Source organism: Cronobacter muytjensii ATCC 51329 (assembly GCF_001277195.1).
GTDB classification, from domain to species: Bacteria; Pseudomonadota; Gammaproteobacteria; order Enterobacterales; family Enterobacteriaceae; genus Cronobacter; species Cronobacter muytjensii.
This window is the reverse complement of record NZ_CP012268.1, coordinates 225720-282828: the sequence shown is the minus strand read 5'-3', so window position 1 is coordinate 282828 and position 57109 is coordinate 225720. Positions and strand designations below refer to the sequence as shown.

52 protein-coding genes, 3 tRNA genes and 1 pseudogene (1 of these 56 running past the window's edge) are annotated in these 57109 nt (G+C 57.7%); 17 read left to right on the top strand and 39 right to left on the bottom strand.

Translation table 11 applies throughout. From position 1 onward, the window contains the following. From AFK63_RS01405 to tamA, 6 genes are all read right to left on the bottom strand, one after another. On the bottom strand, positions 1 to 2233 hold the 5' portion of the coding sequence (locus AFK63_RS01405) for an outer membrane usher protein (RefSeq protein ID WP_081642104.1). 278 nt of this gene lie to the left of the window's left edge; 2233 of the gene's 2511 nt are visible here — the first part of the coding sequence; its start codon is at positions 2231 to 2233; its stop codon lies beyond the left edge, outside the window. A 59-nt stretch (positions 2234 to 2292) separates the two neighbouring features. Next, entirely contained in the window at positions 2293 to 2844 is a 552-nt protein-coding gene (locus AFK63_RS01400) for a fimbrial protein (RefSeq protein WP_174514615.1), read from the bottom strand. Positions 2845 to 2917: 73 nt separating this feature from the next. Next, entirely contained in the window at positions 2918 to 3451 is a 534-nt protein-coding gene (locus AFK63_RS01395; protein ID WP_038867595.1) for a fimbrial protein, read from the bottom strand. A 417-nt stretch (positions 3452 to 3868) separates the two neighbouring features. Beyond that, complete coding sequence (locus AFK63_RS01390; RefSeq protein WP_004387569.1) at positions 3869 to 4204, bottom strand: gamma-glutamylcyclotransferase family protein; 336 nt, start codon at positions 4202 to 4204, stop codon at positions 3869 to 3871. Positions 4205 to 4206: 2 nt separating this feature from the next. Continuing rightward, a complete protein-coding gene (gene tamB / locus AFK63_RS01385; protein WP_038867592.1) occupies positions 4207 to 7983 on the bottom strand; it encodes an autotransporter assembly complex protein TamB in 3777 nt (1258 codons plus the stop codon). After that, positions 7980 to 9713 (bottom strand): autotransporter assembly complex protein TamA, encoded by a 1734-nt coding sequence (gene tamA / locus AFK63_RS01380; protein ID WP_038867590.1) that lies wholly within the window; start codon positions 9711 to 9713, stop codon positions 7980 to 7982. Before tamA ends, tamB begins: the two co-directional genes overlap by 4 nt. Positions 9714 to 9937: 224 nt before the next feature. Here tamA and msrA point away from each other — a divergent pair, with 224 nt between their 5' ends. From msrA to AFK63_RS01365, 3 genes are all read left to right on the top strand, one after another. Continuing rightward, complete coding sequence (msrA, locus tag AFK63_RS01375) at positions 9938 to 10576, top strand: peptide-methionine (S)-S-oxide reductase MsrA (protein WP_038867588.1); 639 nt, start codon at positions 9938 to 9940, stop codon at positions 10574 to 10576. Between the two features lie 105 nt (positions 10577 to 10681). Further along, positions 10682 to 12097: a CBM96 family carbohydrate-binding protein gene (locus AFK63_RS01370; protein ID WP_038867585.1), complete on the top strand. Its 1416-nt coding sequence runs from the start codon at positions 10682 to 10684 to the stop codon at positions 12095 to 12097. A gap of 198 nt (positions 12098 to 12295) precedes the next feature. Beyond that, positions 12296 to 13627 (top strand): hemolysin family protein, encoded by a 1332-nt coding sequence (locus tag AFK63_RS01365; RefSeq protein ID WP_038867583.1) that lies wholly within the window; start codon positions 12296 to 12298, stop codon positions 13625 to 13627. 64 nt (positions 13628 to 13691) lie between these two features. Here the strand turns inward: AFK63_RS01365 and AFK63_RS01360 are convergent, their stop codons facing one another. Further along, positions 13692 to 13898, bottom strand: coding sequence for a DUF1107 domain-containing protein (locus tag AFK63_RS01360; RefSeq protein ID WP_004387562.1), 207 nt, complete (start codon positions 13896 to 13898; stop codon positions 13692 to 13694). Positions 13899 to 14226: 328 nt separating this feature from the next. On the opposite strand from AFK63_RS01360, the gene AFK63_RS01355 reads away from it, so the two are divergent. Then, positions 14227 to 14784 (top strand): YtfJ family protein, encoded by a 558-nt coding sequence (locus tag AFK63_RS01355; protein ID WP_038867581.1) that lies wholly within the window; start codon positions 14227 to 14229, stop codon positions 14782 to 14784. On the opposite strand, the gene cysQ is transcribed toward AFK63_RS01355, so the two are convergent. Further along, entirely contained in the window at positions 14774 to 15517 is a 744-nt protein-coding gene (gene cysQ / locus AFK63_RS01350; RefSeq protein WP_038867579.1) for a 3'(2'),5'-bisphosphate nucleotidase CysQ, read from the bottom strand. The genes AFK63_RS01355 and cysQ overlap by 11 nt on opposite strands. A gap of 219 nt (positions 15518 to 15736) precedes the next feature. On the opposite strand from cysQ, the gene AFK63_RS01345 reads away from it, so the two are divergent. Next, positions 15737 to 17680: a bifunctional 2',3'-cyclic-nucleotide 2'-phosphodiesterase/3'-nucleotidase gene (locus tag AFK63_RS01345; protein WP_038867578.1), complete on the top strand. Its 1944-nt coding sequence runs from the start codon at positions 15737 to 15739 to the stop codon at positions 17678 to 17680. Between the two features lie 120 nt (positions 17681 to 17800). On the opposite strand, the gene AFK63_RS01340 is transcribed toward AFK63_RS01345, so the two are convergent. Then, entirely contained in the window at positions 17801 to 18181 is a 381-nt protein-coding gene (locus tag AFK63_RS01340) for a winged helix-turn-helix transcriptional regulator (protein ID WP_038867576.1), read from the bottom strand. Between the two features lie 89 nt (positions 18182 to 18270). On the opposite strand from AFK63_RS01340, the gene AFK63_RS01335 reads away from it, so the two are divergent. The 5 genes from AFK63_RS01335 (at position 18271) to AFK63_RS01315 (ending at position 22204) form a co-directional block, all read left to right on the top strand. Then, positions 18271 to 19125 (top strand): SDR family oxidoreductase, encoded by an 855-nt coding sequence (locus AFK63_RS01335; RefSeq protein ID WP_038867573.1) that lies wholly within the window; start codon positions 18271 to 18273, stop codon positions 19123 to 19125. Positions 19126 to 19233: 108 nt separating this feature from the next. After that, positions 19234 to 19605: a lysozyme inhibitor LprI family protein gene (locus AFK63_RS01330; RefSeq protein WP_038868348.1), complete on the top strand. Its 372-nt coding sequence runs from the start codon at positions 19234 to 19236 to the stop codon at positions 19603 to 19605. 85 nt (positions 19606 to 19690) lie between these two features. After that, positions 19691 to 20515, top strand: coding sequence for an AraC family transcriptional regulator (locus AFK63_RS01325; RefSeq protein ID WP_038867572.1), 825 nt, complete (start codon positions 19691 to 19693; stop codon positions 20513 to 20515). Positions 20516 to 20574: 59 nt separating this feature from the next. Then, on the top strand, positions 20575 to 21156 hold the full coding sequence (locus AFK63_RS01320; protein ID WP_038867570.1) for a DUF1349 domain-containing protein: 582 nt from the start codon (positions 20575 to 20577) through the stop codon (positions 21154 to 21156). Between the two features lie 79 nt (positions 21157 to 21235). Continuing rightward, entirely contained in the window at positions 21236 to 22204 is a 969-nt protein-coding gene (locus AFK63_RS01315) for a DMT family transporter (protein ID WP_038867568.1), read from the top strand. Positions 22205 to 22235: 31 nt separating this feature from the next. On the opposite strand, the gene AFK63_RS01310 is transcribed toward AFK63_RS01315, so the two are convergent. Continuing rightward, positions 22236 to 23909 (bottom strand): methyl-accepting chemotaxis protein, encoded by a 1674-nt coding sequence (locus tag AFK63_RS01310; RefSeq protein ID WP_038867566.1) that lies wholly within the window; start codon positions 23907 to 23909, stop codon positions 22236 to 22238. 243 nt (positions 23910 to 24152) lie between these two features. On the opposite strand from AFK63_RS01310, the gene ytfE reads away from it, so the two are divergent. Then, positions 24153 to 24818 (top strand): iron-sulfur cluster repair protein YtfE, encoded by a 666-nt coding sequence (ytfE, locus tag AFK63_RS01305; RefSeq protein ID WP_038867564.1) that lies wholly within the window; start codon positions 24153 to 24155, stop codon positions 24816 to 24818. A gap of 67 nt (positions 24819 to 24885) precedes the next feature. Here the strand turns inward: ytfE and cycA are convergent, their stop codons facing one another. Together cycA and fklB are read right to left on the bottom strand one after the other, a co-directional pair. Then, positions 24886 to 26298: a D-serine/D-alanine/glycine transporter gene (cycA, locus tag AFK63_RS01300; RefSeq protein WP_038867562.1), complete on the bottom strand. Its 1413-nt coding sequence runs from the start codon at positions 26296 to 26298 to the stop codon at positions 24886 to 24888. Positions 26299 to 26586: 288 nt separating this feature from the next. Beyond that, positions 26587 to 27207, bottom strand: coding sequence for an FKBP-type peptidyl-prolyl cis-trans isomerase (gene fklB / locus AFK63_RS01295; protein ID WP_007709296.1), 621 nt, complete (start codon positions 27205 to 27207; stop codon positions 26587 to 26589). Positions 27208 to 27398: 191 nt separating this feature from the next. Between fklB and AFK63_RS01290 the strand changes: the two genes are divergently transcribed. After that, positions 27399 to 27977: an OapA family protein gene (locus AFK63_RS01290; RefSeq protein WP_038867559.1), complete on the top strand. Its 579-nt coding sequence runs from the start codon at positions 27399 to 27401 to the stop codon at positions 27975 to 27977. Positions 27978 to 28049: 72 nt separating this feature from the next. Here AFK63_RS01290 and rplI read toward each other — a convergent pair whose 3' ends face one another. The 5 genes from rplI to yjfP form a co-directional block, all read right to left on the bottom strand. Next, a complete protein-coding gene (gene rplI, locus AFK63_RS01285; protein WP_038867556.1) occupies positions 28050 to 28499 on the bottom strand; it encodes a 50S ribosomal protein L9 in 450 nt (149 codons plus the stop codon). Between the two features lie 41 nt (positions 28500 to 28540). Continuing rightward, positions 28541 to 28768, bottom strand: a complete 228-nt coding sequence (gene rpsR, locus AFK63_RS01280) for a 30S ribosomal protein S18 (RefSeq protein ID WP_000135199.1) — start codon at positions 28766 to 28768, stop codon at positions 28541 to 28543. 4 nt (positions 28769 to 28772) lie between these two features. After that, positions 28773 to 29087 (bottom strand): primosomal replication protein N, encoded by a 315-nt coding sequence (gene priB / locus AFK63_RS01275; protein WP_032966206.1) that lies wholly within the window; start codon positions 29085 to 29087, stop codon positions 28773 to 28775. A 5-nt stretch (positions 29088 to 29092) separates the two neighbouring features. Next, on the bottom strand, positions 29093 to 29488 hold the full coding sequence (gene rpsF / locus AFK63_RS01270) for a 30S ribosomal protein S6 (protein WP_001216673.1): 396 nt from the start codon (positions 29486 to 29488) through the stop codon (positions 29093 to 29095). A gap of 177 nt (positions 29489 to 29665) precedes the next feature. Then, complete coding sequence (gene yjfP / locus AFK63_RS01265; protein WP_038867553.1) at positions 29666 to 30394, bottom strand: esterase; 729 nt, start codon at positions 30392 to 30394, stop codon at positions 29666 to 29668. Between the two features lie 203 nt (positions 30395 to 30597). On the opposite strand from yjfP, the gene bsmA reads away from it, so the two are divergent. The 3 genes from bsmA to AFK63_RS01250 all read left to right on the top strand — a co-directional run bounded on the left by bsmA (position 30598) and on the right by AFK63_RS01250 (position 33397). Beyond that, positions 30598 to 30906 carry a biofilm peroxide resistance protein BsmA gene (gene bsmA / locus AFK63_RS01260; RefSeq protein WP_038867551.1) on the top strand — a complete coding sequence of 103 codons (309 nt, stop codon included), beginning with the start codon at positions 30598 to 30600 and terminating at the stop codon, positions 30904 to 30906. A gap of 135 nt (positions 30907 to 31041) precedes the next feature. Beyond that, positions 31042 to 31317, top strand: a complete 276-nt coding sequence (locus AFK63_RS01255) for a YdgH/BhsA/McbA family protein (RefSeq protein ID WP_038867549.1) — start codon at positions 31042 to 31044, stop codon at positions 31315 to 31317. Between the two features lie 148 nt (positions 31318 to 31465). After that, positions 31466 to 33397: a methyl-accepting chemotaxis protein gene (locus AFK63_RS01250; RefSeq protein WP_038867547.1), complete on the top strand. Its 1932-nt coding sequence runs from the start codon at positions 31466 to 31468 to the stop codon at positions 33395 to 33397. Here the strand turns inward: AFK63_RS01250 and AFK63_RS01245 are convergent, their stop codons facing one another. The 18 genes and pseudogenes from AFK63_RS01245 to nnr form a co-directional block, all read right to left on the bottom strand. Continuing rightward, complete coding sequence (locus AFK63_RS01245; protein ID WP_038867544.1) at positions 33398 to 35032, bottom strand: isovaleryl-CoA dehydrogenase; 1635 nt, start codon at positions 35030 to 35032, stop codon at positions 33398 to 33400. A gap of 89 nt (positions 35033 to 35121) precedes the next feature. After that, the gene (locus AFK63_RS01240) at positions 35122 to 36309 is read right to left on the bottom strand and encodes a glutathionylspermidine synthase family protein (protein WP_038867542.1); all 1188 of its coding nucleotides are present in this window, start codon (positions 36307 to 36309) and stop codon (positions 35122 to 35124) included. Beyond that, positions 36310 to 36960: a DUF1190 domain-containing protein gene (locus AFK63_RS01235; protein ID WP_038867540.1), complete on the bottom strand. Its 651-nt coding sequence runs from the start codon at positions 36958 to 36960 to the stop codon at positions 36310 to 36312. Positions 36961 to 36982: 22 nt separating this feature from the next. Beyond that, positions 36983 to 37381 carry a DUF350 domain-containing protein gene (locus AFK63_RS01230; RefSeq protein WP_081642103.1) on the bottom strand — a complete coding sequence of 133 codons (399 nt, stop codon included), beginning with the start codon at positions 37379 to 37381 and terminating at the stop codon, positions 36983 to 36985. Positions 37382 to 37568: 187 nt separating this feature from the next. Continuing rightward, the gene (gene rlmB / locus AFK63_RS01225; protein ID WP_038867534.1) at positions 37569 to 38300 is read right to left on the bottom strand and encodes a 23S rRNA (guanosine(2251)-2'-O)-methyltransferase RlmB; all 732 of its coding nucleotides are present in this window, start codon (positions 38298 to 38300) and stop codon (positions 37569 to 37571) included. Between the two features lie 95 nt (positions 38301 to 38395). After that, on the bottom strand, positions 38396 to 40825 hold the full coding sequence (gene rnr / locus AFK63_RS01220) for a ribonuclease R (protein WP_038867532.1): 2430 nt from the start codon (positions 40823 to 40825) through the stop codon (positions 38396 to 38398). A 36-nt stretch (positions 40826 to 40861) separates the two neighbouring features. Further along, positions 40862 to 41287, bottom strand: a complete 426-nt coding sequence (gene nsrR / locus AFK63_RS01215) for a nitric oxide-sensing transcriptional repressor NsrR (RefSeq protein ID WP_038867530.1) — start codon at positions 41285 to 41287, stop codon at positions 40862 to 40864. A 154-nt stretch (positions 41288 to 41441) separates the two neighbouring features. Beyond that, positions 41442 to 42740, bottom strand: coding sequence for an adenylosuccinate synthase (locus tag AFK63_RS01210; RefSeq protein WP_038867528.1), 1299 nt, complete (start codon positions 42738 to 42740; stop codon positions 41442 to 41444). Between the two features lie 103 nt (positions 42741 to 42843). After that, a complete protein-coding gene (locus AFK63_RS01205; protein ID WP_007709257.1) occupies positions 42844 to 43041 on the bottom strand; it encodes a DUF2065 domain-containing protein in 198 nt (65 codons plus the stop codon). A 63-nt stretch (positions 43042 to 43104) separates the two neighbouring features. Continuing rightward, complete coding sequence (gene hflC / locus AFK63_RS01200) at positions 43105 to 44109, bottom strand: protease modulator HflC (RefSeq protein ID WP_038867525.1); 1005 nt, start codon at positions 44107 to 44109, stop codon at positions 43105 to 43107. A gap of 2 nt (positions 44110 to 44111) precedes the next feature. Beyond that, complete coding sequence (gene hflK / locus AFK63_RS01195) at positions 44112 to 45356, bottom strand: FtsH protease activity modulator HflK (RefSeq protein ID WP_038867523.1); 1245 nt, start codon at positions 45354 to 45356, stop codon at positions 44112 to 44114. Between the two features lie 171 nt (positions 45357 to 45527). Continuing rightward, the gene (gene hflX / locus AFK63_RS01190) at positions 45528 to 46808 is read right to left on the bottom strand and encodes a ribosome rescue GTPase HflX (RefSeq protein ID WP_038867521.1); all 1281 of its coding nucleotides are present in this window, start codon (positions 46806 to 46808) and stop codon (positions 45528 to 45530) included. 73 nt (positions 46809 to 46881) lie between these two features. Beyond that, positions 46882 to 47190, bottom strand: coding sequence for an RNA chaperone Hfq (hfq, locus tag AFK63_RS01185; protein ID WP_004385293.1), 309 nt, complete (start codon positions 47188 to 47190; stop codon positions 46882 to 46884). A gap of 100 nt (positions 47191 to 47290) precedes the next feature. Then, positions 47291 to 48241, bottom strand: coding sequence for a tRNA (adenosine(37)-N6)-dimethylallyltransferase MiaA (gene miaA, locus AFK63_RS01180; RefSeq protein WP_038867514.1), 951 nt, complete (start codon positions 48239 to 48241; stop codon positions 47291 to 47293). Next, positions 48234 to 50129 carry a DNA mismatch repair endonuclease MutL gene (gene mutL, locus AFK63_RS01175; protein ID WP_038867512.1) on the bottom strand — a complete coding sequence of 632 codons (1896 nt, stop codon included), beginning with the start codon at positions 50127 to 50129 and terminating at the stop codon, positions 48234 to 48236. The genes miaA and mutL overlap by 8 nt, the downstream gene beginning before the upstream one ends. Before the next feature lie 9 nt (positions 50130 to 50138). Beyond that, positions 50139 to 51473 carry an N-acetylmuramoyl-L-alanine amidase AmiB gene (gene amiB / locus AFK63_RS01170; protein ID WP_038867510.1) on the bottom strand — a complete coding sequence of 445 codons (1335 nt, stop codon included), beginning with the start codon at positions 51471 to 51473 and terminating at the stop codon, positions 50139 to 50141. Between the two features lie 16 nt (positions 51474 to 51489). Next, positions 51490 to 51948 (bottom strand): tRNA (adenosine(37)-N6)-threonylcarbamoyltransferase complex ATPase subunit type 1 TsaE, encoded by a 459-nt coding sequence (tsaE, locus tag AFK63_RS01165; RefSeq protein WP_038867502.1) that lies wholly within the window; start codon positions 51946 to 51948, stop codon positions 51490 to 51492. Then, positions 51923 to 53468, bottom strand: a pseudogene (gene nnr / locus AFK63_RS01160) (bifunctional ADP-dependent NAD(P)H-hydrate dehydratase/NAD(P)H-hydrate epimerase); the annotation flags it as partial. The pseudogene nnr and the gene tsaE, both read right to left, overlap by 26 nt. Here nnr and queG point away from each other — a divergent pair. Beyond that, entirely contained in the window at positions 53467 to 54606 is a 1140-nt protein-coding gene (gene queG, locus AFK63_RS01155) for a tRNA epoxyqueuosine(34) reductase QueG (RefSeq protein WP_038867500.1), read from the top strand. The pseudogene nnr and the gene queG overlap by 2 nt on opposite strands. A 269-nt stretch (positions 54607 to 54875) precedes the next feature. On the opposite strand, the gene AFK63_RS01150 is transcribed toward queG, so the two are convergent. The 4 genes from AFK63_RS01150 to orn all read right to left on the bottom strand — a co-directional run bounded on the left by AFK63_RS01150 (position 54876) and on the right by orn (position 55883). After that, positions 54876 to 54951, bottom strand: a tRNA-Gly gene (locus tag AFK63_RS01150). A 33-nt stretch (positions 54952 to 54984) separates the two neighbouring features. Then, positions 54985 to 55060 (bottom strand) — tRNA-Gly (locus AFK63_RS01145). A 34-nt stretch (positions 55061 to 55094) separates the two neighbouring features. Then, positions 55095 to 55170, bottom strand: a tRNA-Gly gene (locus AFK63_RS01140). Positions 55171 to 55337: 167 nt separating this feature from the next. Next, positions 55338 to 55883: an oligoribonuclease gene (orn, locus tag AFK63_RS01135; protein WP_038867490.1), complete on the bottom strand. Its 546-nt coding sequence runs from the start codon at positions 55881 to 55883 to the stop codon at positions 55338 to 55340. 112 nt (positions 55884 to 55995) lie between these two features. Between orn and rsgA the strand changes: the two genes are divergently transcribed. Then, a complete protein-coding gene (rsgA, locus tag AFK63_RS01130; RefSeq protein ID WP_038867488.1) occupies positions 55996 to 57042 on the top strand; it encodes a small ribosomal subunit biogenesis GTPase RsgA in 1047 nt (348 codons plus the stop codon). Positions 57043 to 57109 lie beyond the last annotated feature (67 nt).

Here is a 57109-nt window from a genome sequence, read left to right as displayed (position 1 = left end):
TCGCGCCTTCGGTAAGCGTTGCCTGCACCACCGATGCAGTCGCTTCCGCATCCTCTGGCAACTTGTTGATATCAATGCTCAGGCTGTTTTTGCTGTAATCACTAACCTCAGTCACCACCGCTTTGCCGAAATGGTTGGTAGTGGTGGCGTTGGCATAACCCTGTACCGGGATATCCGCCGCATCGCCGGTATCTAACAGCACGCGCGTTCCGCCCATGACGTTAGAACGGTGCAGCGCGGCGCCTTTCGCCGTTGCCGTCATCCCGCCGCGCAGCGATACGCCCGCTGAGCTGTACTGACCATGCTGGTAATCCAGGTTGCCGCTCACCTCGGCGAGTTCGCCCGGATGATCGTAATAGCCGCTCAGGTTGCCGCCGTCATCGCTGCCGCCCGCCGCGATACGGTAGTTATCGCCATTATCTAACCGGTTGTAATAGCTCAGGTTATGGCTACTGGTGTCCGCGCTGTATGACGAGTTAAGCCCCAGCGTGCCGGTATCGCCCATCGGTAAGGAGAGCGACATATACATGCCGTCGTCGTTTTCGCCGTTAAACTTATTGCGGTACGCTGTGAGCGACGCGCTAATATTTTTCATTTTCCCGATATCGAAATAGCGTGACAGCGATAGGCTGTAGCGATCTTCCGCCGGGTTATTCCAGTAGGTCTGGTGCGAATAGTTCAGGTACGCGCTCAGCCCGATGCTCTCAAACTGCTGGCTGAAGGAGACGGTGTACATCTCCTTGCTTTGCATGAAATCGCCGTTATCCGCTTTGTAATTCAGATAATCGTTAAAGCTCATAAAGTCTTTTTCTGAGAAGCGATAACCTGCGAAGGTCACCTGGCTTCCGGTTTCATCAAAGCGCTTCGAATAGCTCACGCGATAAGACTGACCGTGACGCTCTTCGCCACCGTCGAGCTTCGCCCCGGAGCGGGTAATATCGAATGCCAGCGCCCCCAGCGCCATCAAATCGCGGCCCACACCCAGCGCCGTTGCAAGATAGTTGCGGCTTGCCACCAGACCGCCATAGAGTGACCAGCCGTTGCTGATACCCCAGGAAAATTCACCAGAGCCGAAACCACTGCCTTCGCTATGGTGATCGTAAGTACTCGGCCGCCCGGCATACATTTTGTAACGCACGCTGCCGGGGCGCGTCAGATACGGGATCGACGCGGTGTTCACTTTATATTCCTGCACCGAGCCGTCCTGCTCCTGCACGCGCACATCCAGCGCGCCGGACACCGAGTTATTCAGATCCTGAATCGCGAACGGCCCCGCCGCGACCTGAGTTTCATATATCACGCGCCCCTGCTGAGAAATCGTCACTTTAGCGTTGGTTTTCGCCACGCCGGTGACCTCAGGCGCGTAACCGCGCAGGTTCGGCGGCAGCATATTGTCGTCGGAAACCACGCTCGCGCCTGCAAAACGCACGCTGTCGAACAGATCCGAGTTCATATAGTCTTCGCCGAGCGTTAATTTCGCGCCCATTTTTGGCAGCGCCCGGTACATCTGAAAACGGCTCCAGGTCCACTTTTTCTGGCCGCTGGTATTTTCCGATTGATCGTCATAGTTAGCCTGCCAGTCGGCGCGTAAGCGCCACGGCCCGACATTAGCGCCAACGGTACCGTTGCCGGAGACCGATTTATCATCGCCGCCCTGGCTGCCTTCGTTATGGCGCGTCTGGGCGTTAACGTTGTAATCCGCAATCAGGCCCGGAATACCGTCGTCCCACATTGAGGGGGGCACCCAGTCATCAGAGGTATATTCCAGGTACGCCTGGGGTACGTTCAGCGTTAGCGTACCGCTGCCCAGATCCGGCGTCGCCTCTACGCCGTTCAGCGCCGTCACATCCACGCACTGGCCGTTATGCCAGGTTTTCAGCTGTGTAAAATATTTCTCTTTAAAACCGAATTTCTTCACCTGATCCGGCGTAAAACAGATGCGCGTCTGGCTTTTGTCATTTTCGTCAGCCAGAACGCTGACAGGCTGTTCTTCAAGCTGGTTCTGATTAACTTTAATAGTAAAGGTATAATCGCCCGGCATAATATAGCCGCGCTTTGAGAACTGACTCAGATCGATATTCTGCTTATCTTTTACGTCTAATACGTCCGTATTAAACTGGATATCATCCGCCGCCATTGCGGGGGTCCGTAAACACGCGCAGATGCATAACGCCAGCGCTGACGGCACCATCAGTGTTGATAGAGTGGCATGCTTATTATGTTGTCTGGCCATATCCCTTTTGCCGGTTTACGGGCAATCTCTGTCAAAAAAATCAGCAATAAAGAAGGTGCTTAAAAATAATCAATACGATATTTAATTACCGATGAGTATTCGCCTGGACGTAGCCCATCATCATTTGCTTTAAGACGTAGCTCATAATCCAGTTTAATATCGTCACCAGAGATTTCTGTATAAGGCAATGGCTGGCCAGGGTGAATCTCATCCCCGTTTTTACTGGCAATTTCCAGCGCCACGCCGCCTGCTTCGCCTGTTACCTGAAACAGTCCGTCATCGTCAGCACCATCAAAGGTCACCTGCAAAAACTGCCATGGCGCGTCGCCTGGCTCTCCGGTATCAAATGTACAATTCACCAGATGAATGGAAAACGGCTGTGCAATGCTTTCGCCTGCACGCTTCAGCACATTCATCGATGCTGCCGGCATTTCGATAGACTGGTAACGACTCTCCATGGCGATATCACAAGCTCTGGAAACAATGGAGCCTTGCATACTCACTCGACCATTTAAGCCGATATCAAATTCGGAAGCCTGATGCGATGCCTGCGCGGCCAACGCTGTACATCCCAGGGCCAAAGCTATTGCATAACACCTGATTTTGGTCATGAGATCCGTCTCTGAAAGAGGGGGAAACCATACGCCCGCCAGGGCGGACGTATGTTCCCTGGTAACGCTAAACTTATTCGTAAGCCAGAGTGAAGTCAGCTACAGCGGTGAAGTCACCCGGGGTCACGGTTGCAGACGCGCCGTCGCCCTGCAGGTAAGCGGAGAACAGCAGCGTGTTATTACCATTCTGCAGTTCACGCGCTTCAGACGCTTCGCCCAGTTTGATCTGCTCGCCGTTGCCGTTGGTCAGGATCAGGCTGGCGCCTTTCGCTGTACCGGTAATACCCAGAGAACCGTCCGTTGCACCTTCGGCGCCGGTAAACGTGGTTTTAACGGATTTCAGCGTGGAAACATCACAGTTTTCCAGCTTGATTTCGAAGTTACGCGGTACGGAAGTACCGGTGTTACCGTTTGCTTTCAGCGCAACGTTAGAAACCTGGCCCATGCTCACGGTCTGATCGATGCTGTCCGGGTTGATAGAGCACGGCGCATCAATAATAGAACCAGTGAAAGTCACTTTTCCGTGGCCCTGATCTTTTGCGTTAGCCATACCTGCCGCCAGCATCAGACCCATTGCCGCTGCCAGAGAAACTTTGCTGAATTTCATGATTTTTCCTTGAGTTAAATTAACGGGTTCCTTTAAAAATCTTCAAAGTGATCAATATAATATTCACTACACAAATATGTAATGCCACTTATATTTGCCACACCTCGAATTCATGGGAATTTTATGTTCCGCATCAGGAGTCATCAAGAAATATAAAGTCTAAAAAAAGAACAGAATTATCTTCATGAAAGGAATGAAACCAATTCTCTGAAAAACAAAATAAAAATGCATTAATCAGGAATTTAAACACGGTTGATAAATAACATTGGTTATCAATGCAGGCTCGCTCAATTCTCCATGAACGTTTTTGGCCCCATAATTAATAAAAAGCAATTAACATCCATTAAAAAGCATATTTAATTAAACTACAGACAATAAAAAACCACGCCGAAGCGTGGTTTTCAAAGGATATTGACGTTACCTGTCGAGCCAGTTACCGCTCTCGATACGGGTAAGCCCTTCTGTAGGACGCTGATACACATACATCCAGGCGCTGCCGTACGGCGTCTGGATAAGCTGGCGTTTATACTCGCCGCGCGCAGTGCGCAGCGCATCCAGTTCGGCAAGCGTCGTGGCATCGATACGATACACCTCGCCCACGACCGAGCCCTCTCCCGGCACTGCGCCCGGATAGTGGCCCAGGCTGAAGAGCTGGTAGTTTTCGATGTCGTAATCGCCCAGCCACTGGGCGTTGGTCATCCAGTGGCTGTTGCCTTGTTTGCGTCGTAAACTGCCGTAGACAAATATTCGCATTGCTAAAACTCAAACTGATAGAGCAAATCAAGTGCCTGGTCTACGCCAGACACCGCTTCCAGATATAGCTTAGGCATCAGGCGATACCTTAGCGTGAGCGTCGCCAGCGAGTCAAAAATGCCCACGCCATATTTCACCTGGAGACCCGGCAGTACATAGCCGCTGACCACCACCTGGGAGGAATCCCCTACCCCTTCGGTGTCCAGCGCCAGATTGCTTACGCCAAACGTCTCGCCGATTTTACCCACAACCTGCCCACTTTGTGCAACCCCCAGGCCAATTAGCATGGAAGTCATGGCATCGCTGTCGCTCTGGCCGCTCTCCAGCCCTTGTCCGCGCAGCAGATAAGAAAGCGCTTCCTGCTGCGACATCGCCGGGTCGGAGAAGACTTCCACCTTCGGCTCGTCAGTCTCGCCGGTGACACGCACGCCAGCGATCACATCGTTTTCTGTCGCCTCAGGGTTACGGATCGCCTCAATATTCAGCAGCGGCCTGTCCGGCGGACCGGAGAACAGCAGCTCCCCTTTACGCACCAGCAAATCCTGACCATAGGCGTGGAAGCGCCCTTCCGGAATATTGATCTGCCCGTTCAGGCCCAGGCCCTGTTTATCCTGCGCGGCTTTGAGGTCGCCGGTAAGGCGTGCCTTCAGCCCAAAAGCATCTATCCGCACGTTATTTCCAACGTGAACAATCAGATTACTATTAACAGGAATGGACGCGCGCTGTTCTTCTTCCGGTTTCAGATTTTCATCGAGCAAAACTTCATCACTGGAGACGCCCACCGCGCTTTCCGGCAGGTCATGCACCACGATACGCGCCCAGGGCACATCCACACGGCCATCGAGCGTGATAAGGCTCGGCGTCGCTTCCAGCACCACATCCGGCGAGACATCCAGTCGCACCATCGGCGGCACGGTGATCCGCACCCGGCTGCCACGCGCCGCCACCCTGGCGCGCCAGTTATCGATCTGGCTCCAGTCTGCGTTGCCGTCGAGCGCGATTTCGCCCTGTTTCGTTCGCACCACGCCCTGTAGCGTCGAGCTCATACCGTTAAAGTTCATCGCCAGCTGGCTTGGCTGCATATCGAAGGGCATAAAGTTTCCTTCGATATCGACACCATTGAGCTGCATCTGACCGAAAAGCTGCGGCTGACGCGCGTTGCCGCCAAGCCGCAAGCTGGCGCTCAGAATGCCCGCCGCCTTTTCACCGCGTGAAAAGACCGGATTAGCGATAGCGAGCGAGAAATTACGGATATTCACGTTCCCGGAGAGGTTACGACGCTCCTGCGGGTCCGCCACCTGAATATCGCCGTCAAACTGCCCGTTGTTCGCCAGCCGAATCAGCCAGTTAAGTCGTGCGCGGTTATTGCGCAGTTCCGCGTTAAGATTCAGCGTATCAAATGCCACCAGCAGCGGACTGCCGTTAACCAGCTGCGTGACGCGCACGCCGCGCCCGGCCAGCTGCACCTGCCCCTGCGGCAGCCCTTCTTTCGTTGTGTCCCAACTGACGTCCGCCTTACCGGTAAAAAGCCCGCTCGCCTGCGTTTCTTCCGGCATAAACGGCTTAATCATCGCGAGATCGAAGCGGTTGAGGTTAACCTGCGCGCGGCCGCTGGCGCCCGCGTCGATAGTTTGCGGCACGCACAGTTCGGCGTTCGGGTTACGCCAGCAGTGCGGGCCAATGGCGATTTTCTGCTCCTGACCGCGATAATCGAGCGTGAGCGCCCGGCTCAGCGCCCACGGGCCCACCGGGGTGGCGAAACGGGTATTATCAATCTCACCGCGCCAGCGCATGGCCTGACGGTCAAAACTGCCGCGCAGGTCAAGCTGGCCGGAGACCGGCTCGCCCTGAACGCGCAGCGCCATCTGGTGCGATTTCTCGTTGCCTTTGGCCGCAAGCGTAATCAGCCGCAGATTGATATCCCCCTGCATAAGACGCTCGACACGCAGATCCAGCGTGCCGCCAATCTGATCGGTGGATTTTACATCGCCCAGCAGACGCACCTGGGCCACAGAGAGTTCCTGCCAGCGCAGATTGCGTGCGGTCACATCCGCGTTGAGCTCCGGCGCGTCGACGTTGCCGCGAATTTTCACCAGCCCTTTCGCCGTGCCGCCGAGGCCCGGCAGCGCGTTGTCGAGCGCGGGCGCGTCGATCGTCGCGTCAAGCGAGAGATCTTTTACGCCGAGATCGCCTTTGATGTCTGCTTTGTTGCGCCCAAGCTCCAGATGCAGGCCCGGAATCGTCCATTGCAGATAGCTGTTGCCCTTCAGCTTACCGTCAACATTCACTTTGTTCTGTTTGACGTTCCCTGCAAGTTTCAACTCCGGCACGTCAAGCTGCCAGGTACCGCCGTAAAGGCTCCCGCGCAGCTTTATCAGCCCGTCGAGCTTCGACGGCCATTCTGGATACTGTTTCGCGGTGTTAATGCCCTTGAGGGCCAGCTCGCCGCGCCAGCTGATGGCCTGCTGCCAGTCGAGCAGCGCCGTCAGCGTGGTGTGGCCCTGGAGCGCCGCGACATCCAGCTTGTCGATATTAATTTGCTGTTCATTGCCCTTACCATCGAGCGTAATGGCGGCGGGGGGCAATTGTTCCCCTTTGACGGCGGTGCGAAACGACAGCGCGTAGTCGGTCATTTTGCCGGAAAGCTTCAGCTTCAGATCATCCGCCTGATACTGACGCGGGCCAGTGAGCGGCCAGTAGAGCTGATCGCTGGTGATATCCAGATTAAGCGGCAGCCCGGCTTCGGCAAGCTTCGTCTGGCCGCGCAGCACCACGTCTACCGGGCCGGAAAGATTAACGCCGAACTCCAGCTGCTCGCGCAGCGCGCCGCCCACTTTAAGCTTCACCTTTTCGCCCTTGAGCGGCTCGACGTTCAGCGTGCTGTTGAGGGTGATATCCACCGGCCAGTTATTGCGCAGCTCGGCGCTGCCGGTGGCGTTCACCGTGCCCTGGTTCGAGTCGATATCCAGCGTGTCGAGCTTCGTCACGCCATCCACGCTGCTGATTTTCACCAGCATATTATTAACCGTGATATCGGTGTCGCCGGTCAGGCGCAGCTGTTCGCCGCGAAAACTTTCCACCGTCAGGTTCAGCGGCAGATGCACGTCGGTCATCTCCGGCAGCACCGGTTTTGAGAACAGGTCACGCAGCGTCTCGCCAAGCGGTTTTTCCTGCGGCTGCGGGTTGTTGACCTTCGGTTCAACCACTTCTTCCTGCGCGACATCCGCCGCTTTCGGCAGGGCTATCAGCAGCCCCTGCAACGAAGTGGGTTTGAGCGTCAGGTTACGGCTCTCCCAGGCGAGGCCCGAGCTGAAATCCATCACCGACACCAGCGTGTCGTCGATTTTAATATTAACGTTATGCAGCGCCGCCCGGCTCAACGTAATCGGGTACGGCGTGGAGAGATCAAGCGGCCCGCTCTCCTCTTCTTCCACTTTCGCGGCAGGCGGCATCTTTTTGGTATCCACCACCACATTCACATCTTTCAGTGAGAAATCGTTCACGCACAGGCTGCTGTCGCGCAGGCAGGCGAGCTTCACAGAAAGATGGATTTCACCGGCGTTAACGTCCACGCCCGGTTGCTGGTAGCGCAGCGAGGTGACGGTAAGGTTACGCCAGCCCCCGGTAACGCGGCCGATATCCAGCCCCGGCACCCAGCGGTTCGCCGCGTTGAAAATCAGATGCAGGCCGGTAGTCGTGCCCACCAGAAACCCGACGGTAGCGATAAGCAGAACTATGACGGCCAGTACGGCGAGGCTGATTTTTTTTACACGACTCATAATTCAGGCCCCAGACCGATGTAAAACTGCAAACCATGCTCCTCTTTGTCGCCTACCGGCACCGCGAAATCGAGCTTGATGGGGCCGACCGGCGACTGCCAGCGTACCCCGACGCCCGCGCCGGTTTTGAAATTACTCTGTTTGATGTCGTTAACCGCTTCGCCGGAATCGACAAACACCGCGCCCCACCATTTACCGGTGACGTTGTACTGGTACTCAAGCGACCCGGTGGCGAGTTTCGAGGCGCCCGTCAGCTTGCCGTCGTCGTCTTCAGGCGAAATCGATTTGTATTTATACCCGCGAATGCTGCGGTCGCCGCCCGCGAAGAAACGCAGATCCGGCGGCACACGCTCAAAATCATTGGTCTCTATCCAGCCGAGATTGCCGCGCGCCACAAAGCGGTGTTTGTCATAGAGCGTGCGGATCCAGACGTTTTGCGCCTGCAACACGACGAAATCGACATCCGAGCCCCAGGCGGTGTCCGAGTAGTCGATGGAATAGCGCTGCGAATCACCCCATGTCGGCATCAGGCCGCCTCGTGAGCGGGTGCGGCTCAGCATGACGCCAGGATAGAGCAGCATCGTGGTGTGGGTGACGTTGGCCTGGGTAAAGTGGTCGAGGCTCCAGCGCAGGTTAATGGCGCGCTGCCAGCCGCTGGAGAGATCCCAGTAGCGTGAAACCGCAAGCGTCGTTGAGTCGGCTTCGGTGTCGTTGAGATCGGTGCGCTTAAAACCGCCCTGCAGCAGGTAATACTGCTCCAGCGGGTTCTTCAGCAGCGGCATTTTATAGCTGAAATCGAGCTGCTGTTCCGGCGCGGAAATACTGGTCGAGGTGGTCAGGCTATGGCCGTAAGAGTTGATCCACGGCTTACGCCAGTTCGCTTTCAGGCGCGGCCCGACATCGGTGGAATACCCGGCGCCCACCTCGACGGTGTTTTTAATGCGCGGCGAGACCACGCCCCGCAGCGGCAGCACTTTCGTCTTACGGGATTTTTCAAACTCCGGCGCCACCACCACCGAGTTAAACCAGCCGGTGGCGGATAATCGACGGCTTAGCTCCGCTACGTCGCTCGACTGGTAGTCATCGCCTTTTTTAAACGGCACGAGGTTTTGCAGATACTCCTCGCGGATTTGCGAGCCCGCAAAAGTCACGTCGCCGAAGCGATAGCGCGTACCGCTGTCATAATCGATATCCCAGAACGCCTGGCGACGCTCGACCGACACGCCGAGCTGGCTCTTTTTGTATTCGCTGTCGAAATAGCCCCGACGCAGCGCCACGCTGGTCAGCCCTTTTTTGAAGCTATCGTAGTCGTTATGGTTCAGCACGGTGCCGACGGCGGGACGCTTTTTCAGCAGCGCGAGATACTCTTTATCATCGCGCGCGCCGCCGCGCAGGATGACATTGGTGGTGCCGATACGCACCGGCTCGCCGGGGTTAACGCGCGCCAGCAGCACCTGACGGCGACCGCCGGGCGGCGGCTCGCGCAGTTCAAAATCAATGGTGGGTTCATAATAGCCCAGCGCTTTCAGCCCGTTACGGATGGCGTCATCGACGCGCGCGCGAAAGCGGCGGTCCGGCGTGACCTCATCAACCTGAATGGTGGAAAGCTGAGCGCGAACGTTTTTTTGCAGCGCGCCGGACAACCCTTCTACCTGCAAACGCACGGGCGCCGCAGTCGAGGCGCTCGCCATCAGCAGTGCGGCCCAGCACAAGTTACGGATTTGTGGCACGTTTTCTCCTGAATATCCCTTATTCCCACCCCTGGAAGGAAACCTGATGCCGCTCCGCGGCCTGACAAAACTCCGCTAAATGGAGTTGAAAAAAAGACGATCAGCCAAATATTTCTTATGTTTAATTTAGTCGCATTTAAACGCTTTATTGTGGGCAAAGAGCCGCTTCGTGACAACCGCAGGCGAAAATTTGCGCGCTCAACATTTTTCAGGAGGTCGGCGCCATGAGTTTTTTTGATAAGAAACAGCTAGTTACCCAGGAAGATGCCCTGCCCGGGCGAAACACCAAAATGCCGGTGGCGTCACTGCATACCGTGACGGGTCACTCAATGACCAACGTGCCGGAGGGTATGGAAGTGGCGCTGTTCGCGATGGGCTGCTTCTGGGGTGTGGAACGGCTATTCTGGCCATTGCCGGGCGTCTACAGCACCGCAGCGGGCTATACCGGCGGCTATACGCCGAACCCGACCTACCGCGAAGTATGTAGCGGTCAGACCGGACACGCCGAAGCGGTGCGTGTCGTTTATGACCCGAAAGTTATCAGCTATGACCAGCTGCTGCAGGTGTTCTGGGAAAACCACGATCCGGCGCAAGGGATGCGTCAGGGTAACGATGTCGGCACGCAATACCGTTCGGCGATTTATCCGCTGACGCCGGAGCAGGAAACCGCCGCGCTGGCGAGCCTCGATCGGTTCCGTGCGGCGATGGAAGCGGCGGGCGACTATCGCCACATTACGACGGAAATCGCGCCGGCCTCGCCGTTCTACTACGCCGAAGATGAGCACCAGCAGTATCTGCATAAAAATCCGTATGGCTACTGCGGCATTGGTGGGATCGGCGTCTGCCTGCCGCCCGAGGCCTAACGATTTATCAATTCCCGTCTTATCAGACTTTTTGATAAGTGATGAGAGGCGATAAGCGGCGCGTACATGGTATGTCTCGACCGAACCTGGCTGCGGAGACATACCATGAAAACCACAACGCTGTTGCGCACGTTTATTCCGGTTGTAACTGGCCTTAGCGCCCTCTCCGCCTGGGCTGGCCCCCAGGCGGATGTAGTCTGCTCCTTCCACCATACCGCGGGCGATGACGCCATCATGATGTATGGAATGCCGAACCATGCCATGCTGCATGACTTTTTCGGCAATACCCATACCGATGCGTATTCTGACTACACGCGACTGCGCCATCAGCCGGAAACCACCTGCAATAACAAAGCGGACAGCTCCGCCTGGTGGGCGCCCACCATGAAGCTGCCCGACGGGCAAATCGTCAGGCCCGCCTACCAGAAAACCTATTATCAGAGCACGAACGTCGATAAATACCCGCTGACGCCCTTTCCGCTCGGGCTGGAGCTGCTGGCCGGCGACCATCACGGCACCGGGCCGAACAAACGCATCACTTTTCTGTGCGGCAACGGCAAGGGCTACACCAACACGGCGGGGGAAGTGTGCGGGCTGCGTGAAAAAGGCGACGCGGTGCAATTTAACATCGGCATTCAGTTTCCCAACTGTTGGGACGGCATCAACCTCAAACCGGTACGCGGCAGGATGAACGCGACTTACGCCAGCGACGCGGGCGCGTGCCCTGCGCAATTCCCGGTGAAAATCCCGACGGTTAATATGAATGTCGCCTGGGTACTGCCGCAAATCACCTCACTGGATACCGCAAAAATCGAACTCTCGATGGATCCGGAGATGAACGGTGAAACGCGCACCGAAAAATGGGGCAGCATCTACACCGCGCACGGCGATTTTATGAACGGCTGGCCGGTGGAATCGGCGCAGTTTATGACCGAAGAGTGCATGAATAATAATATGGACTGCGGCACCAATATTCCCTTCAGTTATACCCGCGCGATAGCCGACACCTGGGTCAGCAGCGCCGAGCCGCAGCGCAACTTTGGCGACGATACCACGTTGCAGGTGCAGGATGACTGGCGCAACGGCGGCCGCACCGCCAATACCGAAATCATGTCGCTGGTGAAATTTTCTATCCCGCCGCTGCCGGAGGGCTATTCCGAGGCCGACGCCGCGCTGTTTAAATATAAAATTCGTATCTATGGCGGCAAAAACGCCGAAGGGGCCGATCAGATCTTCTTTTATCCAACGGACACGCAGTGGGACGAGCATCAGGTGAACTGGAACAATCGTCCGGCCTGCAATTACCGCTCGGATGGCATACTTTATCTCGATAAACAGCGTGTCTATCGCTACGTGGATGTCGATAAAGCCGTGCGGGCCGCGCTGGCAGCCGGGAAAACGGAAATCGCCTGGTATATCGGCGGCGACCGTCAGGGCAATAACTACAGCTTCAACCCGGCCGGCAGCAAAGAAAATCTGCTGCTGATGCTGGTGGGCTATAAAAATACCCCGGAAATCTGACCTCTTTCCCCCGCAGTCTTGCCCTGGGGCGGCGGGGGCTTTCTTCACGCGTTGCGCAACCCTCTGGCAGCCCCGCTGGGGCTTACGCTATACTACCCTTTGAATTTGCAGGCCTCCTTCTCTACGGGCCCGCAATCACAGTGTTTTCACACAATAATCAACTTCCCTTCCGAGGATCCGGCGATGGCTGGATAAGATATGTTAAACAGTATTTTACTGATACTTTGTCTCATTGGCGTCAGCTCGTTTTTCTCGCTTTCCGAGATCTCGCTTGCCGCCTCCCGTAAAATCAAACTCAAGCTGCTGGCCGATGAAGGCAACATCAACGCCCAACGGGTGCTGAAGATGCAGGAAAACCCCGGCACCTTCTTTACCGTGGTGCAGATAGGCCTGAACGCTGTCGCTATTCTGGGCGGTATCGTGGGCGATGCGGCGTTTTCGCCGGCGTTCTATACGCTGCTGGTCCGGTTTATCTCGCCGGAAGCCGCCGAGCAGGTCAGCTTTATCCTCTCCTTTACGCTTGTCACCAGCCTGTTCATTCTCTTCGCCGACCTGACCCCGAAACGCATCGGTATGATTGCGCCTGAAGCTGTGGCTTTGCGTATCATCAACCCGATGCGCTTCTGTCTGTTCCTCTTCCGCCCGCTGGTGTGGTTCTTTAACGGCATGGCGAATGTGATTTTCCGCATCTTCAAGCTGCCGATGGTGCGCAAAGACGACATCACTTCCGATGATATCTACGCCGTGGTGGAAGCCGGCGCGCTCGCGGGCGTGCTGCGCAAGCAAGAGCATGAGCTTATCGAAAACGTGTTTGAGCTGGAGTCGCGCACCGTGCCGTCCTCTATGACCTCGCGCGAAAACATCGTCTGGTTCGATCTCCACGAAGATGAGCACAGCCTGAAGCAGAAAATCGCCGACCATCCGCATTCAAAATTCCTGGTGTGTAATCAGGATATCGACCACATCGTCGGTTATGTCGATTCCAAAGAGCTGCTGAACCGCGTGCTGGGCAACCAGAGCCTGGCGCTCAATAGCGGCGTGCAGATTCGCAACACGCTGATCGTGCCGGATACGCTGACGCTCTCCGAAGCGCTGGAAAGCTTCAAAACAGCGGGCGAAGATTTTGCGGTTATCATGAACGAATATGCGCTGGTGGTAGGGCTTATCACGCTCAACGACGTAATGACCACGCTGATGGGCGATCTGGTTGGACAGGGGCTGGAAGAGCAGATCGTCGCGCGCGACGAAAACTCATGGCTTATCGATGGCGGCACGCCGATTGACGATGTCATGCGCGTGCTGGATATCGACGAATTCCCGCAATCCGGAAACTACGAAACCATCGGCGGCTTTATGATGTTTATGCTGCGAAAAATCCCGAAACGTACCGATTCGGTGAAATTCTCCGGGTATAAGTTCGAAGTGGTGGATATTGATAACTACCGCATCGACCAGCTGCTGGTGACGCGTATCGATAACAAGCCGGGTGTCCTGACGCCCAAACTACCGGACGAGCAAACCGCCGCCTGAGCCTCAAAACACTAACGGCCCCATCGGGGCCGTTTGTCTTTACTGCCTACGCACAACGCTGTCGTTACGCCATCTCAGTCTGGAGACGCATAACCTGACGGTTGACTTCGGACATGACGGAGTAGTGCTGCTTGTCCTTCACTTTCGGGACGAGGATTTTGCCTTTATCAAACTCGAAAGCGCCAACATCCTTGATATACAACCGTCCACGAAACAGGATCTTCACGTACTTCGCCACCTGAAGCGGGTTGTAACGTTGGAAAATTTTCATTGTTCTCTCCTGCTGAAGATTACGCCCTGCGGTACCACATTTGGACCAGCATCATTAAGGCGCAAAATTTGTTGCCAGATGACTATAGACCAGAACTGCGAGAGCACCCACTCTGCCTGACTTTATTTACCCTTTTATTACAATCTTTCAGAATTTTCTTTTCAAAACTCGAAAAACCACAGGAGAATGCCGCTTTTTTTCACGGGTTCTGTGCGTTCGCCCGCAAACTGGCACTCTGGTTGCGTGAAAACAGAAAATTAACACTTAAGCTAAAAAGCAATGGACTCAAGTGGTCCGATCACCTGCAAATGAGAAGAAGGAGCCACCTATGACCCTGCGCGGAATGCTGGCGCTGAGCTGTCTGCTGCTGCCGATGATGGCCTCAGCACATAATTTTAAAGAGAACGAGCGCGTCCCACCGGTAGGCATCAATGACAAAGGCGAGCTGATGCTGAATAAAGATCAGTTTAGCTACAAAAACTGGAACAGCGCGCAGTTACCTGGAAAAGTGCGAGTGCTGCAACATATTGCCGGACGCACCTCGGCGAAAGAGAAAAATGCGGGGCTGATTGAAGCCATCAAAGCGGCAAAATTCCCGCATGACCGCTACCAGACGACCACCGTGGTCAACAGCGACGACGCCATTCCCGGCACCGGCATGTTCGTACGCCACAGTATTGAGAGCAATAAACAGCAGTATCCATGGTCGCAGTTTATTGTCGACAGTAACGGCGTGGCGCAGAAAGCCTGGCAACTGGAGTCGGAAAGCTCGGCAATTGTTGTGCTGGATAAAGACGGACGGGTACGGTTCGCTAAAGACGGCGGGCTGACGCAGGACGAAGTGCAGCAGGTGATTAGCCTGCTGCAACAGTTACTCAGTAAATAGAGACGCGGAAGCTGGGGTTCAGGAAGGATTCACGCGGCGTGTAATCCAGGGTTTTGCCCTGCCAGTCGTGAACCTGCGCCCCGGCGGCAATCGCCACCGCGTGGCCTGCCGCGGTATCCCAGGTGTTGGTCGGCCCGAAGCGAGGATAGAGCTGCGCCTCGCCTTCCGCCACCAGGCAGAATTTCAGCGACGATCCGACGGATGTGGTCTGATGCTCGCCGAGCTGTTGCAGATAATCCTGAAGCTCGGCGTTATTGCCGTGAGAGCGGCTAATCACCACGCGCGGCGGACGCGCGTCGCGCACCTGAATCTGCTTGCGCACGCCGCACTCTTCTTTCCACGCTTTTCCTTCCGCCGCGCTGTACATCACCTTCAGCACCGGCGCGTAAACCACGCCAAGCACCGGCTTGCCGTCTTCAATCAGCGCGATATTGACGGTAAATTCGCCGTTGCGCTTCAGGAACTCTTTGGTGCCGTCCAGCGGGTCCACCAGCCAGTAGCGCTGCCAGTGCTGGCGTTCGTCCCAGCCTGGCGGATCTTCTTCTGAGAGCACCGGCACCTGCGGCGTCAGCGCTTTCAGCCCGGCGACAATCACCGCGTGCGCTGCGATATCCGCCGCCGTTACCGGCGAATCATCAACCTTATGGGTGGCTTCCAGCGGCTTGTGACCCTCGTAGACTTCCATGATGGCGCTGCCTGCGTCGCGCGCCAGTTGGCAAATCTGTTCTAACATTGTCATCCACCTCTTTCTCGTTTCGCAGTCCGTCCCGGCTGCGGATTTAACACCTTGTTTTATCGATATGATTTTTATATCGCATTGCGGCGTGTTCCGCTATCTGTGAAGCGATTCCGGTTTCCCCGCCCTTTTTTCTGGCAGGATTCACACTTTTGTAAGCAACAAACGATAGATACATAAACTTTTGTGGCTTCGCTCTGAAAAAGGACCTGCATAATGATTAAGTTTAGTGCAACGATGATAGCCACGCTGGTCGCCGCCAGCGTGAACGCCGCCACGGTGGATTTGCGTATTCTGGAAACCACCGACCTGCACAGCAATATGATGGACTTTGACTATTACAAAGACGCGCCGACGGAAAAATTTGGTCTGGTGCGTACCGCAAGCTTAATCAACGCCGCGCGCCAGGAGGCCGTTAACAGCGTGCTGGTGGATAACGGCGATCTGATCCAGGGCAGTCCGCTTGGCGATTACATGGCGGCCAAAGGGCTGAAAGACGGCGATGTGCATCCGGTCTATAAAGCGATGAACACGCTCGATTACGCCGTCGGCAACCTCGGCAACCATGAATTCAACTACGGCCTTGATTACCTGCACAAAGCGCTGGCCGGCGCGAATTTCCCCTACGTCAACGCCAATATTATCGACGCCAGGACCCAGAAGCCCCTGTTCACTCCCTATCTGATCAAAGAAACCCAGGTGAAAGACAAAGACGGTAAGCCGCACACGCTGAAAATCGGTTATATCGGCTTTGTGCCGCCGCAAATCATGACCTGGGATAAGGCGAATCTGAGCGGCAAAGTTACCGTTAGCGATATTACCGAAACCGCCCGCAAATATGTGCCGCAGATGCGCGCAGAAGGCGCGGATCTGGTGGTCGTGGTGGCGCATTCGGGGCTTTCCGCCGAGCCCTACAAGGCGCTCGCGGAAAACTCCGTCTACTACTTAAGCCAGGTGCCAGGCGTCGACGCGATCCTCTTTGGCCACGCGCACGCCGTCTTCCCGGGCAAAGATTTTGCGGCCATCAAAGGCGCGGATATTGCGAAAGGCACGCTGAACGGCGTACCGGCCGTGATGCCGGGCATGTGGGGCGATCATCTGGGGATCGTCGATCTGGTGCTCAATAACGACGACGGCAAATGGAAAGTCGCGCAAAGCAAAGCCGAAGCTCGCCCCATCTATGACGCCCAGGCGAAGAAATCGCTCGCCGCGGAAGATCAGAATCTGGTGAAAGTGCTGAAAGCCGATCACGAAGCCACGCGCGAGTTTGTCGGTCAGCCGGTCGGCAAATCCGCCGATCCGATGTACAGCTATCTGGCGCTGGTGCAGGACGATCCGACCGTGCAGGTGGTGAATAACGCCCAGAAAGCGTATGTCGAACACTTTATCCAGGGCGATCCGGATCTGGCGCAACTGCCAGTGCTCTCCGCCGCCGCGCCGTTCAAAGTGGGCGGGCGCAAAAACGATCCGGCGAGCTTTGTGGAAGTGGAAAAAGGTCAGCTGACGCTACGCAACGCCGCCGATCTCTATCTCTACCCCAACACGCTGGTGGTGGTAAAAGCGACGGGCGCCGAGGTGAAAGAGTGGCTGGAGTGTTCCGCCGGGCAGTTTAACCAGATCGACGTCAACAGCACGACGCCGCAGCCGCTGCTGAACTGGGACGGCTTTCGCACCTATAACTTCGATGTGATAGACGGAGTGAATTACCAGATAGATATCACGCAGCCTGCGAAATATGACGGCGAATGCCAGACCGTGAACCCAAAAGCGGAACGCATTAAGCATCTGACGTTTAACGGCAAGCCCATCGATCCAAAAGCAACCTTCCTGGTAGCGACCAATAACTATCGCGCTTACGGCGGGAAGTTCGCAGGCACGGGCGACAGCCATATCGCCTTCGCCTCGCCGGACGAAAACCGCGCGGTGCTGGCAGCGTGGATAGGCGCGGAAACCAAACGCGCGGGCGAAATCCACCCGGCGGCGGATAACAACTGGCGTCTGGCACCTATCAATAGCCGCCAGAAACTGGATATCCGCTTTGAAACCTCGCCCTCTGACAAAGCCGCCGCGTTTATCAAAGAGAAAGCGCAATATCCGCTGAAAAAGGTCGGCAACGACGACATCGGTTTTGCTGTCTATCAGCTCGACTTAAACCGCTAACCCCCTTCCCGGCCCGTAAATACGGGCCGGATATCATCCACCGCGTCGTTGCAGTATTAGCCCGGGTGTGACTGACCGTGTAAGGCAGCCGCACCCGGCATCCTGCATAACGCCCGGTCTTTACGCCGCCCGCTCGCCCCGGTTCGCCACGACCTGCGGCGTATGCACTTCTATCCAGTCCGCAAGCGCCGCCACTTTCTCACTCACCTCCACGCCGAGCGGCGTCAGGCTGTACTCCACATGCGGAGGCACCACCGGATAGGAGACGCGATCCACGAAGCCGTCCTGCTCCAGCGCCTGTAACGACTGCGCCAGCATTTTTTCGCTGACGCCGCCCATTTTCCGGCGCAGATCGCTGAAACGGTGCGTACCGTCGCGCAGCGCCACCAGAATCAGCACGCCCCAGCGGCTGGTCACATGCTTCAGCACGTCGCGTGACGGGCATGCTTCGGCGAACAGATTGCCATCGCGCAGCTGTTCACTCAGGGTTGGGATCGTCATAAGGATACTTACCTTTTTGTGCGTACTTACTAAAAGTGAGTTTGAGTGATAGTGTGCCACAACACACACCAGAGACAAAGGAAAAGACCATGATCGCGATTACCGGCGCTACCGGCCAGCTTGGCCAGCGCGTTATCAACACCCTCCTCAAAACCGTTGCGGCGCAGAACATTGTCGCTATCGTTCGCAACCCGGCGAAAGCCGCCGCGCTCGCGGAACAAGGCGTGCAGGTACGCGCCGCCGACTACAGCGACGTCGCGGCGCTGACCTGCGCATTACAGGGCGTGGAAAAGCTGCTGCTCATCTCCTCAAGCGAAGTGGGCCAGCGCGTGGCGCAGCACCGAAATGTTATTGAGGCCGCCAAAGCCGCAGGCGTACAGCTCATCGCCTACACCAGCCTGCTGCATGCCGACCGCTCGCCGCTCGGGCTTGCCAATGAACACGTCGCCACCGAGAACATGCTCGCCGACGCGGGCATCCCTTACGTGCTGCTGCGTAACGGCTGGTACACCGAAAACTATCTGGCGAGCGTGCCGCCTGCGCTTGAACATGGCGTGTTTATTGGCAGCGCTGGCGACGGGAAAATCGCGTCCGCCAGCCGTCAGGATTATGCCGACGCCGCCGCCAAAGTATTAACGCTTGATAACCAGGCCGGGCGCGTGTACGAACTGGCGGGCGACGAGGCCTGGACGCCTGGCGATCTCACCGCGCTGTTAAGTCAGACTACGGGCAAAAACGTGGTGTATCAGAACCTGAGCGAGGCGGATTTCGCTGCGGCACTTACGGGCGCGGGCCTGCCGGAAAGCTTTGCGGCACTGCTGGCGGATTCTGATATCGGCGCGTCCAAAGGCGGTCTGTTTGACGACAGCCATCAGCTCAGCGCGCTCATTGGCCGCCCCACGACGCCGCTTGCGACCAGCCTGCGCGCGGCGCTCGAAAAGTAATATTTCGCACGCGCCAAATCTGGCAGGCTGATTTCCCTGGGCCTGCCAGATACAATGCGCTCGCCTGCCGAAGGCGCTCACAACAATAAACTGAAAACAGGGATCTTCATGAAAGCACATATTCTCGCTCTCCCGCTGCTGCTGTGCAGCGCCGCCGCATGGTCGATGAGCTGCGACAACCCGCGCAGCCCGTATGACACCACCTACTGCGCCGCGCTGGAAATGGTGCAGGGCGACCGCGACCTCAACCAGCAGTACAAAAACACCATGGCGGCGCTCTCGCCTGCGCAGAAACAGATCGTGAAAAACGCCCAGATCTCCTGGCTGAAAGTGCGTGACCACGAGTGCGCGGAAGACGCCACGCTGCTGCTCGGCTGCGTGAATGAAAAAATGGCCGCCCGCATCGCGCTGCTGAAAAGCATCGAGCGCGAGTGCCGTAACTCCGGCTGCGACGACGCCAATCTCTCCCGCATCGAATAACCGTCAGGTTAATTAATTGTTAATACCGGTGGCTAAGCCCGCAGTTGTTCTTATAATGAGGCTTCACCTTTAGTGGAGAGCCACCGTGCAAGGCGTACCCGAGCAGTTCTTCGACGAACGCGACAGCGCCCGCTTCCGACAGTTGCCCGCGCTGCCGGGCGTTGAGCTGTATCACGCCCATATCGCCCGTTACGCCTTTGAGCCTCACACGCATGAAGCCTTCGGTATCGGCGCTATCGAACTCGGCGCCGAGCGCTTTCGCTATCGCGGCGCGCAGCATGTGGCGGCAGTGAATTCTCTGGTCACGATGAACCCCGATGAGCTCCACACCGGCGAGGCGGCCACTCAGCAGGGCTGGCGCTACCGGATGATCTATCTGGAGCCACGGACGCTGGAGCAACTCACCGGCGAGCGTTGCTGGTGGTTTGGCGAGGTGGAACGTCATGACCCGCTGCGCGCGCGCCAGACAGGTCAGCTTATCGCTGCGCTCTGGTCCGCGCCGGATACGCTGGCGCAGCAGGGGCTGTTGCTCGATATCATCGACACGTTCCGCCCCTACGCACGCCATGCGCCACAGGCGACAACCGACGGCGCGCACCGTTTCGACCGGGTGCGCGACTATCTTTACGACAATTACATGCAGCCGCTGACGCTCGATGACATCGCCGCCGAGGCGTCGCTCAGCCCCTATCATTTCCAGCGCCAGTTCAAAGCCCGCTATCACGTGACGCCGCATCAGATGCTGATGGCAGTGCGGCTATGGCGCGCCAAGCAGTTTCTCGCCGCCGGGATGCCCGCCGCCGAAGTGGCCGCCGCCGCAGGCCTGGCCGACCAGGCGCACCTCACCCGCGCGTTCACCCGCCGCTACGGCATTACCCCCGCACGCTACCAGAAACAGGTGGCCCGTTAAGCGCGCATTCGCGTCTCGCCCGGCTATAATTCAGGCACATTCGGGAACGGGGAACATAAATGGAAACTCTGGCGAACGGACGCTGGCTGAACGAACCGGCCAGTTGGCGGCTTGACAATAACGCACTGCATGTCACTACTGACGCGCAAACGGATTTCTGGCAAACCACCTGGTATGGCTTTCAGCGCCATTCCGGGCATGTTTTCGGCGTGGAGGTGACGGGCGATTTTACGTTTCAGGTCCGCGTCGAAGGCGCCTTCACCACGCTGTATGACCAGGCAGGATTGCTGCTGATGGCAGATGAACACCACTGGCTGAAGGCAGGCATTGAGTATAACGACGCGCAGCCAATGATAGGCAGCGTGCTGACGCTTGAGCGCTCCGACTGGGCGACCGGCATTTTCCCCGCCGCCCAGCAACACTTCTGGCTGCGCCTGACGCACCAGAATCACTGCCTGCGGCTTCAATATTCCACCGATGGCGAAACCTGGCCGCTGCTGCGCCTGTGTCCGTTCCCGGATGCGCAGCGCTATTTTCTGGGCGCGATGTGCTGTACGCCGACGCGCGCCGGGCTGGAGGTCACTTTCTCCGATTTCCGCCTCGGGCCGCCGAACGGTAAAGATTTGCACGATCTGAGCTAATGCGCAGCAAGCTGGTACAAGACGCGCGTTTTTGCGCCCCGCTACACTTGCCCGCTGTACAGCAAAGTGGGTGGTGGAGATGTTAACAGGCGTGTTTTATGCCCTGCTGGCGGGGCTGATGTGGGGGCTGATTTTTGTCGGCCCGTTAATCGTACCGGAATACCCGGCGGTGTTGCAGTCGATGGGGCGTTATCTCGCGCTGGGCCTGCTGGCCGTACCGCTGGCGTGGGCCGGACGCAAGCGGTTAAAACAGCTCAGCGTGCGCGACTGGCTGACCGCGCTGGCGCTGACCATGATGGGCAATCTTATCTATTACGTGTGCCTCGCGAGCGCCATTCAGCGCACCGGTGCGCCTGTTTCCACGATGATCATCGGCACGCTGCCGGTGGTCATCCCGGTTTTCGCTAATTTGCTTTACAGCCGACGCGATGGCCGTCTGCCCTGGCGACGCCTCTTTCCGGCGCTGGCGGCCATTTTCTGCGGGCTTATCTGCGTAAACTTCGCCGAGCTGCGTCAGGGCCTGCCGGGCTTCACGCCCGCCCGTTACGGGAGCGGCATCGCGCTGGCGGTCATTTCGGTTATCTGCTGGGCCTGGTATGCGCTGCGCAACGCGCGCTGGCTGCGAGAAAACCCTGACAAACACCCGATGATGTGGGCGACGGCCCAGGGGCTGGTGACGCTGCCGGTTTCACTGGCGGGTTATATTGCGGCATGCCTGTGGCTGGCAGCAGGCGACAGTGGTTTCGCGCTGCCCTTCGGCCCGCGTCCCGGCGTGTTTATCGCGCTGATGGTGGCTATCGCGCTGTTTTGCTCATGGATTGGCGCATTGTGCTGGAATATTGCGAGCCAGCGTCTGCCGACGGTGATCCTCGGGCCGCTTATCGTTTTCGAAACCCTGGCCGGGCTGCTCTATACCTTTTTACTGCGGCAGAGTATGCCGCCGCTCCTGACCCTGACCGGCATTGCCCTGCTGGCGCTGGGCGTGGTGATGGCGGTGCGGGTGAAAGTGGTGCCGGTCGCGGAACGCGCGCCACAGGAGGCGCGATAAAAAAAGGCCCGTCGGTGACGGGCCTTAAGGCTCAGAAGGTTTCCCAGTTGTCGCTGCCGCCCGCCGGAGCGGCTTTCAGGCTCGCCGTCGGCGCTGGCGTGCTGAAGGACGGCGCCTTCGGCGCAGCGCTCGCCATGCGAGACTGGGCGCGGTTGAGTTTAAAGACCGCGACCGCCTCGTTCAGCTTGCCCGCCTGATCTTCCAGAGCGGCGGCCGCCGCGGCGGATTCTTCCACCAGCGCGGCGTTCTGCTGCGTCACTTTATCCATTTCGGAGACCGCAAGGCCGACCTGATCGATACCGCGGCTCTGCTCGTCGGACGCGGAGGCGATTTCGCCCATGATATCGGTCACGCGGGTCACCGCGCCGACCACTTCTTTCATGGTTTCGCCCGCTTCGCGCACCAGCTGCGAGCCTGCGTCAACGCGGTTGCCGGAGTTCTCGATAAGCGCTTTGATCTCTTTCGCGGCCTGGGCGCTGCGGCTTGCCAGCGTGCGGACTTCACCGGCCACGACGGCGAAACCGCGGCCCTGCTCGCCGGCGCGTGCGGCTTCTACCGCCGCGTTAAGCGCGAGGATATTGGTCTGGAACGCGATGCCGTCGATAACATTGGTTATCTGGGCAATCTGATTAGAGCTGGCCGCGATTTCATCCATCGTGCGCACAACGCCATCCACAACCTCACCGCCTTTCAGCGCGGTTTCCGACGCAGTACGTGCCAGCTGGGTCGCCTGACGAGCGTTATCGGCGTTCTGTTTCACCGTCGCGGTGAGCTCTTCCATGCTGGCGGCGGTTTCTTCCAGCGACGCGGCCTGCTGCTCAGTGCGGGAAGAGAGATCGTTGCTGCCTGCGGAGATTTCGCTCGCGCCGGTGAAGATGGTGTCGGTGCTGTCGCGCACGGTGCTGACCGTGCGGGCCAGCGACTGCTGCATGTCGTGCACATTGCGCGCCAGCAGCGCCATTTCGTTATTGCCGTGAGCATCGATAGGCTGCGTCAGATCGCCTGCGGCAATCGCGCGGATGTGGCCCATGACGTCATGCAGCGGCAGCAGCAGGACGCGACGCATCGCCACCCAACTGACGATAATCACAGCCAGCACCAGTACCATAATGGCAGAAAGGATCCACAAAATGCGCTGGTAGTCGCTTTCGTTATCTTTCACGCCCTGACTGGAGAGCTTCGCCTGCTCGGCGCGCCATTCGTGATAGACCACCTGCATCGCGTTTTGCTTCTGCTCGGCGTTCTGCTTGAACATCCCTTCCAGATCGCCTGCGGCCAGCAGTTTGTTCATCTGCGCGAGCGTCGAGGAGTAGATGCGATACTGCTCTTCCAGACGGTCAACGACCTGCTCATTCATGCCCGGCGTTTCCGGCAGCGCATAGTAAGTGTCGTAATGGCTTTTCGCGTCCGCCAGCAGTTTGTTGGCCGTGGCAACGAGTTCATTAAGCTGGCCGCCGTTAATCTGATTCGCCATGCTGCTTTGCAGGCGCAACATGCCGCGGTTCAGCGTGACGCGCGTCTGGTTGAGGCTAATCCAGGCGTCGGTAAATTCCGCCACGTTCTGGCTGGAAATTTGCGACACGTTAAAGTTGTCTTTGTCATTGTTGAGCGCGCTAATGAAAACGCCTGCCGCGATAAGCTGCATGGCGCCCAGAACGATCAACACGGTGATTAAAAGAGTAATGACTTTTATACGTTTAAACATGAATGACCTTAGTGCAGGTGTAAACTGATGTGTATCTATCGGCAGGTCATTCGGGTTATTTAACGCGCAGGCCGCGATACGATGCGGTTTCCAGTTATTTCCTGATAGCTATCAGTAGTTTAGTCATGAAAATATTTTTGTGACGCACCTCTCATTTTAATCCCCCTCCTCTAAAGGGTTATAGCCTGCCGATAAAGATGCATTTAATATGCATCTTATACAAATGATGAGTGAGGTACTGCTATGGCCTTCCGCGACCAACCCCTTGGCGAACTGGCGTTAACCATCCCCCGCGCCTCCGCGCTGTTCCGTAAATACCATCTCGATTTCTGCTGCGGCGGCAAACAGACGCTGCTGCGCGCCGCAGAGCGCCAGGCTCTCGACCTGGACGCCATTGAACGCGAGCTGGCGATGCTTGCCGACGCGCCGCTGGAAAAGGACTGGAAAACCGCGCCGCTTGCGGAAATCATCGATCACATCATCGTGCGCTACCACGACCGTCACCGCGAACAGCTGCCGGAGCTGATTTTGCAGGCGACCAAAGTGGAGCGCGTCCACGCCGATAAACCGGGCGTGCCGAAAGGGCTTGCTAAGTACCTGACGATGCTCCATGAGGAGCTGACCCGCCACATGATGAAAGAAGAGCGCGTGCTGTTCCCGATGATTAAACAGGGCATGGGCAGCCAGGCGATGGGGCCAATTAGCGTGATGGAAAGCGAGCACGACGAGGCGGGCGAACTGCTGGAGGTGATTAAACACACGACGAATAACGTGACGCCGCCGCCGGAAGCCTGCACCACGTGGCGCGCGATGTACAACAGCATTAACGAGCTTATCGACGATCTGATGAATCACATCAGTCTGGAGAACAATAATTTATTCCCGCGTGCCCTCGCTGGCGAAAAATAAAGGCGCCCTTTCGAGCGCCCCGGTAACTTGACCTTTTGGGCCCGATACGTGGGCCCTTTTTTATGGCTTAGCGGCGAAAGTTCGCGAGACGCTTCTTGCCAATAAACAGCCAGCACACGCCGAGCACCACAAACCACAGCGGCGTGACCATCAGCGCCTGTCGCGTGTCATCTTCCAGCGTCAACAGGGCGATAACAAATACGAAAAACGCCATGCAAACCCAGCACATCACCTTGCCGAGCGGCATTTTGTAAATTGACTTCTCATGCAGGTGCGGGCGCTGCTTACGGTATACCAGGTAAGAGCACAGGATGATGGTCCAGACGAACATAAACAGGATAGCCGACACGGTGGTGATCATCGTGAAAGCAGTGATGACGTTCGGGTTGATATAGAGCATCACGACGCCGCCCAGCAGGCAGATACAGGAGAAGGTCAGCCCTTTTGCCGGTACCGCGCGTTTTGAGAGTTTGGCGAAGGCTTTCGGGGCCACGCCATCCTGCGCCAGACCGTAGAGCATACGGCTGGTAGAGAAGACGCCGCTGTTAGCAGAGGATGCCGCAGAGGTCAGCACCACGAAGTTAATCAGGCTCGCCGCCGCCGGCAGCCCCACCAGCACAAACAGCTCCACAAACGGGCTCTTGGTCGGGACGACCGAGCTCCACGGCGTCACGGACATGATAATAATCAGCGCGAAGACGTAGAACATAATGATGCGGACTGGAATGGAGTTGATCGCACGCGGCAGCGATTTTTCCGGGTCTTTGGTTTCGGCGGCGGTGGTGCCGACCAGCTCAATACCGACAAAGGCGAAGACCGCTATCTGGAAGCCTGCGAAGAAGCCGCTCAGCCCTTTCGGGAACCAGCCGCCCTCATTCCACAGATGCGCGAATGACGCCTCGACGCCGGTCGGCGATTTAAAGTGCATCAGCACCATCACCAGCCCCACCACGATAAGCCCGACGATGGCGACAATTTTAATCATCGCGAACCAGAACTCCATTTCGCCGAACATTTTCACGGTCGCGAGGTTAAGGGAGAGCAGGAGCACAACGACCGCCAGCGAGGCGACCCAGTCTGATAATCCAGGGAACCAGAACTGAGCATAGGCGGTGATCGCCACGACATCGGCCATGCCGGTGACCACCCAGCAGAACCAGTACGTCCAGCCGGTAAAGTATCCCGCCCACGGCCCGAGCAGATCGGCGGCGAAATCGCTGAAGGATTTATATTCGAGATTGGAGAGCAACAGCTCGCCCATCGCCCGCATGACGAAGAAGAGCATGAAGCCGATAATCATATACACAAAAATGATCGACGGGCCGGCGAGGCTGATGGTTTTGCCGGAACCCATAAACAGCCCGGTGCCGATAGCGCCGCCGATAGCAATCAACTGTATATGACGATTAGTAAGATTACGCCGTAGCGACTGCTCGGCCGGCGCCTCAGCAGCGTCAGCCACTTTGATTTGATCTGACATGTTCGTTTCCTGTACCTGTCTGTGTTGTTGAGGCTCTGCTGGCCTCTATTTACGCGTCGAAATGACGATGTCCTTGGCAAAACATCATCGATATTAGGTAAGAATCGGAGGGTTGAATACTATGATTTAAATATAATGTTAATTTTATGTTTAAAATGGGTGGCAAATCACTTTCACTTCGCGAAATGCATCACAAAAATACCCGCAATCCGCTTATTATCAAAATAAAATCGCGTCATTTCACTTACGGGAAAACAAATCCCCGCCGCAGCGGGGATCAGGAAACCGTTACAGGATTTCCAGCAGTTCGACTTCAAATACCAGCGTGCTGAACGGCGGAATGGACGCGCCCGCGCCGCGCTCGCCGTAAGCCAGGTTGTGCGGAATAGTGAGTTCCCATTTAGAGCCGACCGGCATCAGAGTCAGCGCCTCGATCCAGCCTGCGATAACGCCGCTCACCGGGAATTCCGCCGGTTCGCCGCGCGCGACGGAGCTGTCGAATACGGTGCCGTCGATAAGCTTGCCGGTGTAATGCACGCGGACGCGATCTTTACGAGAAGGAATCGGCCCCTCGCCCTGGGTCAGCACGCGGAATTGCAGACCGGATTCGGTGCTGTTTACCCCGTCGCGCTCGCGGTTTTCGTCCAGGTATTTCTGGCCTTCTACTGCCATCTCCTGCTGGCGCTCGCGGCGCACTGCATCGGCGCGTTCGTGGATCTCACGCAGCGCGCGATGCACGACATCAACAGGCACGGCAGGCTGGTTGCCTTCCAGCGCGTCACGCAGCCCCGCCACCAGCGCTTCCGGCAGCAGCCCTTGTAAGCCTGACTCGCGCAGTTGCTGTCCGACCTGTAAGCCAATACCGTAGCTTGCCTGCGCTTCGATGGTGTCAAAAGAAGGGGTTGTCATGGGGTTATCCTTTCTCAATGGGAAAATTAGCGGGCAGCATAACAGCAGCGCCACGTCGGGTAAAATAATCCTCCGGCGCGCGGGATGCCGTGGCGCTCACGAATGCGCGCTTTACTACCGGCATCAAACAGTTAGCGCGCTATAATGGTACACTGGCGCGGCGATAGCGTTGGAGTAAATGAGGAGAAGACATGCCCGGACGAATTAAACCGCTGCTGGCGCAGATATGGCACGCCCCGGACCGTATCCGGCTGATGGATCCGCTGCCCCCGGCACACCGACGCGGCATTATTCTTTGCGCGATAGTCATCGTGCTGTGCTTTCTATGGCCTTCTCCCGACGCGCCGAATACGCCGCAGCGACGCGACGCCGAACTCGATTTCAACCGCACGCCGGAGCCGCCCGTCCAGCCGCAGGCTGTCTCTCCCGCAGAAACGCCTGAGGCGAACGTTCAGCAGCCCGCTTCCGGCGCGCCGGTACAACCCTTCCAGAATAACGATATTGAGCAGCAGTGGCGCACCTATCGCGTAGAGTCCGGCAAAACGCTGGCGCAACTGTTCCGCGACCATAATCTTCCGCCGGAAGATGTCTATGCGATGGCAAAAGTGGAAGGCGACGGGAAGCCGCTCAGTAATCTTCAGCAGGGGCAGATGGTACAGGTGCGTCAGAATGCCAGCGGCGTCGTGACGGCGCTGACCATTGATACGGGCGATAACCAGCAGGTGCTGTTTACCCGCCAGCCGGACGGCAGTTTCTTACGCGTACGCTGAATATTTTCAGCGGCTCAGAAAAGCAAAACGCCGGCGCGAGGCCGGCGTTTTTACGTGCAGTCGAGTAAGAACTTACTCAGCAACCACGTTTACAATCACTTTAGCGAATACTTCGCTGTGAACCTGGAAGTCCACTTCGTGTTCGCCAGTGGTACGCAGAACGCCGTTCGGCAGACGAACTTCGCTCTTAGCCACGTCAACGCCAGCTGCAGTGACAGCGTCAGCGATGTCGCGAGTACCGATGGAACCGAACAGTTTACCTTCGTCGCCCGCTTTGGACGCGATGGTAACGGTGCCCAGCGCATTGATTTTCTCTGCGCGAGCTTCAGCAGCGGACAGAACGTCAACCAGTTTGGCTTCCAGTTCAGCACGACGTGCTTCGAAGAACTCAACGTTTTTCTTGGTAGCCGGCACAGCTTTGCCCTGCGGAACCAGGAAGTTACGAGCGTAGCCCGCTTTAACGTTTACCTGGTCGCCCAGGCTGCCCAGGTTTGCTACTTTATCAAGCAGAATAACTTGCATTACCTTATCCTCTCAAAGTCGTATTAATGGACCGTGACCGATTACTGATGACGATCAGTGTACGGCAGCAGGGACAGGTAGCGAGCGCGTTTGATAGCGCGAGCCAGCTGACGCTGGTATTTTGCACGGGTACCGGTGATACGGCTCGGGACAATCTTACCGCTTTCGGTGATGTAGTTTTTCAGCGTAGCGATATCTTTATAGTCGATCTCTTGAACGCCTTCCGCGGTGAAACGGCAGAACTTGCGACGACGGAAATAACGTGCCATTTGGCTAGTCTCCAGAATCTATCAATTCAATCTGCTCGGCATGCAGCACCATTTTGCTCAGTCCGTTCTTTGCCTTGTGGCAACTGATGAACCCCTGAACGGTGACTGCCGTACCGACCGTTATACTGTGAGTAATGGCCTGGTTTTCATGCCCGCTGATTATTACAGGCATCTGACACCACGCCTGCCGGTGGAAACCGGCCTCCTCCTGCACAGAACGATGCTCAAGCACGAACTGGCAATGAGGAATTCCTGATGGGCTGACCTTACGAAGGGGTGCCCTGCACACGGTGCCGGACAACACCAGACGGTTGGCCATCAGAATTACTCTTCAGAATCCCCAGCTTCAGCATCATCTGCGGTTTCGTTAGCGAAATCATCGCGACGCTCGCGGCGCTCGTCTTTCGCTTTAACCATCGGAGAGGCTTCAGTTACGGCGTGCTTGGTACGCATAACCATGCTGCGGATAACGGCATCGTTGAAGCGGAAGGTAGTTTCCAGCTCATCGATAACTTCCTGCGGCGCTTCAACGTTCATCAGAACGTAGTGTGCTTTGTGCAGTTTGTTGATCGGGTAAGCCAGCTGACGGCGGCCCCAGTCTTCCAGACGGTGGATCTTGCCTTCTGCACCAGTGATGGCAGCAGAGTAGCGCTCGATCATGCCCGGAACCTGTTCGCTCTGGTCAGGATGGACCATAAAAACGATTTCGTAATGACGCATCGAATTGCTCCTTACGGATTATTCAGCCTCCTGTCTGGGTCAGCCGCGGCCCGGGGAGGCAAGGAACGTGATTAAAGGGCGGCTGAAAAATTGACGCGTCATTCTACTTTCGCACCCCGGTAAACTCAAGGTAATTGGTAAAAAAAAGTGCAATGGCGTTTTTGCCTGGCGCGGCGCTTAACAATGGCGGCGGAAAAAGGCCACTGCCGCCTCCAGCGCTTCGGGCGTGATGCGGTGTTTAACCCCCGCCTGCCAGGCGCACGTGAGATGCGCATCAAGCCCGCCCCCGCGCAGCGCGTCGGCGAGACGCTGGCTCTGCGCCACAGGCACTACATCATCGTCTTCGCCGTGCCAGAGCAGCAAGGGGCGATCCGCGACGCGCGTCAGTTGCGTGTCGACATCCCAGGGCGCCAGCGCGGCCCGAATGGCGTCAGCCTCACCGGCATCCGGTGGGAAGAGCGTATGGGAGAGCGAGGTGAAGTAACCGGAGCCCATTAGCGCCGCGACTGCCCGCACTTCGGGGTGATGCGTCATAATGCCGAGCGCGGTCATCGCCCCCATCGACGCGCCGCCGATAGCGAATTTGCCTTCCGCCACCAGCCCTTCTTCTCGCAGCGCGTCATAAAGCCGCGGATATTCCGTGATGGCCGCGTGAAGAATATGCCAGAACTGCGTCATGCGGCGCGCCGCGTCACCGCTAAAGCGCGCGCCGTGATCGGGCGCGTCCGGCATCACTACGCGAAACCCGGCCTGCGCCAGCGCGACGGCGAAATAGCTATAGACCGTTTTGGACGAGGCAAAGCCGTGATAAAACAGTACCGTCGGCAGCGCCATTGCATCCGCGCCTGCCGGTGCGGCATGCAGCGCTTCGATGCCGGCAAACCGCCGTGTTGAAATTTCGATCATACTTATCTCCTGCGCAACGTCATTCGGCAGGTATGCCATGATGTACAGACGAGCGCAACGCGTAAGGGTTTTTAGCGGGTTGAGAGATGGATTACGCTTTTGCAATTTTATAGTGAAAAAAGCGCGCTTTACCTGGCAAAACCGGGATATTCAACGCCCTGATTCCCTTACACTCACTACACTCTAAGCCTGAGGTAACGAGAATGCTTATGCGACGGCTCATTCCTTTATTTATGGTGGCGACACTCACCGCGTGCAGCGCCCTGCAGGGCACGCCGCAACCTGCGCCGCCGGTGGCGGATCACCCACAGGAGATCCAGCGTTACCAGACGCAGGGGCTCACGAAAATGGGCACCGTCACCACCCTGCAATATGGCTCGCCAGACGATGCGCTGCGCGATATCGCCGCACAAGCGGGTGCCGCTGGCGCGGATTACTATCAGGTGGTCTCTAATGACGACACCCTGTTGCCGGGCCGCTGGCACGCGCAAGCCATTTTGTACCGAAAGTAAGCGTAAGCCGTCGTTTTATTTAGCAAAATTTACACTGCTTTGCGTGCATTGATCGTACCTGCTGCACAATAGCTTTCGGACTGCGCCGGGAACCGGAGCGCTGCGTTTATCGAAACAGGTGTAAGGGAGCTGACAATGAAACGATCGCTGGCTTTAACGTCGCTGTTGTTATCCGCGGGTCTGATTACCACTTCCGCGCAGTCCGCTGAAGAGGTGAACGCCGATCGGGTCACTGGCTTAAATGAAATCGGCGTTATTTCGGTCAATGATATTTCCGGCACGCCGCAGGAGATAGAAAAAGTCATCGCTTATAAAGCGGACGAGCAGGGCGCGGCGTATTATCGAATTATTCAGATGCATGAAAATCACCGCCCCGATAACTGGCGGGTGCAGGCAATTATCTATAGTTGAACGTTCTTTAGCTAAATTTTGTATTTTATTTATCCTTGCAATGATCTAAATCAATTTAACTTGAAACAAATGGTTACATTTAGCCACTAAATGTTAGCGCTCACGTGCCGTTGAAGGTGCGGAATATTAAGCGCACATGGGCTAATTTATGACACTTTCATTTCAACGCTGGGGACTGGGCGCGAAGCTCTCCTTCCTCACGGGCGTCGCAGTAGCGGCGCTTTTCCTGTTATTCACGTTTGCTTTAAGTCACAAAGCCAGCCAGCAGCTGGAAGCGCTGGCGCTCGAAGATCTGCATAACCAGACCACCAGCGTGGTGGATATGGCGCAGATGTTCGACAGCAGCCTCAATGAAGAGGTGGCGAGCTTCACAAAACTCTTTAACAGCTTTATTCCGCAACCTGTCAGCCGCGACGACAGCCAGATGCAGAGCATTAACGGCATTAGCGTGCCGATGCTTAAGGGCGGCGAGACGTCCCTGCATGAAAACAACGCGCTGCCTGACGACTTTCTGGCCCGTACCGGCGCTATCGCTACGCTGTTTGTGCGCAGCGGCGATAACTTCGTACGCGTGGCGACCTCGCTTCGCAAAGAAGACGGCAGCCGCGCTATCGGCACACAGCTCGACACCGCAAGCCCGGCATTCGCGCCTGTGATGAAAGGCGAAACCTACCGCGGCCTGGCGCTGCTGTTCGGAAAACGCTACATCACGCAGTATGAACCGGTAAAAAACGCCAGCGGCCAGGTGATTGCCATCCTCTTCGTCGGGGTCGATATCACCAACTCCTGGCAGGTGATGCGCAATAAAATCCTGAGCCGTCGCCTTGGTGAGAGCGGGCATTTCTACGTTATCAACCGCGCGCCAGGCAAAACCTACGGCCAGTTCCTTTTTCATCCGAGCGAAGAAGGCAAACGTCCGGCATGGCCGGAGGCGATCCTGACCCCGGTGCTGACGCAGCCGCAAGGCACGCTGGAGATGAAAAAGCCGGATGGCCGCACCGCGCTGCTGAGCTTTACGCAACTGCCGGGCTGGAACTGGGCGATTGTGGGCGAAGTAGACAAAGCGACGCTGCTCAGCGGCGTGAACAGCATGCGCAACCAGTTCCTCGCCGCCGGGGTGATCGTGTCGCTGCTCTTTGCGGCCGCCTTTGTCTGGACCGTTCGCCGCTGGCTCACCACACCGCTGCGTAACGTTATCACGCTCGCGCGCCAGTACGCCGCAGGCGATCTGCGCGATACCATCGACACCCGTCGTCACGATGAAGTCGGCCAGCTTATCGATGCCATTAACGGCATCGGCAACGGCTTACAGCAGATCGTGACGCAGGTGCGCGATGCCGCAGGCGAAATCAGCCAGGGTACCCGCGCGCTGGCGTCCGACAGCGGCGAGATCAGCGAGCAGATCAACAAGCAGGCCAGCAGCGTGGAGGAAACGTCCGCAAGCATGGAGCAACTGGCGGCCACGGTACAGCAGAACGCCGCGAACATGGAGCAGACCCAGGGCCTGGTGAAAGAAGCGTCCGACGCCGTACAGCAAGGCGGCGCGACCGTCAGCAACGCGGTGACCACCATGAACGACATCCGCAGCGCCTCCCAGCGCATCGCGGATATCACTCACGTGATTGAATCTATCGCCTTCCAGACCAACATCCTGGCGTTAAACGCCGCGGTGGAAGCGGCGCGCGCGGGCGAGCACGGCAAGGGCTTCGCGGTGGTGGCTCAGGAAGTGCGGGCGCTGGCGGCACGCAGCGCCAACGCGGTCAAAGAGATAGAGCAGCTCATCAGCGACACGCTCGCCAAAGTGAGCGAAGGCCATGCGCTGTCTGAGCAGACGCGCCAGGCGATGGAGTCGATCATCGGCCGTATCGGCCAGATCAACCAGTTGGTCACGGAGATCAACCACGCCTCGCACGAGCAGTCTGCGGGTATTGGTCAGGTGAATATCGCCATGCATCAGATTGGCGAAGCCACTCACATCAATGCCGAGCGCGTGACGCGCAGCGAGCAGACCGCACAGGTGCTGCGCGAGAAAGGTCATCACCTGAACGAGCTGGTGAGCCTGTTCCGCCTCAAGGCCTGATCAGCCTGCCCCGCCCGTGGCGCGCAGCAGCGCCTGCGCCAGCACCGGTTCCGGTAGCGGGCTGTCGCCACGGGTATCCAGCATCATCCGACACCAGGCCTGCGCCAGCGGCGGCGTCAGCGAACGCAGCACCTGAGCGCCGGTCGCCAGTAAAAAGAGCTGGCCGGTAATGGCGCGCCCGGCCGCTTCATCCGGGCGACGCAGTTGCCCGGCCAGTTGCCGCCACGCGCGATCAAAGTGCCGGTCCTGCCCTTTCACCGCATCAAACTCGTCGCTCAGCATCTCCATCACGCCCGGCTGGCGCGCCAGCACCCGCAGCGCATCAAGACACATGATATTGCCGGAGCCTTCCCAGATACTGTTGACCGGCATCTCCCGGTAGAGACGCGGTAGTTCGCTCTCCTCGCAATAACCAATACCGCCCAGCGCTTCCATCGCCTCCGCCACAAACGGAATGCCGCCTTTGCAGACGCTATATTTCGCCGCTGGCGTAAAAAGCCGCGCAAAAGCCACTTCATGCGGCGATTCGCGCTGCGCCCAGGCGCGCGCAAGACGAAACAGCAGCGCGGTCTGGCCTTCCAGCTGAAGCGCCATGCGCCCCAGCACCTGCCGCATTAACGGCTGGTCGATAAGGTTTTTGCCGAACGCCTGACGCTGATGCGCGTGATAGAGCGCCACCGCCAGCGCGCGGCGCATCAGCCCGTGGCTGCCGAGCGCGCAGTCAAAGCGCGTCATGCCGCCCATCCGCAGGATCTGGCGCACGCCTTCGCCCTCTTCCCCCAGCAGCCAGCCGAGCGCGTCCAGAAACTCCGCCTCGCTGCTGGCGTTTGAGCGATTGCCAGTTTTCTCTTTCAGGCGCTCCAGCCGCACTGCGTTACGCTGCCCGTCCGGCAGAAACCGCGGCACGAAAAAGCAGGAGAGCCCGCCTTTCGTCTGCGCCAGCACCAGATGCGCGTCGCTTTGCGGCACCGAGAAAAACCATTTATGCCCCACCAGCCGGTAGGCTTCGCCCGCGCCGCGCCGGGAAACAGGCTCCGCGCGGGTGGTGTTGCTGAGTACATCCGAGCCGCCCTGCTTTTCCGTCATTCCCATGCCGATGAGCAGCCCGCGTTTCTGGGCGCCGGGTAGCAGATGGGTATCGTAGCGATCGCTGGCAAGCGGCGCGCGCCAGTCGGCGAACAGCGGCGGCAGCTGGGCCTGAAGCAGCGGCGTGGCGGCGAAGGTCATGGTTATGGGGCAGAGCGTGCCCGCCTCGACCTGCGCATGCAGCACAAAGCGCGCGGCGCGCGCCACCAGCGCGCCTTCGCGCGCGGTCTCGCTCCAGGGAAGATTATGGACGCGGTTGGCGCACAGCCCTTGCATCAGCAGGTGCCAGGCCGGGTGAAAGCGCACGTCGTCGAGGCGCTCGCCACGGGCGTCGTAGCGCAGAAGCTCCGGCGGGTTGACGTTGGCGAGCCGTCCCAGCTCCAGCGATTCAGCGGTACCGAGCTGCTGGCCGATACTGGCGAGCAGCTCCGCGTCCCAGCCTGCGCCTTCGCGCAGCACTGCCTCGCGCAGCGCCGTATCGGAAAGAAAAAGATTGCTGTTATTGAGCGCGACGGGCTGGTTAAACACCGTATGGGTTTGCCAGTGCATATTCCCTCTCCTTACCTGTGGCAACGCCAGTAAGTATGGATGGCGAGGGAAAAGAAACCGCCCGCGCGCTTCACAAAAGCGAAAAGCCGTCAGCCGGCGATGTAATGCGGAACGAAGCGTGAGGTGTCTTTGGTGATGAGCGAGCCATCCTCACGGATGCCGATACCGGCAGGCTCGTCGCCGACGACCCAACTGCCAAGCAGCGTATAGCTGTCGCCAAAGCGCGGCAGCGCCTGAAACGCCTGCCAGATCACCGGTTCATGGCCGTAGTCGCCGTCTTCCTGCGCCAGCACGCGCGCGTCGTTATCAAACAGCGTCACATTGCCGCCTTCGCGTGAGAAGAGCGGCTTGCGCACATAGCCTGCGTAGCCGGAAAGCGCCTGCGCCACCTCGTGCCGCTCGCGTGAAAAATCGTCGGCAAACCAGGACGGCAGCAGGTTTGGGTGCCCCGGAAAATGCGCCCAGAGCAGCGGCAGCAGCCCTTTATTGCTGAGAATGCTTTTCCATAGCGGCTCATACCAGCGCTCGGCACGCTTGCACAGCAGCGGGCCGTTGTCGTCGCGCAACATCCACTCCAGAGGATAGAGCTTAAACGCCTGGCGAATCACCTTATCGTCCAGATCCGTCAGCACGCCGCCGAGACCCAGCCCGATATCCTCGATATAGATAAAGCGCGTCTCCAGCCCCGCCTGACGCGCGCAGTCCTCCAGATACAGCACCGTGCCGCGATCCTCTTCGGACGCCTGACAGCAGCTGAAATAGAGCGGATCGGGTGTGGTTATTCCGGCCAGACGGGCGATCAGCTTTTCCTGGATAGAATTGAACTGATCGGCGTCGCGCGGGATCGTGCCGTGGCGTCGCGCGTCTTCCAGCCACTGCCACTGAAAATAGGCGGACTCATACAACGAAGTGGGCGTATCGGCGTTGTACTCCAGCAGCTTCACCGGCCCCTGCCCGGTCCAGACAAAATCCATGCGTCCGTAGAGGGACGGATCCTGCGCTTTCCAGCTGTCGGCGATGGCATCCCAGTACAGCTCGGGGATCGCAAGACGCTCAAGCATCGCCTGATCGCGCACGGCGCGATCGACTATCTCAAGACACATCTCGTGCAGCTCGGCGGTGGGCGCTTCTATCTGTTCTTCAATCTGGCGCAGCGTAAAGCGATAGGCGCGGCTTTCATCCCAGTAGATCTCATCATCGATGATGTGAAAGTGAAAGCCGTGTTCATGGGCGATACGCGCGAGATCGGGCCGTACCGGTGTCTGATGGCGGAGCATTTAGCCTCCCCAGCTGCTGCGGGAGCCTGATGAGCGGCCAAAGCCGCCGCGGGAAATCGTCGTGGCGCTACGGGTCACCAGGCCGTGGCTGCTCGCCGTCGTGCTTTTACTGCCGCGCCAGACATAGTCGCCAGAGCCATTTTGCCACACGGGGCGCGTGTAGTAATAGTGATAACCTGTGCTGGAGGTGTAATACGTCGAAGAAGAGTCATCCAGCTCACGCTTTTTATTCGCGTTGCTGGCCAGCAGAAAGCCGGCCATCATCGGCACCCAGGTTTTCGCCGCGCCGTCGTAGTAGCAGGCGTTGCCGTAGCGGGTGCTGCAGGCATCCCAGGTGAGATTCGGAGGAATATCTTTTTCGAATTCGGCTTTAGCGGTGTTCCACGCATTCGTGCACATGTCTGCCGGATGACCGTCGGCGCTGCACTCTTGCGGCGTCGCGTAATACACCCCGTCGCCGTCATTGTCGTTATCGCCATCATCCTGACAGGCTTTAAGACCGAAAAATGCCGCTCCGCCCATAATGGCGAGGGTTAATATTTTCGGCCCTTTCCTGTCCGGCTCCGGGCGCGAATACGATTTTAAATCGGCGCCCTGCGCCACCGGATTGAACGGTTTTTTCTTACCGCGTTTTTTCCTTGCTGCCGCCATGTTCTTCCTTGTTTTCTCTCTTTTACCAGGTCATGCAGGCCGCGTTAAGAATACCGCCAGCCAGCGACGCCACGCCCATAAAAATACCGGCCGCAACGTTGCGGTTAATAATTTTTTCGCTCAGTTTCGGCATGTATAAACGCACGCCAGCGTAGATTATAAGCTGGACGACGAGCGCGATCGCCCCCCAAATCAGATAGTCGATAATGCTGACGGAGTTGATCGCAGCGCTGGCGAGCGGCACGACATAACCTAAAATCGCGCCGCCGAAAGTAATAGCCGCCGCGCTGTTATTCTCTTTAATTAACTGCCACTCGTCGTGGGACGTAATTCGGGTGTAGATGAACATAAAGCAATTGATCATCGCCAGCCCGATAAAAAAGTAAGCGCAAAACGCCATCAGTCCGTGGAATGTCTGCACGATTTCTTCTCCTGAATCCAGTTAGAGGTATTTATTCAACAGGTGAATAGCCTGTGGCGCTTATAGTAGCAGCGGAGTTTAGCGTTATTGATGCTTTAATAAAACTTTACACAGGCCAGGGAGTTATCGGCAGGGATGCGAAAAAACGCAGCGGAAATAAAAAAACCCTCCGCAGAGGGTTTGAAAATTAGCTGCGCTGACGCACGGCTTCAAAGAGGCAGATGCCCGTCGCCACCGAGACGTTCAGCGAAGAAACGCTGCCCGCCATTGGGATGCTGATAAGCTCGTCGCAGTGCTCGCGGGTGAGACGGCGCATGCCTTCGCCTTCTGCGCCCATCACCAGCGCCAGCGGGCCGGTCATTTTGCTCTGATACAGCGTATGATCCGCCTCGCCCGCCGTACCGACTATCCAGACGTCCTCTTCCTGCAAGAGACGCATGGTGCGCGCCAGGTTCGTGACGCGGATCAGCGGCACGCTTTCCGCCGCGCCGCAGGCGACTTTTTTAGCGGTCGCGTTGAGCTGCGCGGAGCGGTCTTTCGGCACAATCACCGCATGGACGCCCGCGGCGTCGGCGCTGCGCAGGCAGGCGCCGAGGTTATGCGGATCGGTCACGCCATCCAGGATCAGCAGGAACGGCTGAGCATGCGCCGCCAGCAGATCCGGCAGATCGTTTTCGCCATACTGACGCCCCGGCTTCACGCGCGCCACGATGCCCTGATGCACCGCGCCGTCGGCTTTTTCATCCAGCCACTGGCGGTTCGCCACCTGCACCGGCACGCCCTGCGCTTCGATCGCGTGGATAAGAGGCAGCAGACGTTTATCTTCACGCCCTTTCAGAATAAACACTTCCTGAAAACGCTCGGGAGCGCGCTCCAGCAGGGCCTGCACCGCGTGGATGCCGTAAATCATTTCACTCATGAATGGTACTCGTTATGGGCGGCGAGCCGCCCGGTTTTCAGCAACAAATATAAAGCATACGATGATGCGTTGGGCCTGACGCACAGGCCCCGCGATTAGCTGTCGCGCTTTTTCTTCGCCGCGCGCTTCGCTTTGGTGGCGGCGGCGATTTTAGCGGTTTTCTCCGACGGCTTTTTGGCTTTTTTCTCAGGCTTCGCCTTGCCGTTGCCTTTCTCTTTACGGAACGCGTCGTTAGGCTCGAAGTTCTGGCGTTTGCCAACCTGGCGGCGGCTGCGATTTTTACCGCCACCGCCTCTCTTCTCGCGTTCGCGCGCGGTTTTACCCACGTTGCGCGGCCCACGTTCGCTGGAGATAAGCGAGAAATCAATCTTACGCTCGTCCATGTTCACCGCTTCGACTTTAACCTCGACGCGATCGCCCAGGCGGTACGTCTGCCCGCCGGACTCGCCGATCAACCGCTGGCCGACCTGATCGAAACGGTAGTAGTCGTTATCAAGCGAGGAGACGTGCACCAGACCGTCGATAAAGAGATCCGCGAGACGTACAAAGAAGCCAAAGCCGGTCACACTGGAAATCACGCCGGAGAAAGTCTGGCCGACCTGATCCTGCATGAAGTCGCATTTAAGCCAGTCCGCTACTTCGCGGGTGGCTTCATCGGCGCGACGCTCGGTCATGGAGCAGTGCTGGCCCAGTTGCAGCATCTCTTCCATCGTGTAGTGGTAGCCGCCGCTTTCGGTGGTGTTGCCTTCATGGCCCTGCTCTTTCGACAGCAGATATTTAATCGCGCGGTGCAGCGTAAGATCCGGGTAGCGGCGAATCGGCGAAGTAAAGTGCGCATAAGATTGCAGCGCCAGGCCAAAGTGGCCGCGGTTTTCCGGATCGTAAATCGCCTGTTTCATCGAGCGCAGCAGCATGGTTTGCAGCATCTCGTGATCGGGACGATCGGCGATAGAATCCAGCAGTTCGGCGTAATCGCGCGGCTCCGGCTTGCTGCCGCCCGGCAGCTCCAGACCCAGCTCCGCCAGCACCGAACGGAATGAGGTAATCGCCTCGTTGGTCGGACGATCGTGAATACGGAACAGCGCCGGCTCTTTGTGCTTCTCGACAAAGCGCGCCGCCGAAATATTGGCGAGGATCATGCACTCTTCGATGAGCTTGTGCGCATCGTTACGCTGGGTCTGCTCAATGCGATCGATACGGCGCTCGGCGTTAAAGATAAACTTCGCCTCTTCGCTCTCAAACGAGATGCCGCCGCGCTCGGTGCGCGCCTCTTCCAGCGCTTTATAGAGGTGATGCAACTCTTCAAGATGTTTCACCAGCGGCTGATACTGGCTACGCAGATCTTCATCGCCCTGCAAAATGTGCCACACCTTGGTATAGGTGAGACGGGCATGCGAACTCATCACCGCTTCATAGAATTTATAACCAGTCAGGCGGCCTTTGGCGGAGATGGTCATCTCGCAGACCATGCAGAGACGGTCAACCTGCGGGTTAAGCGAACACAGCCCGTTCGAGAGCACTTCCGGCAGCATCGGAACGACCTGCGACGGGAAGTAAACCGACGTACCGCGGTTGCGCGCTTCGTCATCAAGCGGCGTCGGGGGACGCACGTAGTAACTGACATCGGCGATAGCCACCCACAGGCGCCAGCCGCCGCCGCGTTTCTTCTCACAGAAGACGGCGTCATCAAAGTCGCGGGCGTCTTCGCCGTCGATGGTGACGAGCGGCAGGTTGCGTAAATCGACGCGTCCGACTTTCGCCTCTTCCGGCACCTCTTCTTTCAGGTGCGCAATCTGCTCTTCGACGGCTTTCGGCCAGACGTAGGGAATTTCATGGGTACGCAGCGCCATATCCACGGCCATGCCGGTGCCCATATTGTCGCCAAGCACTTCAACGATTTTACCGATTGCTTTGGTGCGACGGGTAGGACGCTGGGTCAGCTCGACGACCACGACGTAGCCCATGCGGGCGCCCATAATCTCTTCCGGCGGGATAAGAATATCAAAGCTCAGACGGCTGTCGTCTGGCACCACGAAGCCGACGCCGGCGTCCGTGAAATAGCGGCCGACGATATTGCTCTGCTTTGGCACCAGCACACGCACGATACGCGCTTCACGGCGACCTTTACGATCCGATCCGAGCGGCTGCGCCAGCACGATATCGCCGTGAATGCAGGTTTTCATCTGCTCTGAGGAGAGATAAAGATCGTCTTTGCGTCCTTCGACGCGTAAAAAACCGTAACCGTCGCGGTGACCGATCACGGTACCTTTTTGCAGATCAAGACGTTCCGGCAGCGCGTAGCACTGGCGGCGGGTAAAGACTAACTGGCCGTCGCGCTCCATCGCGCGTAAGCGGCGACGCAGCGCTTCCTGCTGCTCTTCGCCTTCAATGCCGAGTTCGTTCGCCAGTTCATCGCGGTTAGCCGGTTTTTCACGTTTTGTTAAATGCTCGAGGATAAATTCCCGGCTCGGGATGGGATTGGTGTACTTCTCAGCTTCTCGTTCCTGAAAAGGATCTTGTGACATGGCGGTTCCTCCGTTGTCATCTGTGGCGCGAATGCGTCATTCCACCAGCAATAATTTGTAGAGCGGCTGGTTTTCATGCACTAAATCGGCCAGCGTGTAGTTATCCAGTTCCTGAAGAAAGCGTTCTACCGCCCCACCCAGCACCAGTTTCAGGCGACACGCGGGCGTGATATGACAGAACGCGCTGCTACAGTTCACTATAGACAGGGGTTCCAGCTCGCGCACGACATCACCGATGCGGATGGTCGCGGCCGGTTTGCCAAGGCGGATCCCGCCGTTTTTACCCCGCACGGCGGTTACGTAGCCCGCACGACTCAGTTGGTTGATAATTTTGACCATATGATTGCGGGAGACGCCGTACACCTGAGTGACTTCAGAAATGCTGGTCATGCGGCCTTCCGGCAGAGACGCCATATAGATCAAAGCCCGTAGCCCGAAATCGGTAAAACTCGTTAACTGCACATCAACCTCAGAGTATGGGAGGGGAAAAACGCGGTTCGCCCACAGGGCGATATGTTGATGATAAACCAGCCAGATGTCAGGCGGCTAATTTATTTGAAAAAGGCGGGTAAAATCCGGGAAAAACAGAGGGCGCGATCGCCGCGCCCTGGGTGTCTTACGCGTCGAACGGATCGCGCAGGATCATGGTTTCGGTACGATCCGGACCGGTAGAGATGATGTCGATCGGCACGCCGGTGACTTCTTCAATACGTTTGATGTAGTTCAGCGCCGCCTGCGGCAAACCGCTACGCTCTTTCACGCCGAAGGTGGATTCAGACCAGCCCGGCATGGTTTCGTAAATCGGCTCGATACCTTCCCAGTCATCCGCCGCCATCGGAGTGGTGGTGACTTCACGGCCATCCGGCATGCGGTAAGCGACGCAGATTTTCACCTCTTCCAGACCGTCCAGCACGTCCAGTTTGGTCAGGCAGAAGCCAGAAAGGGAGTTGATCTGCACGGCACGGCGTACCGCGACCGCATCCAGCCAGCCGGTACGACGGCGACGGCCAGTGGTGGCACCGAATTCGTTACCTTTTTTGCACAGGAATTCGCCGATGTCGTCGAACAGCTCAGTCGGGAACGGGCCTGCGCCAACGCGGGTGGAGTAGGCTTTGATGATGCCGAGCACGTAGTCCACATAACGCGGGCCAATACCGGAACCGGTCGCCACGCCGCCGGCGGTGGTGTTGGAGGAGGTCACATACGGGTAGGTGCCGTGGTCGATATCCAGCAGCGTACCCTGCGCGCCTTCAAACATGATGAAGTCGCCGCGTTTACGCGCCTGATCCAGCAGATCAGAAACGTCAACGACCATGCTGGTCAGCACGTCGGCAATCGCCATCACGTCGTCCAGTACTTTCTGGTAGTCGACCGCGTCAACTTTGTAGAAGTTCACCAGCTGGAAGTTATGGTATTCCATGACTTCTTTCAGCTTATCGGCGAAAGTCGCTTTATCAAAGAGATCGCCTACGCGCAGACCACGACGTGCCACCTTATCTTCGTAGGCCGGGCCGATGCCGCGACCCGTGGTGCCGATGGCTTTGGCGCCACGCGCTTTCTCACGCGCCACGTCGAGCGCGACGTGGTAGTCAAGGATCAGCGGGCAGGCTTCAGATAACAGCAGTCGTTCGCGAACCGGGATACCGCGGTCTTCCAGTTCCTTCATCTCTTTCATCAGCGCCGCAGGCGACAGCACAACGCCGTTACCGATGATGCTGGTGACGTTATCGCGAAGAATACCTGAGGGGATAAGATGGAGGACGGTTTTTTCACCGTTGATTACGAGAGTATGGCCGGCGTTGTGACCACCCTGGTAGCGCACAACATATTTAGCCCGTTCAGTCAGAAGATCGACGATCTTCCCTTTACCTTCGTCACCCCATTGGGTGCCCAGTACGACGACGTTGTTACCCATTTTTTCAAAATCACCGTTTGCTTAAAAAAGGATTCTAACACCAGCTTTCCTGATGTTCAGCCCTTTTTGTATACAAATTTCGTCGATTATGCCCGAATTTTATTCAGTTAATCGTTTTCCTCAACATGTAGTAGATAACTATCCCGGCCACCACAAGACCGCCGCCAAAACGACGCAGTAAGGTATCCGGCAATTGCGCTACCGAGACTATCATGCGTCGCCATAAGCGCGGAAAAAGCAGCGGGCCGAGCCCTTCAACCACCAGCACCAGCGCGAGCGCCAGCAAAACTGTTGTATTCATGGTATGTAAAACCTGGATAAAAAAAGAGCCGGTAATGACCGGCTCTTGTTTAAGGGTTAGGGCTTAGCGAGCGCTATTGGCCGGCGTTTTCATATAGCGGAAGAAATCGCTGTCCGGGCTCAGCACCATCACATCCTGATTGGAGTTGAAGCTGCTTTCATAGGCGCGCAGGCTACGGATAAAGGCGTAGAAATCCGGATCCTGGCTGAACGCGTCGGCGAACAGCTTCGCGGCTTCGGCATCGCCTTCACCACGCAGGATACGCGCCTGACGCTCCGCTTCCGCAAGCGTACGGGTCACTTCGTAATCCGCCGCAGCGCGCAGTTTTTCAGCTTCTTCCTGACCCTGCGAACGGTGACGACGAGCTACCGCTTCTCGCTCGGCGCGCATACGGTTGAAGATAGCCTCGGAGACTTCCGCCGGCAGGTTGATTTGCTTGATACGCACGTCAACCACTTCAATACCCAGCGCTGCCATGCTGTTCGGGTTGATCACCGGCACTTTGCCGTTGGTCTCTTCCGTAACACGCTTGGCCGCTGATGCGATAGCGTCATCGGCTGCCGGGGTTTCGACTTCATCTTCCGTACCCGCGGAACCAGAGTTCAGCGCTTCACGCACTTCAGACGTCAGACGACCACGGGAGTCAGTGACGATATCTTTCACGTCAAGGCGACCGATTTCAGAACGCAGACGGTCAGAGAATTTACGTTTAAGCAGTACTTCCGCCTGAGAAACATCGCCGCCGCCTGTCGCCAGGTAGTAACGGCTGAAATCGCTGATGCGCCACTTAATGTAGGAGTCGACGATCAGATCTTTTTTCTCTTTGGTGACGAAACGATCCGCCTGGTTATCCATAGTCTGGATACGGGCGTCCAGCGTCTTCACCGACTCGATAAACGGCATCTTGAAGTGCAGGCCAGGCTCATACACTTTTGGTTTGTTATCGCTGTCGCGTACCACTTTGCTGAATTGCAGGATGATGCCGCGCTCACCCTCTCTCACCACAAAAATTGAGGTGTAAAGCACCACCAGCACGATGATGATTACCGCAATGACTGACTTACGCATCGTTATTCACTCCCTTCGCGCTGGTAATCGTTACGCTGCGCGTTGGCACGGCGTTGATCCATAATATCGCCACGGCCAGAGGACACGCTGTTGCTCGCGCCGCTGTTGCCGCTGCCGGAAACCGGCGGCAGACGCAGCAGTGGATTGCCGCTGTTGCTGTCGTCGCTGGCGGCAGGCGCGGAACCGCCTTTCAGCATCTGGTCGAGAGGCAGGACCATCAGGTTGCCGCCCTTGTCGTTAACCAGCACTTTACGGGTGTGGCTAAGCACTTTTTCCATGGTTTCGATATAGAGACGCTCGCGGGTGATTTCCGGCGCGGCTTTATACTCCGGCAGGATCTTCGCAAAACGCGCCACTTCACCCTGCGCTTCCAGGATAGTCTGGGTTTTGTACGCACGCGCCTCTTCAAGGATACGCTGTGCCTGGCCGTTCGCGCGCGGCTGCACTTCGTTGGTGTACGCTTCCGCTTCACGGATATACTGCTGCTCGTTTTCACGTGCGGCAATCGCGTCGTCAAACGCCGCTTTCACCTCTTCCGGCGGACGAGCCGCCTGGAAGTTGACGTCCAGCAGCGTAATGCCCATGTTGTACGGACGGATCGTCTCTTCCAGCTCGCGCTGGGTATCGCTACGAATAACGGTACGCCCTTCCGTCAGAATACGGTCCATCGTATATTTGCCGATAACACCGCGCAGGGCGCTGTCAGTGGCCTGACGCAGGCTGTCGTCCGCATTGGCGACGCTAAACAGGTAGCGCTGCGGATCGGTCACGCGGTACTGCACGTTCATTTCCACGCGCACAACGTTTTCGTCAGAGGTCAGCATGATGCCGGAGGCTGCCAGCTCACGCACGGCTTCCACGTTGACCGGCACCACTTCATCGATAAAGGTTGGCTTCCAGTTGAGACCCGGCTCAACCAGATGGCTGAATTTGCCAAAGCGCGTCACAACGCCGCGTTCGGCCTCTTTAATGGTATAGAACCCGGTGACGGCCCATAAGATGACCGCAGCCGCCGCGACAATGCCTACCACGCGGCCGCCGATATGACCACGCGGCTCCTGCGAAGAACCGCCGCCTTTACCACCGCCAATCCCGCCCAGCTTTTTACTGAGCTTACGGAAGATATCATCCAGATCCGGCGGCCCCTGCTCGCGACCGCCTTTATTTCCCCCAGAGTTGCCGCCAGGCTTGCTGCTTCCCCACGGGTCGCGGTCCTGTCCGTTATTACCGGGCTGATTCCACGCCATGTTTATGCTCCATATTTGTTATGCGGTGATATACCTTTCGTTCTCCAGGCCGCCTTATGCCAGGCGCGTGTTTCATTCTGCGAAAGAGAAACACACGCGGGCGGCATAACGCGACCGGGGTCCATCCGGGTACCCCCCAAAGGGGAATATTTTCAGGCTTCGGCCAGCCGGTTAGACCACGTAGTCAACCAATGCCGGTTCCTGTTTACAGAGGCGACGCCAGTCGACAATCGGCATGCGAATTTGCAACCCGACGCAACCGTCCTCCTCCATCCACTCTTTTTCTATCGCCTGAAGCTGGTAAAACCGGCTCCGCAGACGTCCGGCTTCTGGCGGAAGGTGCAGCGCATGCTGGACGATTTCGCCGGAAAGACGTTCTGTCAGGGCCTGGAAAAGCAGTGGCACGCCCGCCCCCGTCTGCGCGGAAAGCCACACGCGGATGGGCACATTCTCATCGTTTCTGTCGATACGCGGCTCGAAATCTTCCAGCATGTCGACTTTATTCATTACCAGCAGCGTCGGGATTTCATGGGCGTCGATTTCTTCGAGTACGGTATTTACCGCCTCGATGTTCTCCGCCATCCGCACGTCCGCCGCGTCAATGACGTGCAGCAGCAACGTCGCCTGACGGGTTTCCTGCAGTGTCGCTTTAAACGCCGCCACTAAATCATGCGGCAGGTGGCGGATAAACCCTACGGTATCCGCCAGCACCGTTTCGCCAACGTCTGCGACATCAATGCGGCGCAGCGTCGGGTCGAGTGTCGCAAACAGCTGATCGGCTGCATACACCTCGGCCGTGGTGATTTGGTTAAACAGGGTGGATTTGCCGGCGTTGGTGTAGCCCACCAGTGAGACGGTAGGAATATCGGCTTTGGTACGCGACCGACGTCCCTGCTCTCGTTGCTTCTCGACGCGCTCCAGCCGCGAGAGGATCTGAGTAATACGGTTACGCAGTAAGCGACGGTCGGTTTCCAGCTGGGTTTCACCCGGCCCACGCAGGCCGATACCGCCTTTCTGGCGCTCAAGGTGGGTCCAGCCGCGCACCAGTCGCGTGGCTAAATGGCGCAGCTGCGCCAGCTCAACCTGCAGCTTCCCTTCATGGGTGCGCGCACGTTGGGCGAAAATATCAAGAATCAGCCCGGTGCGGTCGATAACGCGACACTCGCACAGGCGCTCAAGGTTACGTTCCTGAGCCGGGGTCAACGCATGATCAAAAAGGACAACAGACGCCCCAGTGGCTTTGACTGCATCGGCAATCTCAACGGCTTTACCTTCACCAACAAAATACTTTGGGTGCGGCGCTTTACGGCTACCGGTAATCACCTGTAATGCTTCGACACCGGCGGAAGAGACCAGGGATTCGAATTCCTGGAGATCTTCCATATCTTTGTCTTGCGTAAAATAGATGTGTACCAGCACCGCCTGCTCACCGGCATCATAACGGTCAAACAAGCGTAAACCCTCTTAAAATACCAGCGGGGAACACAGACGAACTGGTCCCCCGACATGGAGCAACAGCCTGGCCTTATTCGGCGTCTTCGCTATCCTGAGAGGCAGCGGAAGATGGCTGTGCGTTGTTGCTGTGATGGTAGTTATTAGAACCGCCACCCGCGTTGTTACTATGGTGAGAAACCGGACGAGACGGCACCACGGTCGAGATCGCGTGCTTGTAAACCATCTGGCTGACCGTGTTTTTCAACAGGATCACGAACTGATCAAAAGATTCAATCTGACCTTGCAGCTTAATACCATTCACCAAATAAATAGAAACTGGAACACGTTCCCGACGCAGAGCGTTGAGGAACGGATCTTGCAAAGATTGCCCCTTAGCCATTCTATCTTTTCCTTATATGCTTGTTGTTTATACTCTTGAACCCTTGGGCTCTGAAAAACTGCGTAAAAATCCGCGCACGATACGATTCAATTGTACACATTCATTGTTGCTTCGCACCAATAACCTGTAATACATCACTGTACGCTTGTTCAGGCGCCTCACTGTCGAGCCAGTGTACCCCTTCCCAACCGCGCAGCCAGGTCATCTGGCGCTTCGCTAACTGTCTCGTGGCGCAAATACCTCGATAAACCATTTCGTCGTATGAGATTTCGCCCGCCAGATAAGACCACATCTGCCGGTATCCCACGCAACGAACGGAAGGCATGTCCGTATGCAAATCTCCACGGGCAAATAGCGCCCGGACTTCTGCCTCAAAACCTGAAGCTAACATCTGGTGAAAACGCTGCTCAATGCGCTGATGGAGCAGTTCACGGCTCGCCGGGGCGATGGCGAACTGATGCACCTGATAGGGCAGAGCTTCTCCTGACGTTTGCGTCAGTTCCGTTAAAGTTTTACCCGAAATGAAAAAAACTTCCAGTGCCCGGGAAAGCCTTTGCGGATCGTTGGGATGGATTCGCTGTGCCGCGACAGGATCTATCTCCTGAAGCTTGCGATGCAGCGCGTCCCACCCCTGCTCTGCCGCCTGTCGTTCAATCTCCGCTCTGACGGTTGGATCTGCTGACGGAAGCGGGGAAAGCCCCTCCAGCAGCGCCTTAAAGTAAAGCATGGTACCGCCCACCAGCAGCGGTATCCGCCCGGCGGCGACAATCTCCGCCATTTCCTTCAACGCATCACGGCGAAAGTCCGCCGCCGAATACGTCTGTGCCGGGTCGATGATATCCAGTAACCGGTGCGGCGCCTGCGACAATTCGTGCGCGTCAGGCTTGGCGGTGCCGATATCCATACCTTTATAAACCAGCGCGGAATCAACGCTTATCAACTCTACCGGCAGCGTCTGGCGCAGACGAATGGCTAACGCCGTTTTGCCCGACGCCGTCGGACCCATCAGAAAAATCGCCTTTGGAAGGCCAGTATTGCTTACGTCATTCATGTTTCAGGGCATTCATCGCCGGTTGTAAATCGATAAGTTGTAATAAACCATCCGGCGGAGATTTCACCATCAGCGGACACAGCCTTTCGAGTTCCGCGAGCGTCGCGATGGCTTGCGCGACACTCCACGGTTGCGCGTTAACCAGATGGCGGGCAAGCCATCCAGCCACAGCGGCGTCGTCAGCGTTTGTCTGCTGCGCCAGGTAGCCTATCAGTTCAGGAATCAAGATTTGTAAATTTTGTTGGCGTAAGGGTAAAGGCACTGCACGAATCGTCACATGTTGCGCATCCAGCACGATTTCAATACCCAATCGCTGAAGCTGCGGCTGCGCGCGCGTCACTATCTCCCGCTCATCGGCGGAGATTTTCAGACGCACCGGGATGAGCAGCGGCTGCGCGCAGGGCTTCTCATCGCGCGGCAGCAGTTGCGCCTGTTTAAGATGCCGCTCCGCCACGCTTAACGCCAGCAGCATTAGTGTGCCGTCGCGCTCAAGCAGCGCCACGCTTTCCGCCACCAGCGTCAGCACGCGTCCGAAACTGTACGAATGGCCGTCAAGCGCAGGCGCGGGCGGCGATACTTCCCGCGCCGGGGCTGCGGGCGGCGTAGTAACGGCAGGCGTTTCCAGCAGTTGCTTATACAGCGCGCCCTGCTGTTTCTGATAACCCGGCGCCGCATGAGGCCAGCCGCCGTTGCTGGCGCCGCTGCGCCCTGCCCCGCCGGAGGACGAGCCGCCCGATGCCGTATAACGCGGCGCGTCGTTTTCCCTCGCGGGGGTTCGCTCGCGCGGCGTCGGGTCGGCGAACTGGTTTTTGCCTGCCGCGACGCGGTTTTCCGGCTGCCAGCGCGGAGCGTCTTGCGCCGGTGTTTCTAACGCCAGCGGATTCGCTCCCTGCTGCTGGAGCACGCTCACTACACCCTGATAGATAAAATCGTGCACCAGTCGCGACTGGTGAAAGCGCACTTCATGCTTGGCGGGATGGACGTTGACATCCACCTGATGCGGATCGATTTCCAGATAAAGTACATAGGCGGGCTGCTGATCGATGCCGAGCTTATCTTCGCAGGCCTGGCGAATCGCGTGGTTGATCAGCCGGTCGCGCATCATGCGGCCATTCACGTAGCAGTACTGGATTTCGGCAAGCGCCGCAGTGGTGCCTTTCGGCTCCGCGACCCAGCCGCGCAGCGCCAGATCGCCATGCTGCCACTCGATAGCCAGCGCCTGCTCCAGAAACGCGGGGCCGCAAATCGAGCCAAGGCGACGCTCGCGCGGCGCGTTGCCCTGCACTGCCCGGTACTGGCGCATCATTTTGCCGTTGTGGCTGAGGTTAATCGTCACGTCAAAGCGCGCCAGCGCTATGCGCCGCACCACTTCGTCGATGTGCGTGAACTCGGTTTTCTCAGTGCGCATAAACTTGCGCCGCGCGGGGGTATTGTAAAACAGATCCAGCACCTCCAGCGTGGTGCCGACCGGATGCGCCGCCGGTTTGACGGTCACGTCCATGTCGCGCCCCTCGGCGTAGGCCTGCCAGGCTTCCTGCTGGTCGGCGGGGCGGGAGGTCAACGTCAGGCGTGAGACCGAACTGATACTCGCCAGCGCCTCGCCGCGAAAACCGAGGCTGATGATAGCTTCCAGGTCATCCAGCGAGGCGATTTTACTGGTGGCGTGACGCGCCAGCGCCAGCGCCAGCTCCTCTTTTTTGATGCCGCCGCCGTTGTCGCGAATGCGGATAAGCTTCGCGCCGCCGCGCTCGATATCGATATCGATACGCGTGGCGCCTGCATCGAGGCTGTTTTCGACCAGCTCTTTCACCACCGACGCAGGGCGCTCCACCACCTCGCCAGCGGCGATCTGGTTCGCAAGCTGCGGCGGCAGAACCTGAATCGGCATGAATTCTCCTTACTGAATCACAGTGACCTGACCTGAAGCGCTGTCAGCGGAGCGGGCGGTCTGCCCCGTTCCGCCGTCACTCTTTGGCGCGGCCTGGAGCGGATGCGCAATAAAGTAATTGCGCAGCCCCTGGTAGATAGCCTCGGCGATCTGCTGCTGATAGTCATCGCTCGCCAGCAGGCGTTCTTCGCCGTTGTTACTGATAAAACCGGTCTCGACCAGCAGCGATGGAATATCCGGCGAGCGCAGTACGCCAAGGCTGGCGTGCTCCGGACGGCGCTTATGCAGCGAACCGACGCGCTGCAACTGCCCCAGCACGCTGGTGGCGACATCATACCCGACGCGCTGCGAATGGCCGAACTGCAAATCCAGCACAGCCTGACTCAGGTAAGGGTCCGCCTGACTGTTGGCCAGCACGTCGCCCGCGCCGCCCAGCAGTTCCGATTGCTTCTCATGCTGCTCCAGCCAGCTCGCCATTTCACTGTTGGCGCGGCGGTTGGATAGCACCCAGACGGACGCGCCGGTGGCATCGCGGTTCGGCGCGGCGTCGGCATGAATCGACACCAGCAAATTCGCGTTTTGCTGGCGCGCTACATCAGAGCGGCCCATCACGGAAATGAAATAGTCGCCGTCGCGCGTCAGCACGCCTTTAAACATCGGATCGTCGTTCAGCAACGTACGCAGCTTGCGGGCGATGGCGATAGTGACGTTTTTCTCGCGCACGCCGCCGGGGCCGATAGCGCCAGGGTCCTGTCCGCCGTGCCCGGCGTCGATCGCCACAATCACACGGTCAGAAACAGCACCGCTCGCGCTGCGCCCGGGCCGGGTCACGGTATTGCTGCCCACGACGCTTGTGATACGGTCATTATCCGAGCGGAACGGGTTACGCGCAGGTTCTGACGGGCGCACCGGCGCGGAAACAGGTTCGCGTTGCGCCACGACAGGCGGTGGCGGCGGTTCGTCCGCTTCGATGGTGAAGATCACGTTATAACCCGCGCCTTTTTGCTGCTTCACGGCGCGCGCCTTGCCGTCTTTGGTTAACTCGACGACCAGACGCAGAGATTGATTATCTTTCGGCTGCCCGGCGCGAATGCTTTTGAGCAGATTTTCGCCGCTGAACAGCAGCGGCAGACCCTGAATCACGCCGGTCTGTTTAATATCGAGCGCGACGCTGCGTTTGCCCTGTTGCGAATACGCGTATTCCGGATCGCCCATAAAGCTCAAGGTGATCCGCGCCTGGCCGTCGCCGTTGGAAACCTGAATATCGGAAAGCGTCGCCCCGAACGCTGGCGCGCATATCGCCAGCAGAAGCGCCGCGACCCAGTTTTTCATGCATGTGATCATCCCATCGTCCTTGCGTTCAGGCGAGGCGCGCCAGCAGCGCGTCGCCGGCAGCGGAGACCGCTTTCACCCGCGCTTCACGCCCCTGATCCTGCCATGACAAGTGGATTTCGATATCCGGCGGCGGCAGGACGCCCGCCCCTTGCTGCGGCCATTCCACCAGACAAATAGCGTCATCGGTGAAGTAATCGCGGATGCCCATAAATTCAAGTTCTTCCGGATCGGCAAGGCGATAGAGATCGAAGTGATAGATCATCATGTTTTCAAGCGTATAGGGCTCGACGAGCGTGTAGGTCGGGCTTTTAACGTTGCCCTGGTGGCCGCACGCCTGGAGAAACCCGCGGCTGAACGTGGTTTTGCCCGCGCCCAAATCGCCGTACAGATGGATAACGGTCGCACCGCGACAGGCGCGCGCCACGCGTGCGCCGAGGTCGAGGGTCGCCTGCTCTTCGGGTAATGGTATAACGCGATTCATCATGATTCTGGTCTGTCTATATCCGGGTTAACAAAACGATAGAGCGTGGAGAACAGATCGGTCGCCAGCATGCCGCGCGTGCCAAAGCGTGCCGCGAGCGCATCCGCCGCCGCGCCGTGGGCCACACAGCCCGCGCAGGCGGCATCATACGGGTTCAGCCGCTGCGCCAGCAACGCGCCGATAATGCCTGACAGCACATCGCCCATGCCGCCCGTGCCCATGCCCGGGTTGCCGGTATCGATAATGCCGCATTCGCCTTGCTGGCCTGTCACCACTGTGCCCGCGCCTTTCAGCACCACGCAGCCGCCGTAGCGCTGCGCCAGCTCTCTGGCGCTAAGTAAGCGGTCACTCTCAATTTCTGCCACGCGGCGATTAAGCAACCGCGCGGCCTCGCCAGGGTGCGGCGTAAGAATGCGATTGTGACGTGTATCGGGAGCGATTGCCAGAAGGTTCAGCGCGTCCGCATCCCACAGCATCGGTTTGTCGCAGCGGCGAACTTTTTCCAGTGCCGCTTTCCCCCATTCCTGCTGTCCGAGTCCCGGTCCGATGACCACGACATCGGCCCAGGCCAGGCTCTCATCAAGCGCATTGTCGGTGAGCGCATGCACCATCAGTTCCGGTCTTGCGGTCACCAGCGGCGCGATGTTTTCCGCGCGAGTAAGTACTCGCACCAGACCTGCGCCCGCGCGCAGCGCCGCCTCGCCGGTCATGCGGATAGCACCGGCAGTCCCGTGATCTCCGCCAATAATCACCAGCTTGCCGTTATCGCCTTTGTGCGAACCGGGCCTGCGCGGCGTAAGCCATTGGGAAAGCTGCGCCGTGTCGAACCGCGCATACGGTGCCTGCTTCCCGGCAAGCCACGCCTCAAGCCCCAGCGCGTGGTAGTGCAACCGCCCGACCACATCGCGCGCCCGGCCCGTGAGCAGGCCAGGCTTGAGCGCGATAAACGTAACCGTATGCGCGGCGTGAATGACCGCGCCCGGCGCGCCGCCGGTTTGCGCCAGCAGTCCGGAGGGAATATCCAGCGCCACAACGGGCGCGGCATGGCGGTTGGCCTGGTGAATCAGCGCGGCGACATCTTCGCGCGGCGCCTGGGTCAGCCCCGTGCCCAGCAGTGCGTCGATGATTAAATCGCAGGTTTCCGGCAGCGGCGTGTGCGGCGCATGAATGTCGCCGCCCGCGTTGAGCCACGCGTCGCGCGCGGCTTGCGCTTCTTCCGGCAACGGTTTGTCGCGCTCCAGCGCCACCACCGTAACGTCGATACCCGCCGCCTGCGCAAGACGCGCCACGACATAGCCGTCACCGCCGTTGTTGCCGTGGCCACAAAGCACCAGCCAGCGCTGGCTATGCGGATACGCCGCGCGCGCCACCTGAAACGCTGCGTCGCCGGCGCGCTGCATCAGCTCGTAAAGCGTCAACCCAAAACTGTCCGCCGCCTCCCGCTCCGCCGTGCGCAGCCAGTCCGCAGGCCAGACGGAGTGTGGTATACTGGCGCCGTTTTTGTTCATCCCGTGGTCCGTCATGTCTGAACCCCTCGATCTCAATCAGTTAGCGCAAAAAATTAAACAATGGGGCGCCGAGCTTGGCTTTCAGCAGGTAGGTATTACCGATACCGATCTGAGCGCCAGCGAAGGCGCGCTTCAGGCGTGGCTGGATAAACAGTATCACGGCGAGATGGAGTGGATGGCCCGTCACGGCATGCTGCGCGCGCGCCCGCATGAACTGCTGCCCGGCACGCTTCGCGTCATCAGCGTGCGGATGAATTATCTGCCCGCCAACGCCGCCTTTGCGCGCACTCTAAAAGATCCCTCGCTCGGCTATGTAAGCCGTTACGCCCTGGGGCGCGATTACCATAAGCTCCTGAGAAACCGGCTGAAAAAACTCGGCGAAACGCTGCAAGCGCATTGCGCGTCGCTGAATTTTAGACCCTTTGTCGACTCCGCGCCCATTCTTGAGCGCCCGTTGGCGGAAAAAGCCGGTCTCGGCTGGACAGGCAAACATTCGCTCATCCTCAACCGCGACGCCGGATCATTTTTCTTTCTCGGCGAGCTGCTGGTCGATTTGCCGTTGCCAGTGGATAAACCCGTTGAAGAAGGCTGCGGACGCTGCGTGGCCTGTATGACCATCTGCCCGACCGGCGCGATTGTCGAGCCGTATACGGTGGATGCGCGCCGCTGTATCTCGTATCTCACCATCGAGCTGGAAGGCGCTATCCCGGAAGAATTTCGTCCATTGATGGGCAACCGTATCTACGGCTGTGATGATTGTCAGCTGATCTGCCCGTGGAACCGCTTTTCACAGCTCACCGACGAGGCGGATTTCAGCCCGCGACAGGCGCTGCACGCGCCGAAGCTGATTGAACTGTTTGGCTGGAGCGAGGCGCACTTTCTGAAAGTCACCGAAGGATCGGCGATACGCCGCATTGGTCACTTACGCTGGCTGCGTAATATTGCGGTCGCGCTCGGCAACGCGCCCTGGGATGAAGCCAATATTGTTGCGCTTCGTCAGCGCAAAGGTGAGCACCCGCTTCTCGACGAGCACATAGACTGGGCGATTGCGCAACAAACAGACAAACGTAACGCCTGTGTGGTGGAAGTGCAGTTGCCGCAAAAGCAACGGCTGGTCAGAGTAATTGAGAAAGGGCTGCCGCGTGACGCGTAGACGCGTTTCGCTGTGAATAAAATTAAAAAAGTCTTGCCATTCAAAGGCCAGATTTATCAAAAAACCTCATAAATAACATTTAGTAATAAATTATTATTTATGAAAATCAGATGGTTACAAAAAAGATGTGATCAAAGTTATCATTCAGACGTACAGGATAACTTTACGCAAACTGTGGATAAGTCTGTTCAGAAACTTTTTGGATAAACGCAAAAAACCAGCAGCAGCGCGCTTTGTCGCTGTGGATAATTTGTACAATCGAAGAGATTTGGAGCGGGAAACGAGACTCGAACTCGCGACCCCGACCTTGGCAAGGTCGTGCTCTACCAACTGAGCTATTCCCGCTTGGGTGGTGTTGCCTTTCGGCATTTCAAATTTTGGAGCGGGAAACGAGACTCGAACTCGCGACCCCGACCTTGGCAAGGTCGTGCTCTACCAACTGAGCTATTCCCGCTTGGGTGGTGCTGCCTTTCGGCGATTTCAAATTTTGGAGCGGGAAACGAGACTCGAACTCGCGACCCCGACCTTGGCAAGGTCGTGCTCTACCAACTGAGCTATTCCCGCTCTGCGTAATTCACATTTCTGTGTCGTTACGGGAGGCGCATTATACGAGAAATGATTTCTACCGCAACCCCTTAAACGCTTTTTTTTGTGATTTTTATCTGACTGCTTTTTTATTCGCCAAAGTGATCACTTTACCAGCAAAAGAGGGGCTTAGCCCCTCTTCGCCATCACAATTTAATGAAATGTTCGCGGTAATAGGCGAGCTCCGCCACCGACTCGCGGATATCGTCCAGCGCCTGATGCGTATTTTGTTTCTTAAGGCCATTCAGTACATCCGGCTTCCAGCGGCGCGCCAGCTCTTTTAGCGTACTGACGTCCAGGTAACGATAGTGGAAATAGGCTTCCAGCTCCGGCATGTACTTAAACAGGAAGCGGCGATCCTGGCCGATGCTGTTACCGCAAATAGGCGATTTGCCCGCAGGCACCCACTCTTTAAGGAATTCAATCGTCGCCAGCTCCGCCTCGCGCTCGCCCATCGTGCTCGCTTTAACGCGCTCCACCAGGCCGCTGGCGGTATGCGTGCGCACATTCCAGTCATCCATCAGCGCCAGCTGCTCATCGGCCTGATGCACAGCGATAACCGGGCCTTCCGCGAGAATATTCAGATCGGCGTCGGTCACCAGGGTGGCGATTTCAATGATGCGATCCTGTCGCGGATCGAGTCCGGTCATCTCCAGATCGATCCAAATGAGGTTGTTTTCATTGGCACTCATGCTATTTTCCATCCGTTATCGCGTCACACCGGGGTGACAGGCAGTTAATTCATTTACAATAGCTGATATCATAGAGGTTTTGCCCACCAGGGGCGACCAGGAGCCATTAAGATTGAGCAAAAATAAACTCTCCAAAGGTCAGCAGCGCCGCGTGTCAGCGAACCATCAGCGCCGGCTCAAACAGACTACGGAGAAAGCCGATCCGGACGACTCGCAATTTGGCGAGCCTCGCGAAGGTCGCGTGATCAGTCGCTTTGGTCAGCATGCCGACGTCGAATCGTCAGACGGCGGGGTGCATCGCTGTAACATTCGCCGCACCATCCGCTCGCTGGTGACCGGCGATCGCGTCGTCTGGCGCCCGGCGAAAGAAAATGTTCAGGGCAAAGGCATTGTCGATGCGGTACACGAGCGTACCTCTGTACTGACGCGCCCGGATTTCTACGACGGCGTGAAGCCTATCGCCGCGAATATCGACCAGATAATCATCGTATCGGCCATCCTGCCGGAGCTGTCGCTGAACATTATCGACCGCTATCTGGTGGCCTGCGAAACGCTGGAGATTGAACCTTTACTGGTCCTCAACAAAACTGATCTGCTTGATGAAAACGACCTCGCTTTCGTCAACGAGCAGATGGATATCTATCGTCGTATTGGTTATCGCGTACTGCTGGTGTCCAGCTACAAAGACGAAGGGCTGAAGGAGCTGGAGCAGGCACTTATCGACCGCACCAGTATTTTTGCGGGACAGTCGGGCGTGGGTAAATCGAGCCTGCTGAACAATCTGCTGGGCCTGAAGGATAACCAGATTCTGGTTAACGACGTCTCTGACAACTCCGGGCTTGGTCAGCACACCACCACCGCCTCACGCCTGTACCACTTTCCGGGCGGCGGCGAAGTCATCGACTCGCCGGGCGTGCGTGAATTCGGCCTGTGGCACCTTGAGCCGGAACAGATAACGCAGGGCTTTATCGAATTTCACGACTATCTGGGGCTCTGCAAGTTCCGCGACTGTAAACATGGCAACGATCCCGGCTGCGCCATTCGCGAGGCCGTTGAGCGCGGCGACATTGCCGAAAGCCGTTTCGACAACTATCACCGCATTCTGGAAAGCATGGCGCAGGTAAAAACGCGTAAAAACTTTTCTGATAGCGACGACTGACAATTAAGCTGTGCGTCGTTAGAATCAGCCCCTTTTTCTGACAGGCCCGGCGCGCAGCCGGGTCAGG

Coding starts and splice junctions, on each gene's coding strand:
- AFK63_RS01290 (WP_038867559.1), top strand. CDS start 27,399: ATGCCCGGACGAATTAAACCGCTGCTGGCGCAGATATGGCACGCCCCG.
- cysQ (WP_038867579.1), bottom strand. CDS start 15,517: ATGTTAGAACAGATTTGCCAACTGGCGCGCGACGCAGGCAGCGCCATC.
- hfq (WP_004385293.1), bottom strand. CDS start 47,190: ATGGCTAAGGGGCAATCTTTGCAAGATCCGTTCCTCAACGCTCTGCGT.
- hflC (WP_038867525.1), bottom strand. CDS start 44,109: ATGCGTAAGTCAGTCATTGCGGTAATCATCATCGTGCTGGTGGTGCTT.
- mutL (WP_038867512.1), bottom strand. CDS start 50,129: ATGCCGATTCAGGTTCTGCCGCCGCAGCTTGCGAACCAGATCGCCGCT.
- miaA (WP_038867514.1), bottom strand. CDS start 48,241: ATGAATGACGTAAGCAATACTGGCCTTCCAAAGGCGATTTTTCTGATG.
- cycA (WP_038867562.1), bottom strand. CDS start 26,298: ATGTCAGATCAAATCAAAGTGGCTGACGCTGCTGAGGCGCCGGCCGAG.
- AFK63_RS01315 (WP_038867568.1), top strand. CDS start 21,236: ATGTTAACAGGCGTGTTTTATGCCCTGCTGGCGGGGCTGATGTGGGGG.
- rplI (WP_038867556.1), bottom strand. CDS start 28,499: ATGCAAGTTATTCTGCTTGATAAAGTAGCAAACCTGGGCAGCCTGGGC.
- AFK63_RS01390 (WP_004387569.1), bottom strand. CDS start 4,204: ATGCGAATATTTGTCTACGGCAGTTTACGACGCAAACAAGGCAACAGC.
- AFK63_RS01395 (WP_038867595.1), bottom strand. CDS start 3,451: ATGAAATTCAGCAAAGTTTCTCTGGCAGCGGCAATGGGTCTGATGCTG.
- AFK63_RS01310 (WP_038867566.1), bottom strand. CDS start 23,909: ATGTTTAAACGTATAAAAGTCATTACTCTTTTAATCACCGTGTTGATC.
- fklB (WP_007709296.1), bottom strand. CDS start 27,207: ATGACAACCCCTTCTTTTGACACCATCGAAGCGCAGGCAAGCTACGGT.
- yjfP (WP_038867553.1), bottom strand. CDS start 30,394: ATGATCGAAATTTCAACACGGCGGTTTGCCGGCATCGAAGCGCTGCAT.
- rnr (WP_038867532.1), bottom strand. CDS start 40,825: ATGTCACAAGATCCTTTTCAGGAACGAGAAGCTGAGAAGTACACCAAT.
- rlmB (WP_038867534.1), bottom strand. CDS start 38,300: ATGAGTGAAATGATTTACGGCATCCACGCGGTGCAGGCCCTGCTGGAG.
- AFK63_RS01250 (WP_038867547.1), top strand. CDS start 31,466: ATGACACTTTCATTTCAACGCTGGGGACTGGGCGCGAAGCTCTCCTTC.
- tamB (WP_038867592.1), bottom strand. CDS start 7,983: ATGAGTCGTGTAAAAAAAATCAGCCTCGCCGTACTGGCCGTCATAGTT.
- AFK63_RS01335 (WP_038867573.1), top strand. CDS start 18,271: ATGATCGCGATTACCGGCGCTACCGGCCAGCTTGGCCAGCGCGTTATC.
- AFK63_RS01235 (WP_038867540.1), bottom strand. CDS start 36,960: ATGGCGGCAGCAAGGAAAAAACGCGGTAAGAAAAAACCGTTCAATCCG.
- AFK63_RS01240 (WP_038867542.1), bottom strand. CDS start 36,309: ATGCTCCGCCATCAGACACCGGTACGGCCCGATCTCGCGCGTATCGCC.
- AFK63_RS01370 (WP_038867585.1), top strand. CDS start 10,682: ATGAAAACCACAACGCTGTTGCGCACGTTTATTCCGGTTGTAACTGGC.
- rpsR (WP_000135199.1), bottom strand. CDS start 28,768: ATGGCACGTTATTTCCGTCGTCGCAAGTTCTGCCGTTTCACCGCGGAA.
- AFK63_RS01400 (WP_174514615.1), bottom strand. CDS start 2,844: ATGACCAAAATCAGGTGTTATGCAATAGCTTTGGCCCTGGGATGTACA.
- bsmA (WP_038867551.1), top strand. CDS start 30,598: ATGCTTATGCGACGGCTCATTCCTTTATTTATGGTGGCGACACTCACC.
- rpsF (WP_001216673.1), bottom strand. CDS start 29,488: ATGCGTCATTACGAAATCGTTTTTATGGTCCATCCTGACCAGAGCGAA.
- AFK63_RS01345 (WP_038867578.1), top strand. CDS start 15,737: ATGATTAAGTTTAGTGCAACGATGATAGCCACGCTGGTCGCCGCCAGC.
- AFK63_RS01320 (WP_038867570.1), top strand. CDS start 20,575: ATGGAAACTCTGGCGAACGGACGCTGGCTGAACGAACCGGCCAGTTGG.
- msrA (WP_038867588.1), top strand. CDS start 9,938: ATGAGTTTTTTTGATAAGAAACAGCTAGTTACCCAGGAAGATGCCCTG.
- AFK63_RS01255 (WP_038867549.1), top strand. CDS start 31,042: ATGAAACGATCGCTGGCTTTAACGTCGCTGTTGTTATCCGCGGGTCTG.
- AFK63_RS01360 (WP_004387562.1), bottom strand. CDS start 13,898: ATGAAAATTTTCCAACGTTACAACCCGCTTCAGGTGGCGAAGTACGTG.
- AFK63_RS01340 (WP_038867576.1), bottom strand. CDS start 18,181: ATGACGATCCCAACCCTGAGTGAACAGCTGCGCGATGGCAATCTGTTC.
- AFK63_RS01205 (WP_007709257.1), bottom strand. CDS start 43,041: ATGAATACAACAGTTTTGCTGGCGCTCGCGCTGGTGCTGGTGGTTGAA.
- priB (WP_032966206.1), bottom strand. CDS start 29,087: ATGGCCAACCGTCTGGTGTTGTCCGGCACCGTGTGCAGGGCACCCCTT.
- AFK63_RS01355 (WP_038867581.1), top strand. CDS start 14,227: ATGACCCTGCGCGGAATGCTGGCGCTGAGCTGTCTGCTGCTGCCGATG.
- orn (WP_038867490.1), bottom strand. CDS start 55,883: ATGAGTGCCAATGAAAACAACCTCATTTGGATCGATCTGGAGATGACC.
- AFK63_RS01365 (WP_038867583.1), top strand. CDS start 12,296: ATGTTAAACAGTATTTTACTGATACTTTGTCTCATTGGCGTCAGCTCG.
- queG (WP_038867500.1), top strand. CDS start 53,467: ATGTCTGAACCCCTCGATCTCAATCAGTTAGCGCAAAAAATTAAACAA.
- amiB (WP_038867510.1), bottom strand. CDS start 51,473: ATGATCACATGCATGAAAAACTGGGTCGCGGCGCTTCTGCTGGCGATA.
- AFK63_RS01245 (WP_038867544.1), bottom strand. CDS start 35,032: ATGCACTGGCAAACCCATACGGTGTTTAACCAGCCCGTCGCGCTCAAT.
- tsaE (WP_038867502.1), bottom strand. CDS start 51,948: ATGATGAATCGCGTTATACCATTACCCGAAGAGCAGGCGACCCTCGAC.
- AFK63_RS01330 (WP_038868348.1), top strand. CDS start 19,234: ATGAAAGCACATATTCTCGCTCTCCCGCTGCTGCTGTGCAGCGCCGCC.
- AFK63_RS01210 (WP_038867528.1), bottom strand. CDS start 42,740: ATGGGTAACAACGTCGTCGTACTGGGCACCCAATGGGGTGACGAAGGT.
- hflK (WP_038867523.1), bottom strand. CDS start 45,356: ATGGCGTGGAATCAGCCCGGTAATAACGGACAGGACCGCGACCCGTGG.
- ytfE (WP_038867564.1), top strand. CDS start 24,153: ATGGCCTTCCGCGACCAACCCCTTGGCGAACTGGCGTTAACCATCCCC.